Genomic DNA, 47,248 nt, shown 5'->3' with positions numbered 1-47,248 from the left:
GCCGTTACTACGGTTACGGATGAGGCAAATGCCGATACTGTTTTCGGAACCCTTTACAAGACCGTCTTGCCAAAGTTTTGTTGCTTCCGCAAAACTGTGGGCTGTAAATGACGCAACTTTCTTACCGTTTATGCTGAATACATCGAAATGGGTTGCCTGCGAATAGTTTATTTTTCCAGTGCTGTGCAAGGCGTCAACATAGCCGATAGGCTTTGAATCTTCGGCGTCCTTGCCGGCCTCGAAATTGATGTAGTCAATGTCCATCCAGTCTCCGGTCACGGTAAAGCGAAGGATGTGTTCGCCCGCCGGAAGTGTCACGTTTGTGGAAACCTTATTGTAATCGTCGTAGTTTTCTTCTCCGGAAGTTGCTTGCGGAACTGCAATTTCTTCGGTAATGTCGTTGCCGTCGATGGATAATTTGAAACTGGATGTGTTGTTGGCCGATGCCACTGCGGCAAACATGGTGTAATCACCAGCCTCTTTAATGTTTACGGTATATTCCAGCCATTCTCCGGCTTGGTTGTAACCGACAATGTATCCGGTTGCTTTTTTGTAGATATCTACGCCGGTACCTTCGCGGTAACTTACGCCATCGTTGCTTTCGGCTCCATGATCTTCGGAATCGTTGTCTGAGTATGAATCCAGCCCAGCGCCACGTCCCGTTCCAGGAATGTCGAAATCTTCCATCTCGATTTTTCCGGGAATCTCTATGGCCGTTCCCTTGAATGGTTTTTGTGGTTCGGGCGGTGTGGTGCCGCTACCTTCAAAGCCCCAGGCCTTGATGGCCATGGTAGAATCCTGATTGCCCTTGAACACCAAGAAGAGTTGTTCTACGATGCCTTTAAGCCCAGATACTTCGCAAGAATTTTCAACAAATGTATGCTTGTTTGCGGTTTTCTGGAGCGTGCAGGTGCCAGCCAGGGTTCCTGTAGCAGAACCTGTACGGATTTCAATCTTGTTGCCATCGGCAATGCTTGCCGCCTCTACCGTGAATCCCGTCGCGGCAGTTCCGAAGTCAACGCCAGAAACACGAATCCAGGATTCCTTGGTAGAAAGCGGAAGCAGGAATGTCTCGGCGGCCTTGCCTAGAACGAAGTTGGAACGGCTGCGAATTCCTTTCTGCTTGGAACTGGTGAGAGCCGGATACCAATCGTAGGGGTCAAAATTTTCAAGTTGTTTTGGACCTTCCTTGGTAAAAGTCAATTCTTTCATTGTTCCGTCACCGTTATAGAAGAATTCATCTACACTCACACTACGGTGGTAAGCGGGGTCTGGATTTGCTTTGCCGTCTTCGGCCGGAATTTTTTCAAGTCCGTCGTATCCATTTGCGATGCGACGGTCATGATAAACAACATACCAATGGCCTTTGAATTCTGCAATACCGTGATGGTTGTTATTGTATGAATTGATGTTTTGCCCGTTAATACTTGGGTTGCCCATAAATATTCCTTTATAGGTGTATGGACCCATAGGACTACTGGACATGCCATAGGCAATGCGCAAATCCCGCGTACTATAAGAGAGGTAGTAATTGCCCTTGTATTTATGGATATACGACGCCTCCATAGTGGCAGGCCCACCAATTGGCAGATGGGTTTTTGTACTTACATCGAAACTGTTGATTTCGGAGTTGAACTTGTAGATGTTAAAGTTGTCGCTACCGTTATCTATTGCTGGACGTTTTGGATTTGGATTCTTGTCGTTTGGAACTCCTCCGCCACCAACGGTAAAGTAAGCCGTTCCATCGTCATCGATAAAAATCGCAGGGTCAAAGCACCAGTCTAGTCCATCGCAATCGGCTATGCCACCGCCCCAGTTGTTGATGAGTTTTTTTCCTCCTGCAACAGGATTCTTATATGGTCCTTCGATATGATCAGATTCAATAAGTCCGATACCTGACCCGCCTCCATCAGGAAATACAATGTGGAATTTACCTTTATTATCTACCGCAATTCCCGACGCCCAGATATCTCCGATTCCTTCGACTTCCCTGGCATCATAAATAATGCCGAAGTCGGTCCAATTCTTCATATCTTTACTGCGAAAGGCGTAGAGAGCTTTAATGGAGTAGCCTGTTGCGTTATATGGAGCTGGGTCGTCGGAATCGGTGATGATATAGAAATATTCATCGTCGGCAGTAGCGGCTGGGTCTGCCAGGTAATGGTAACTGGAAATGGGGTTGTCCGCCAAGGCAAATGAAGTTAGCCCGGCGATAGTGAACAGCGTAGAAATCGATGTGTTGGCGAGATTTTTTACACCCATGGTGTCTCCTTGAAAATCTTTTTTCCCAACACTAAATCTAGGCTCTTAAAAGCAAAAAATGCCGCCAGAAGCGACATTTCCCGTGGACAAATTATCAATATTAGTGTATCTAATTTTTAACGGACGAAGTCTTCGGCGTGAAGCTTTCTAGACCGAAAACTTCGATGTCGTCAATCCAGAATTCTCCGCCTTTTCCGCCAAAGATAGAGAGGTTGGTAACCTTGTCCTTGACAGCATCCCAGCCGATATTTCCGCCGGTATTGTTGCTGTCTACGGAAAGAAGGTTCGACGGGGTTACCGTGTAACGGGTCCATTCCTCGGTAAGGGGGATATGCATCCAGGATTTACCACTCTGGATATCGGCGGTGGTGTCGGATTCAATAATGTCGAAGGAGAAGGAAACGTAGTTCTCGACAGTTCCCTTTGCCCAGAAAACAATGGAGTCTAGCTCACTCATGTCGACGGCACCACCCAAGTAACGTCCCATCAGGGTCCAGTTGTATAGGGAGTCGTTTTGACACATGAAATGGGCCACATGGCCTTTGCGGTCGCTTAAGGTGTCGGTGATTTCGAGGCTTCCGCTAGCGTATTTTGAGAAAGCGGTGTACCAATCCTTGATTTCTCCATTCTCAAGGGCGTTTTCAAAATCATCGAACATAAAGTGTATAAGCGTGTCCGTAGGAATTGTGTCCGTGTCGGCGGTATCCGCGGCTACGGTGTCTTTAGAAACGGTATCTTTTGGGGGAGCCGTTTTGTCGACCAAGGCTACAGATCCAGAACCACCGCAGCCTACGCAAAATTCTTCCTCTGTAAGAATCTGGGAAACGGTGGCCCCCGAGCTATTGGTTTGCGAGTGGACTAGCACGAATTCGAACAAGCCTTCGGGGAGTGACTCGAAGGAAAAATTGCCCTGGGAGTCTACGGGAACCTTGTATTCCAGACCGCGAATCATGACCCAGGCGGGGTATTTGTCCGTGTAGGCCTTGCCTTCAAAAGATGCGGGAATGTCTGTTTGTACAGTCACTACCTTGCCGGAGTCATTATCGACTTGAGTGATTTCGAAAGTGGTAGCTCCCTTTTGTTCCTGCTCATCTTGGAGACCGCGAACTTCTACGATGTAATTGCCTCTGGGCAGGGAATCCAATTCCAAAATTCCGTTTTCGCCGGTCTGAGGATGCTGGGTAGAATTCAGATCAGCATCGTCTGCGAAGTACTTTGAATCATGGATGATGACGTACGCCTTGGAGGCGTTCTCCCCATTGGCCAATTTTACATGGAAGGCTATGGAGTTTTCAGTCTCAAGAGAAGAGCCAGCAACGTCGTTATTGTTGGAACAAGCGACTAGCATTGCCAGTGCAGAAAATCCTATGTATTTTACCCAAATCATCTTCGTCCTGTAACCCTTAATATACTTTATTTTATTTGTTTTTGTGGGCTACAGGGAAAAATGCCATAGAAAGTTGCATTACCCTGTCGGGATTTTTGGCTCCATCCACCCTTTTTTGAACAAGACGGCGGAATTCCTTGAGCATGTCCCCCAAGTCGTCGAAGCAGGCCTGATCTACGGAAAGGGTCAAGGTGGAAATATTCCGTTCTTCGACGGGGGTGTTTTCCAGAGAATCTGCAGCAAGTCCTAGAATCTGACGCTGGAACTTGCGGACGGCGATTTTCTTTTCTGGGCCGCCGACGGTCAGGTGGGCGTCGGTCAGGGCCAGTTTACCGGAGGCCATTTTCTTGACAAGCCCAACTTCTAGCAGGGTGTCGATGGCCTCTTTGGCCTGTTCTTCGGTAATAGGCGGGCAAATGTCCTTGGCGATTTGCTTCAGGTTTACCGTACCGCCGTTCAGTTCCAGGTAGGCGCGCACGGCAGGAATCCACCAGTTTTCCAAAAGTTTCAATTCGGCCTGTTGCAGGCTATGGAGGTGTACGTCACGGAGGGAGAGGGCCTTGGCCATCAGCTCTTCCCGTTTGTTCTTGTCTTTGGTGACGGCTGCAGAATAAAGTAACTCAAAATACTCCGCCTGCCTGCCAGAAAGGGCGAGAATGTCCTTGGCGGCGGGGAGGGCATGGGCGGGGAGGTGCTGTTTTTTCTGGAGCACGCGATAAAGGTAGCTGGAATCTAGTCCCAGCTTGTCGCCCATCATGCGGTAACTATACAAAGGCATCTCCGCCTTCCTGCGGTCGTAATACTCCTTCAGGAAGTCGCGGTAGTCCTGTGTGTCAGAAAACTCAATCATTTTATCCAAAAATACCTTTATAAATTGCCCTAAAATGAAAAAAAACGCCAATTTGCATGGATAAATTGTCCATAAAGGCTGTTGAGAACGTGATGGAAATCACAAAGCGGGTGGGTACCTTGCCAAAACAGATGAATGTTTCTATATATGAAAATATGAATGATTGTTCATATAATGACAAACCGCTTTCATTGGATACCCTTTTTGAGCTGTCCGAATTCTTCAAGTTTTTTGGGGATACCACCCGTATCCGCATTATCGAGATTCTCCTTTCGGGGGAGATTTCGGTAAACGAGATAGCGGAAAAACTGCAACTGGGGCAGTCGGCGGTAAGCCATCAGCTCCGGATCCTGAGAACGGCAGGTCTTGTGAAACCCCGTAGGGTAGGGCGCACCGTTTTCTACGCCCTGGATGACGAACATATCGGCCTGATTTTCAATACGGGCCTTGCACACATTATGCACAAGAAGGGAGTGTAAAATGCCTGACTTTGTCGAAATAGTCGAGAGGTTCTTTTGGCAATTTGTAACGCTTTTTTCAGAGATGGCTCCGTTTTTACTGCTGGGCTTTCTGCTGGCGGGAATCCTCCATGTGTGGGTGCCGAACCACCTGTACGTGCCGAAAATTTCCAAGCCGAATTTCAAGTCGGTGCTTTGGTCGGCCCTGTTCGGTGTGCCGCTTCCTATATGCAGTTGCGGCGTTATCCCGACTTCTATCGCACTTCGGCGGGAAGGGGCCAGCAAGGGGGCTAGCGTTAGTTTCTTGATTTCGACTCCGGCTACGGGCGTGGATTCCATTTTGGCGACCTATTCGCTTTTAGGCGGGCCTTTTGCGGTGCTACGCCCCATAGCAGCCTTTGTGACGGCTATGCTTGGCGGTGTGTTCACGAATTTGGTGACCAAAAATGAGCCGGAAACAGGTGTTGCGGTCGTCGGAGAATCTCTTGAGCATGAACACCACGGTCATGGGCATTGCGACTGTGAAGAGGGCCGTTGCTCTTGCGGGCACGAAGCTCCTGACCATCATGAAAAGGCGCCTTTTGCGCAAAAGGTCAAAGGGACTTTTGAATACGGCTTTGTGAACATGATTGGGGACGTGAGCAAGTGGCTGGTTATTGGCCTGTTGCTGGGGGCGTTGATTGCGGCCTTTGTGCCCGACGACTTTTTCTTGTTCTTGCACGAATACCCGCTGCTTTGCATGCTGGTGGTGTTGGTGCTTGCCATGCCCATGTACACCTGTGCCACGGGTTCCATTCCGCTGGCCTTGGCGCTAGTGGCTAAAGGCATTACCCCGGGGGCTGCCCTGGTGCTGTTGATGGCGGGGCCTGCCACAAGTATAGCCAGTATGCTGGTGGTGGGAAAGGCCTTCGGCAGGCGTACCCTTTTTGCATACCTGGCCTCCATCGCGTTTGGAGCGCTGTTCTTTGGGGTTATCGTAGATACGTTCTTTATGGATACGTTCCTGGCTTCCATGTTGCCCCATGGCTCCGCGGAATGCCACGGGCATGGGGCCCTGGGCGTATTCGATTACGCCTGCGCGATGCTTTTGGCGGCGCTCATGATTTATGCGAAGTTTGCCCACAAGGGGTGTGGTTGCCATGGCGGTTGTTGCGAATGCGGGCACGAGCATGAGTGCGGTTGCGATGAGCACGACCACTGCGATTGCGGATGCGGTCATTGCGATGGTGATGAACACGAGGAACCCGTCGAGTGCGTTTATCGGGTTTTGGGCATGAGTTGTAGCCACTGCAAGGCCTGTGTGGAGAAGGCAGCCCGGCTATTAGACGGTGTGGAATCCGCTGTCGCCGACGTGGCCCGCAAGGAACTCCGTGTGGAATGGCACGACGAGCACGATGTGGACGAGTCTGCCCTGAAAAAGGCTATCGAAGACGCCGGATTCGAATTCGGCGGCCGAGTTTGAGCAGCCAGTCTTAAACCGTCTTGACTGCCAACCCCCGATTGTCATGCCCGCCTTGTGCGGGCTTCTCCTTTTCTTCCTGCAATAAAAATTATATTATCCCTTGTCATGCACATCCGTATTACCACAGAGACCAAGAACCGCCTGCTCCGCTTTTACAGGAACAAGCGGGCCTTCGTGTCGCTGGTGGTGCTGGTGGTGGCCTACCTTCTTTCGCTGACAAGCCCCTGGACGGTAAACGACGAACCGCTGTACCTGAAGTATAACGGCAAGAGCTATTTTCCGGCCTTTGTGCGTTACAGCGAACAGGAATTTGGCGGCGACTACCAGACCGAAGCGGATTACGGCAAGCTTTTTGCCGACGTTCGTGAATGCGAAGAAGAATCGGCGGAAGGCTATACAAAGGCTGGTGGCTGTCCCGAGATGTGGGCCCTGATGCCGCCCATTGCCCACGATCCTTTGAAGGCGGACTTGACTGAAGAAGGCGCTCCGCCATTTGCCCCCAGTTCTCGCCATTGGCTTGGTACCGACAGTAACGGTCGCGATGTGCTTGCCCGCCTGATTCACGGATTCCGTATTTGTATTTCGTTCAGTCTGTTTCTCACTATTCTTGGGACTTTCCTCGGCATTGTCATCGGCGGTATCCAGGGGTATCTGGGCAAGTTCTGGGATACGGGAATGCAGCGCATAATCGAAATCTGGTCGTCGCTCCCCATGCTCTACATTGTGATTTTGATCGGGAGCATTTATGGCCGCAGTTTCTGGTTGTTGATTGTGATTATGGCGGCTTTCAACTGGATTTCATTAAGCTATTACATGCGCGGCGAATTTCTGAAGCTCCGCAATATGACCTATGTGCAGTCGGCAAAGGTCTTGGGCCTTGGGCACAGGCATATCTTTTTCAAGGAAATTCTGCCAAACGCATTGACCCCTGTGGTGACGCTTTTCCCCTTTACCTTGATTGGCGGTATCGGGAGCCTGACATCCCTTGATTTTTTGGGCTTTGGGCTGCAACCGCCTACGCCCAGCTGGGGCGAACTCATGAGCCAGGGGCTGAACAACCTTTATGCGCCGTGGATATCTGTAAGCACCGTCGCTGCACTTTTCATTACGCTGTTGCTCACCACATTTGTTGGCGAGGGCGTCCGGGATGCTATGGATCCGAAGTCGGGAGACCGGTATGAATAATGAGAATCGACTGAAGGATCCATGCCAAGCGAAAACGGCTCGTATTAACGAGCCGTGGAAGCGCGGAGCAATCGACTACAGGAGTGTTTTTTTCATTGAGTCGATTGCGGAGTCTCATAAAGATCCTAAATCAGGAGACCGGTATGAATGAGCGGGTGCTTGAAGTAAAAGATTTATCCGTCGCATTCGGCCATCACAAGAATGGTGAACCGGCGGCAAAACCCGTCCAGGTGACAGACCGGATCAGCTTTTATATTGACGACGGTGAATTTTTTGCTTTGGTGGGGGAGTCCGGTTGCGGCAAGAGTGTTACCGCCATGGCCATTTTGCGGCTCTTGCCCACACCTTCGGCGAAGGTGGTCGGAGGTTCTGTGCTGTTGCGTCGTGATGGCGGTGAAACGGTTGACCTGACTAAAATTTCCCTGAAGGAGATGCAGCGGGTTCGCGGTTCCGAAATATCCTGTATTTTTCAGGAGCCCATGCAGGCCTTGAATCCGGTACTGACTATCAAGAAACAGCTCCTGGAAGTGTTCAAGTTCTGCGAAAGGAAGTGCACCGATCCCATGTCCGAAATCCGGGACATGCTTACTCTAGCGGGCTTCAAGGACATTGACCGCGTGCTGGATTCATACCCTCACGAGCTTTCGGGCGGCATGCTCCAGCGTATCTGCATTGTGATGGCGCTACTCCCGAAACCCAAGCTGATTATCGCCGACGAACCTACTACGGCCCTGGATGTGACCGTCCAGGCACAGGTTCTTGCGGTACTGAAGGACTTGGCCAAAACTACGGGGACTGCAGTGCTCCTGATTACCCACAACATGGGAATTGTTTCTCAGTATGCAGAACGAATGGCTGTGATGTATGCCGGCCGTGTTGTTGAGATAGGGGCCACTAACGAGGTTATCTCTTCGCCTATGCACCCCTATACCCGAGGGCTCCTCTCGGCCATTCCCGAGAGCCACGAAGATCTTGGAACCCTGCGCTCTATTCCGGGCCAAGTGCCCCATGCCAGGGATTTTGTACAGGGCTGCCGCTTTGCGGACCGCTGTGAATTGTGTGACAGGCCTTGCCTAACGGCTGAAGTCCCGCCTTGCGTCAAGGTCGGCACCCACGAAGCCTACTGTTTCAAGATTTAATTTCCCCTTAAACTGTTGTTTCCGCGAAGGCGGGAATCTTCTATTTTTGAAGGGTTTATACCCTAATAAAAGGGAGATGCCCGACTGAATCGGGCATGACGTAGAGATGAAATTTCTAAATTTTCGCCGTAAAAATTTAAAGGATCCTATTATGGCAATGCAAGACATGAATGACCAGGTGCAGGCTCGCCTCGCGAAGCTTGCGAAGTTCAAGGAAATGGGTGTGGAGGCTTATCCGCACAAGTTCAACCGTACGCACGATTCCAAGGTTTTGAAAGAAAACAAGGCTGCCCTGATGGCGTCTGGTGAAGAAGTTGCTTTTGCTGGCCGCGTGGTTCGCTTCAACCGTAAGGGAAAGATGTGCTTTATGCACCTGAAGGATCGCTATGGCCGCTTGCAGGTGGTGGTGGCCCGCGACGAAGTGGGCGAGGAGAACTACGAAATCGTCAAGATGACCGACCTGGGTGACTTTATCGGCGTAAACGGTTTCATGTTCGAAACCCAGACGGGCGAATACTCCGTGCACGTGAAGAAGGTGACCATGCTCAGTAAGGCTGTGCGCCCGCTTCCGGTGGCTAAGGAAAAGGTGGACGAGAACGGCAACAAGGTGGTGTTCAACGAGTTTGCCGACGTGGATACCCGCTACCGTCAGCGTTACATCGACATGGCCCTGAACGATGATGTGAAGGACGTGTTCATCAAGCGTTTCAAGATTCTGCAGGCTATCCGCGAATACCTCATTGAAAAGGGATTCATTGAAGTCGAAACTCCGACGCTCCAGCCGATTTACGGCGGCGCAAACGCCCGTCCGTTCACCACGCACCACAACGCTTGCGACATGACGCTCTACCTGCGGGTGGCTCCGGAACTTTACCTGAAGCGCTGCATCGTGGGCGGTATGGAAAAGGTGTTCGAGTTCAGCAAGAACTTCCGCAACGAAGGCATGGACCGTACCCACAGCCCGGAATTCACCGGCCTCGAATTCTACGAAGCCTACGCCGACTACAACGACATGATGGTCCACTTCGAAAACATCTACGAACGCGCCTGCATTGCGGCCAACGGCACCACCAAGATTGACTACCAGGGGAAGGTTATCGATTTTAAGGCCCCGTGGCCCCGCTACAGCATGATTGAAGCCATCGAAAAGTTCGGCGGCCTCAAAGTCAATGACATGAGCGACGACGAAATCAAGGCCAAGATGGAAGAACTGGGCGGCCACCTGGACGGCGAATTCAGCCGCGGCCGCGGAATCCTCGAACTGTTCGAGCTTACCGTGGAAGACAAGCTCATTCAGCCGACCTTCATCAAGGACATGCCCACCGAAAGCACCCCGCTTTGCAAGAAGCACCGCACCATCGAAGGGCTTATCGAACAGTTCGAGCCCTACGCTAACGGATGGGAACTGGGCAACGCCTATACCGAACTGAACGACCCCATCCGTCAGCGTGAGCTCCTGGAAGACCAGGTGCGCCGCGGCCGCGGTGGCGAAGGTGAAACGCACCCGATGGATGAAAACTTCATGCACGCTATCGAATCTGGCCTGCCTCCTACGGGCGGCGTTGGCTTCGGCATCGACCGCATGGTCATGCTCCTCACCAACCAGCAGACCATCCGCGACGTGCAGCTGTTCCCCTTAATGAAACCGGAAACCTGCTAATCCATGAATAAGTTGGAATGGCTCATCGCCTGGCGTTACCTGGGGGCTCAACGGAAGAGCCTGTTTGTATCGCTTATCGGCATTTTCAGTATGCTGGGGGTGAGTATCGGCGTGTTTGCGCTGGTGGTGGCCCTCGCTGCGGTGAACGGTTTCGAAGAAGAAGTCACAGCTCAGATGATCGGGAAGGACGCCCACTTTGAACTGATGGCCTACAACGGTGAGCCCGTTACCGCCTACGATAGCCTTATCAACGAAGTCAAGACTCGGGATTCTTCTGTGGTAGCCGCCTCTCCCTTTATCATCTACAAGGTGGGAATCAGCTCCAAGAAGGTGAATGACGGTATCGTGATTTACGGTATCGACCCGGAAACGGCGAAGAATGTCACCGACATCCACAAGTACATCAAGTGGGGAACCTACTCCGTCGATAGCCTGGAAGACATGGGCGGTACCCGCCGTCCGGGAGTGATTCTCGGGTCGGGTCTGGCCAACCGCCTCCGTGTGGTGGTGGGCGACAAGCTGGTGCTCCAGACTTTCCAGAGCCCGGACGAGATGATGACCGCCGGCGGCCCCAAGATGATGATGTGCGTGGTCAGCGGCATTTTCGAGACCGGCACCTACGAATACGACGGAAACCTGGCCTATGTGGGAATTCCCGAACTCCAGAAACTCCTCGCCATGGGAGATGCGGTGACGGGCATCCAGTTCCGCATCACGGACCACTGGAAGGCAGGGGAGGCCATCGACAAGGTTTCGGAGTGGCTGACATACCCTTACTACGTTATCGACTGGAAAACCAAGAACATTACCCTCCTCAAGTGGATGAACTACGAAAAGTTCATCGTGGCGGCGGTGATTTGCCTCATTATCTTGGTGGCGGCATTCAATATCATCAGTTCCCTCATCATGGTGGTCATCGACAAGACCAAGGAAATCGGTATCCTCCGCAGCATGGGCCTCAGCAAGGCTGGAATCATGCGGGTGTTCATGCTCATGGGCAGTTTCATTGGCGTGGGCGGCACCATCGTGGGCGGCACCATCGGCATTGTGCTTTGCAAACTGCAAGAGGCTTACCACTTTATCAAGCTCCCTGGCGACGTTTACGTAATTCCCTACTTCCCGATTTCGGTGCACCTGATAGATGTGGTCTTGATTTTTGTAATAGGCATTGCCCTCTGCGTTCTGGCGACGATTTTGCCCGCCTGGAAGGCAAGCAGGCTTGACCCCGTGGGAGCGATTAGACATGAGTAGTTTGTTACAGACAGTCGACCTCCGGCGGGTGTTCTCCGAGACGGGTGAAGAACTCGAAATTCTCAAGGGTGTAAACTTTTCCATGGAAGCGGGGGAGCTGGTGGCTCTCACCGGTTCTTCGGGGTCGGGCAAGTCCACCTTCCTGAACCTGGTGGGCATGCTGGACACGCCCACTTCCGGTGAAATCCTTTTCAAGGGCAAGCCCCTTTCCAAGTTCAGCAGCCAGGAGCGGGACATGTACCACCGGGTACAGGTAGGGTTCGTGTTCCAGTTCCACCATCTGCTCAGTGAATTTACGGCCATCGAAAACGTCTGCGTTCCGGGCCGCATCTTGGGAACTTCCGAGGCGGAATGCAAGGAGCGTGCCGCCATGCTTTTGGAGACGGTGGGTCTCAAGGACCGCCTCAAGCATCTGCCGCGTGAATTGAGCGGTGGCGAGCGCCAGCGGGTGGCCATCGCCCGTGCCCTCATGAACCATCCGGATTTGGTGCTGGCCGACGAACCCAGCGGCAACCTGGACGAGGCCAATTCCCAGATGCTCAACGAGCTGATTGGCGAACTGAACGAAAAGTTCAATCAGGCCTTCCTCATCGTGACCCACGACGAAAAATTGGCGAGTTTCGCCAAACGCAGGGTCGTGATGCACGGCGGCATTATTCAGGGCGCTTGAAATTAGAGTTTCCTGGCCAGTTCTGGCTTATTTTTAGTAATTTCTTGTAGAATGAGAATTAGGTGAAAGTATATGTCTGAGAATAACGGTATTTTTTCTGCAAAGGCAAAGGCGGTCCTCCAGGCGGCCCGTATGGCGGCCCGTAACCTGGGAAGCGACAGCATTACGGTGGAACACCTTCTTTTGGGGCTTGTCCGCGAAGATTCTGGCTATGCCTCCGAGACCCTGAAGGCACTGAAGGTGAACCTTGCGGAACTGGGGGAGGTTGTCCAGCGGGCCCTCACCAACGATGGCGGCCTCATGACCATCGGCGGCGATAACCGCGGAGGCCTTTTGGCCTTTACCGCCCGCACCAAGGCGGTCATGTTCAACGCCGCAAAGATTGCAAAAGAAGAAGGCGACCAGTATATCGGTCCCGAACACTTGATGCTTGCTATCCTGCAGCAGAGCGATTCTCCGGCGGCGGCCACCCTTTCCACCTATAACGTGACCTTTGAGAGCTTTCAGCAGGCCCTGGACCAGCTCAAGCGGGGCAGTGCCGACGACCAGCCCGACGAACCCATTTCTAGCCCGAGACAGGGCGGCCCTCAGGGGCGTCCCGGCTCCAAGTCCAAGACGCCAATCCTGGACCATTTCGGCCGTGACCTGACGGCCCTGGCCCGCCAAGGCAAGCTGGACCCCATCATCGGCCGCGAGCAGGAAATCGAACGGCTTATCCAGATCCTCTGCCGCCGCAAGAAGAACAATCCCGCCCTTATCGGCGAGCCTGGCGTAGGCAAGACCGCCATTGTGGAGGGCCTGGCCCAGAAGATTGTGCAGAAGAAGATTCCCGAACTCCTCATGAACAAGCGGGTGGTGACTTTGGACGTTGCCGCCATGGTGGCGGGTACCAAGTACCGCGGCCAGTTCGAGGAACGTGTCAAGGGGCTTATCATGGAACTCCAGCGTGTGGACAGTTCCGTTATCCTCTTTATCGACGAACTTCACACCATCGTAGGCGCGGGCGGCTCCGAAGGCAGCCTGGACGCCTCCAACATTTTCAAGCCGGCCCTGGCCCGAGGCGAGCTCCAGTGCATCGGTGCTACCACCATTGACGAATACCGCAAGTATATCGAGAAGGACGCGGCCCTGGAACGCCGTTTCCAGACCATCGTGGTGAACCCGCCCAACGCCGAAGATTCTATTCTGATTCTGGACGGGCTCCGTGCCAAGTACGAAGCCCACCACAAGGTCCGTTACACACCTGACGCCGTCCGTGCGGCGGTCCTGTTGGCGGAACGCTACATCAGCGAACGTTTCTTGCCCGACAAGGCCATCGACGTGCTGGACGAAACCGGTGCTCGCGTGCGTCTCGATTCCATCTGCATCCCCCAGGACCTGAAGGACCTGGAAGACGAACTGGCAGAAACCAAGCGGCAGCTGGACGACGCCGTGGCCAACCAGAATTTCGAGACGGCCGCCTCCCTCAGGGACAAGACCGAAGAACTGGAAAAGCAGGTGATGGAACGTCGCGACGCCCTGTCTGCCGACAAGGAATCCGAAGCCATTCCCGTGGTGGACGAGAACGCCATTCGTGACTGCATCAGCAAGATGACGGGCATTCCCGTAAGCCGCCTCGCCGGCGAAGAAGCCAAGAAACTTTTGCACCTGGGCGACGAAATCAAGGAGCGTGTCATCGGTCAGGACCAGGCGGTGGACGCCGTGGTCAAGGCAATACGTCGCACCCGTGCAGGCATCCGCGACACCAAGCGCCCCATGGGGAGCTTCCTGTTCCTGGGTCCCACCGGCGTAGGCAAGACGGAACTTGCGAAGGTGCTTAGCCTTTCCCTCTTCGGTAGTGAAGATTCCATGATCCGTATCGACATGAGCGAATACATGGAAAAGCACAGTATTAGCCGCCTCATCGGAGCGCCTCCGGGATACGTGGGCTTCGAGGAAAGCGGCGGCCAGCTCAGCGAAAAGGTCCGCAAGCGCCCCTACAGCGTGGTGCTTCTGGACGAAATCGAGAAGGCCCACTCCGACATCTACAACCTGCTTTTGCAGATTCTGGACGATGGTATTCTGACCGACAGCTACGGCCGAAAGATCAACTTCAAGAACACCATCATCATCATGACCAGCAACGCCGGCGCCCGCGAGGTGCGGCACAGCTCCGGCATGGGATTCACCAAGATGGGGGAGACCGACGACTACGAGCGCATGGAAACCGCCATCCGCGAAGAGGTAAAGCGCGTCTTCTCGCCGGAGTTCCTGAACCGTATCGACGAGCAGATCGTGTTCCGACCGCTGTCCAAGGCAGACCTGGTGTCCGTGGTGGATATCCAGCTTTCCTTCTTGCAGAAGAACCTCTCCGAAAGGGGAATCTTGCTGGAGGTGACCCAGGAGGCCAAGGAATTCATCGTGAACCACAACTACGATTCCGCCCTGGGGGCCCGCCCCATCCGCCGCACCATCCAGAACCTGGTGGAAGACGAAATCGCCGAAGGCCTCCTTCTCGAGACCATGACGGACTTTTCCACCATCACCATCGGTGTCAAGGACGGGAAGCTCTCCTTCGCCTGCGAAAAGATTCCCGAAGATGGCACGAATTCCGGCTAGAATTTGGCACGGGTCTTGCATTTAACAGAAAATCCGTGGACTTTCCACGGAATTTTCTTTTTTGCCCTTTAGCAAGCGGAAAGTAATAAAATCAACATCTTGCAGGCACTGCCATTTTCTATCTTTTGGGCCGAAATTTAACAATCAACCCAAGAGGTTCAACAATGGCTAAAATTCCTGCAGTTCTCATCTTTGGCGCACCGGGTTCCGGCAAGGGCACCGTCGGCGCAAAGCTCGCTGCTACCACCGCCCTCAAGCACATCTCCACGGGCGACATCTTCCGCGGCATCGCTCCTTCCAGCGAATCCGGCAAGCTTCTCGCTTCTTACTCCAGCAAGGGCCTCTTGGTTCCCGACGAAGCTACTGTGGAAATCTTCGGCCGCTTCATCGAAGGCCTGGTGAACACCAACAAGGTGAACCCCGACAAGGATACCCTCCTCCTCGACGGCATTCCCCGCACTGTCGCCCAGGTCAAGCTCATCGAATCCGTGGTTGACGTGAAGCACATCTTTGTGCTGGACATCAAGGACGAAAAGACCATCGTGGCCCGCCTCCTGAACCGCGCGAAAATCGAAGGCCGCAAGGACGACGCCGACGAAGCCGTCATCAAGAACCGCCTCAAGGTCTACAAGGAATCCACCGCCAAGGTGCTGGGCAAGTACAGCAAGTCCATCATCAGCCGCATTAACGGCGACAACACCCCCGACGAAGTGTTCTGCGACACCCTCGCCGCCTACGTGAAGTTCTGCAAGGCTTCCGCAAAGAAGGCCCCTGCGAAGAAGGCCAAGAAGAAGTAATCCAAGGGTGGGGGAGGAATCCCCCTCGCTCCTGCGACTTGTCATCCCCGCGAAGGCGGGGATCTCCTAGCCGCATCCGCTACCCCCTCTCCTAGGGCTCTGCCCTAAAACCCGAATCTCGGGAACCTGCGTCATCCTGAGCCCTGCAAGGGCGAAGGATCCAGGTCCGATAGGATTTAAAATTTTTTAACCGCATAAGGAAGTGTAACACATGTGGGACCAAAAGTATATCAAGGAACTGGAAAACCGTAACGCTGTCCGCGACGCTGCCGGCGGCGAAGCCCGTGTGGCCCGTCAGCACGAACAGGGCAAGATGACCGCCCGCGAGCGCGTCGAATACCTGTTCGACAAGGGCACCTTCGTAGAGATCGGTGCTTTCCAGCAGTCCGAAGCCGCCTACCTGCCCGAAAAGAAACGCCTTCCGGGAGACGGCGTGGTGACCGGCTACGGCAAGATCAATGGCCGTCTGGTCTATGCCAGTTCCCAGGATTTCACCGTGAACGGCGGAACCCTCGGTGCCGTTCATGCCCAGAAGATTTGCCACGCCATGGATCTGGCGGTCAAGTCCCGCGCTCCTTTTATTTGCATCAATGACGGCGGTGGAGCCCGTATCGAAGAAGGCGTCCACGCTCTCGACGGCTATGCCGAAATTTTCAAGCGCAACACTCATGCCTCTGGCCTCATTCCCCAGATTTCCGTGGTGCTCGGCCCCTGCGCAGGCGGTGCCTGCTATTCTCCGGCCATTACCGACTTCATCTTCATGGTGGAAAACACCGCCCAGATGTTCATCACGGGCCCGGGCGTGGTAAAGGCCGTTACCGGCGAACAGATTTCCGCCATGGACCTTGGCGGTGCCCAGGTCCACAAGGCCACCTCCGGCGTGGTGCATTTCGCCTATAGCGACGACAAGTCCTGCCTGGACGGAGTCCGCAAGCTCCTGGGATACTTGCCCCAGAGCGCTTTCGAGCGTAGCCCGGTCACCAAGTTCAACTACAAGGACCGTTCCTCCCAGATTCAGGACCTGGTTCCCGAAAATGCAAAGCGTGTCTTTGACGTGCGCCAGCCCATCTCTATCCTGGTGGACGAAGACAGTTTCTTCGAAGTCCAGCCCGATTTCGCGAAGAACGTGGTGGTAGGCTTTGCCCGCATCGAGGGTAAGGCCGTGGGTGTTGTGGCCAGCCAGCCCCAGTACCTGGCAGGCACCTTGGATATCGACGCCAGCGACAAGGCTGCCCGCTTTATCCGCTTCTGTGACTGCTTCAACATTCCGCTCCTCACCATGGCCGACGTCCCGGGGTACATGCCCGGCAAAAAGCAGGAATACAACGGCATCATCCGTCACGGTGCCAAGTTGCTCTACGCCTATGCCGAAGCCACCGTCCCGAAGATTACGCTTATTATGCGCAAGGCCTTCGGCGGCGCCTACATCGCCATGGACTCCAAGCATCTGGGCTCCGACTACGTGCTGGCCTGGCCTATCGCCCAGATTGCGGTGATGGGTGCCGAAGGTGCGGTGGATATTATCCACAAGAAGGAAATCGCCGCCGCCGCCGACCCCAAGCAGGCCCGTGCGGACTTTATCGCCCAGTACGAAAACGAGCACCTGAACCCCTATATTGCGGCAAGCACGGGCTCTATCGACGAGGTGGTGTCCCCGACGGAAACCCGCGCCCGCATTATCGCGGCCTTCAACAGTCTCGAAGCCAACAATCCCATTCCCACGGAATGCAAGAAACACGGCAACGTACCGCTGTAACGGCTGCTCGGCTCATTCTTGTAGCTGAATCTCCGGAATCGCCTCGCGCTCGCCTTCGACGACTCGTCAATACGAGTCGCCTACGGCTCACGGTAATGGCTGCTCGGCTCATTCTTGTAGCTGAATCTCCGGAATCGCCTCGCGCCCACCTAAAGGTGGCCATGTACACTAAGCGCTAAAGCGCAAGTGTCCAAAGTTCGCCTTCGACGACTCGTCAATACGAGTCGCCTACGGCTCACGGGTAACGGCTGCTCGGCTTGACCGAATCTGCTAAAAGTAGGAGTAAATCCTTTTATGCCCCGCTTGACGGGGCATTTTTCTTTCCTTGTTATAGATAAATTTGTATTTTTTTTTCATGGATGTAGTATATAATCGTTTTTTAATCATTGATAAAAACTTTTGATTAAAATAATGAAAATTATATATTTGACATTATTGAATTTTTGATGTATATTATGGATGTAAACGAGAAAACACTTTAACCAAGGAGTTTATCATGTCGTACGCTAACAAGTTCGTTATGGCTATTGTTTGTGCCCTGTTCCTGTCGGTTGCCGCCTACGCCGACGACACTCCCATTGCCGTAGATCAGCTGCCCGCTGCCGTCAAGACCTTCGTGGCACAAAAGTTCCCCGCCCAGAAGATCCTCTTTGCCGAAAAGGATTCCGGATTCTTCGAAAAGACCAAGTACGAAGTCCGCCTGGATGACGGCACCAAGATTGAGCTCTTCAAGGACGGCACCTGGAACAAGGTGGAGAATAAGCAGAAGGGCGTGCCTGCAAGCTTTATTCCCAAGGGAATCGCCGACTATGTAAAGGCGAACTACGCCACGACTCCTGTCATCAAGGTGGACAAGGAACGGTACGGTTACGACGTGGAACTTGCCAATGACCTGGAACTGAAATTCAACGAACAGTTCCAGCTCGTTGGAATGGACGACTAGATTCGTCCATTTTCTGGAACCATTGGTTGCGAACGGAACAAAAAGTTCCGAATAAAAAATTCAGTTTTCTGAAAAAGGCGAAAAAACGCCCCAATTAAGCTCCTTTTCTAGATATTTTTGTAGAAAAGGAGTTTAAAATGTGTATCAAGAATCTCATTTATCCACTTTCTGTCGTATCGGTTGCCCTGATGGCGGCCTGTAGCGACAATACCACCACTTCGGCCTCAGAAGACGACGGAATCGCCACAACTGAAGAGGTGACCACCTATACCTGCAACGACGGGAGTGTTGCCAACAGCGCAGACGAATGTGCCAGCGGGGTTTCCGATTCTACGACCACGACGGTCTATGTCTGCAGCGATGGCACCCAGACTGCAAATGCAAGCGATTGTGCCGCCACCGTAGCCGGAAAATCCAGCACTTCGGGCAAATCCGCCACTTCCGGGAACGACAACGTTTACGATCCGACTTCTAGCCAGGAAGTTATCGAACAGGTGGTGGCCGAGGCGGTCACCTACCAGGAAGCCGAGGGCGATCTGAAACTCACCTTTAGCGAGTCGGGCCTTTCTGTTGAAAATGACGGAAATTCCTGCGTTACCGTGGACAACGAAAAGAAGATGGCGACCATCAGCTGCGCCGGCAATTATTACCTCTCCGGCAAGTCCAGTAATTTCCAGGTGGTGGTGGCCGCCAGCACAGAAGCCCTGGTTTACCTTTACCTGAACGGGCTGGATTTGACAAGTGCCTCCGAAGCCCCCTTCTATGTGCAGAGTGCCGAAAAGGTGTTCTTTATGCTGGTGGACGGCACAGAAAACAAGCTGGCCGACGCTTCTACCCGCACCACCATTTGGAAATACACCAAGAACGGTTCTGCCAAGGAAGACACCACTTCGGCTACCATCTATGCCAAGGACGACATCACCTTCAAGGGTAACGGAAAACTGACGGTGACCGGCAATTACAACAATGGCATCCATACCACCAACGACCTGCGCATCAAGGATGTGCCCACCATGAATGTGACGGCCAAGAACAACGCCATCAAGGGCAAGGGCTCCGTGGATATCGAGGGCGGTATCTACACCATCAAGGCTACAAATGGTGATGGGATCAAGAGTGACGAAGGTGAGGATGAGGGCTCTGTGACCGACAATACCAAGGGAAAGATTGTCATTACAGGTGGCGAGTTCAACATTACTGCCGGTGACGACGGTATCCAGGCTTACAACTACTTACTTCTGGCCGATTCAGTCTCTACGCCTAAGATTACGGTCAAGTCCAGTGGCAAGGGAATTGTTTCTGACAACTTGATATACATCAACGCGGGTATCGTGAACGTTACCGCAAGTGACGACGGCATCCATTCCAACATGAACGTGTATTTCAACGGTGGTGAAACTACCGTTTCCGCCGGGGATGACGGCGTGCATGCGGACTCTACCCTCATGATTAACAACGGAATTGTGAACGTGACCAAGGCGGTAGAAGGTTTTGAAGGCTGGTACATTATTGCCAAGGGCGGAAAAACTGCCGTAACCACAAGTGACGACGGTTGGAACGCTGCCGGTGGTTCTGCAGATGGCAGTACCGCAAGCGGCTCCCAGTGGGGTGGTCCCGGTGGCGGTGGAGCGGCCTCCAACTCCGTAGGCTATATCGAAATCTACGGCGGATACCATTACCTCTATGCCGCCGGTGGCGATGTGGACGTGCTGGACGCCAACGGCTCTGTCAAGATGAGCGGCGGCGTAGTGATTCTGGAACTGGGTTCCGGCGGAATGGGTGGCGGCATGAGCAGCAGGCCCGGAAGCCAGGGTGGCAGCACAAGCGGTTCCTGCTCCACCAACGGGAGCGGCGGCATTATCGATACGGATTCCGGGATTTCTGTGACGGGCGGTGTCCTGCTCGGTTTCGGGAGCCAGACCGAAAGCATGGTGAACTGCAACTCCGTCTCCTTCACGGCGGGCACGGCCTACGGCTCGAACAAGGCGGCCTTCAAGCCTAGCGTCTCGGGCAGCATGATCGTGTTCAGCAACGACGTAGGGTCCAGCGTTTCTTCTGTAGACGTAAGTTCCATGAGCACGGTGGAACTGGCCAACGGCATGACCTACTATTATAAGTGATGTCTTGAAAAGCAAACCCTATCCCCAAGCTAATGACATCACGGAAGTCCTGGAGGTTGCCCCTCCGGGACTTTTCGTGTACTCAAGGACTTTTTCGACGAATTTTTTATATATTGGTAGCATGGCTCGTAGGTCATTTGCAATAGCCGTTCTCCTTTTTTCGGCGTTTTTTCTTTTTGCCTGCAGGGGCGATACCGTTTCCCGCGGGAACGACGCCTTGCGAATAGGCGACTTTGACCGTGCCGTTGTCAATTTTTCAAAAGCGCTAGACGATAATCCCCTGGACAGGGATGCCCGCTACGGACTGGCCCTTTCGTATTACGCCATCGCCGAAGAAAAAGAGAAACTGGATGGACAGACGCTTCCGCTTTGGGAGCGCACGGTTGCCGAGTTCCGGATTCTCTGGAACGTCGATAGCACGGCTTCGATTCGCGAGGCCTATTCCAACAGTCTGTTCTACCTTTCGCGGGCGACGCTGTCCGAAAATTCCAGGGCCAACGTGCTCCCTTTGCTGGACCGCTCCATTGCGCTTGACTCCAGCAATTTCTACAGCTTCAACCTGAAGGCCCTCATCTTTGAAAACCTGGGCCGCACGGACGAAGCCAAGGACATTTACATCTATACCATCACCAGGGATTCCACCTTTGTATCGGCCTACGTGAACCTTGGGAACCTGTACTGGAACGAGGGAGACGTTCCGGCGGCCTGGGACATCTGGTCCATGGGCCTCCAGCGGGATTCGACCAGCAGGGCGCTCAGGCACTGGACCGCCGTCGCCGAAGATTCCCTCAAGTCCATGATAGAATCGGGAAAGCTGTAGATGGAATTGGTCCGTTCCTTTACATCGGCAAGCTTTATTCACCAGGGCGGCGAGGCTTGCATTTACAAGGTCCAGGGAGAGTCTTCCAGGACCTACAGCTTTAAATGGTACAATGCAGGCGTTTCTTATGACGCTTCGGTTATCGAAAAACTCCAGAAGCTGAACGTGCCTGGAGTTTACCGCATCCTGGAATCGGGAGCGGTGGAGGGGAGGCCCTACATCGTCTATGACTATGTCGATGGTGTTTCCTCGAAAGAGCTTTCCCCTATGCCCCTTGGCGTGGCCCTCCATTCCTTACGGAAAATTGTGGCGGCCCTGCAGGCCTTGCGCGGGGCGGGGATTTCCCACGGGGACATCAATCCTTCCAACGTTTTCTTTGACCGTTCAGCGTCTCCTGTACTGATGGACTTTGGAATCGTCGGGCCGGGTGCGTTGCATTATTCTGCTCCTGAGCGGTTTTCGGGAGCTGCCCCCTCCGAAAAGTCGGACCTGTTCAGCCTTGGGGCGTTGCTGTACTTCTGGGTTGCAGGAGAACCGTTGCTTGAAGGCGAAACCTTCGAAGAAATTCGCGGGGCTATGGAAAACCTGGGTCCCGAAAAAATCGGGCTTTCCCTTCTGGAAAAAATCCAGGCGAAAAAAGTCGGCCTTTCTCCCGAAGACTTGTCCCTGCTGGAACCTCTCTGGAAAGGGCTTCTACAGCCCAGTCCAGATGCCCGCCTAGAAGACCTGGAAGAGCTGGACGAACTGCTGGAAATCGCCCTAGAAAAGCATGGCGGTGTAGGGGTTCAGCTGGCCCGCGTCTTGGAAAATTTTGGCCAAAGAATTTCCGAGATTTTGCAAAAAAACGAGACAAAAACTCTCGAAAAAGCGGATTTGCCCTTCTTGAATTCGGGAATTTCTCCGAAAAAGGGCAAAAAAGGCTTTTATTTTGGGGCTTGTCTATTTATTTTGATTGTGTTGGCTCTGGTCGCCCTTGCGTTCTTTGGCAGGAGCGAAACCTCTGTAGATGAAACAGGGGCGCTCCTGATGCAAAAGACCAGGGATAGCCAGATGCAGGCCGCTCCCGATTCGGTGGAAATGCCGAACCTGGAAGGCGTGCTGGAACGATTGAAACCCGAGGAAGGTGAATGATGAATCCGGATTCCCTTGTGGCCACAGAGAAAATGCTTGACGTGGTCAAGATTCTCCTGGACGAACAGGAGCCGGATACCCTTTTCCCGAAAATACTGAATATTGCCCGCGAAGTCCTGAATGCAGACGCTGCCGTCTTGGATATTGGCGGCGAAGTCCCTCTCCATTTTTCGGACCCGGAAAAGGTCTCCATTTCTATTTCTGCGGTTCGGCACGCCAAGAGCGAGAACCGTGCCATCGTCTGGAACCAGTTGGACGACGATTCGGCAGACCTTTCCAAGTCCATTGTGCAGAACCAGCTGACAAGCATCATGGTTTCGCCTTTCCGGACTCCCGATTCCGAATCAGGGTACCTGTATTTGCAGCGGGCCGCACGTACGGAACCATTTACGGAGGCCGACAGCAAGCTGTTCGATTCCTTTGTTACGGTCTGCGAAAAGATTACCTTTGCTGCCTTTGACCGCCTGCGGGACAAGGAATCTCTGGACGTGCTCAAGAACGTGGTCCGCAAAGACGGCATCGTCTATTCGTCGAAGGTCATGGAAGACCTTGTAGCCCTGGCGGATCGTTTGGCGCCCCTGCCCCTGCCGGTCATTATCCGCGGGGAGACGGGCACGGGCAAAGAGGTCTTTGCCCGCTACCTGCACAACCACAGTCCCAGATGCGACAAGCCTTTCATTGCGGTGAATTGCGGAGCCATTCCGGAATACTTGATAGAATCCCTGCTGTTCGGGCATGCCAAGGGTTCGTTTACGGGAGCCGTCGATAACCGGAAGGGGTATTTCGAAGAAGCCGACGGTGGAACCATCTTTCTGGATGAAATCGGAGAACTGCCCCTGAACATGCAGGTGAAGCTTTTGCGGGCCCTGCAAGAAAAGCACATTACCCGCGTAGGCGACAACCGGGAAATTCCCGTGAACGTGCGGGTGATTTCTGCCACCCATGTGGACCTGGAAGAGGCCGTTAAAGAGAAAAAGTTCCGCGAAGATCTGTATTTCCGCATTCAGGTCATGCCAATCCAGGTGCCGCCTCTCCGTGAACGGGGGCAAGACGTGGTGCTCTTGGCCGAGGAATTCTTGAAACGCTACGGCGCGGAGTATGGGCGAGGCAAGTTCAAGCTCAGCCGCAATGCCGAAAAGGCCCTGCTCAGCTACCACTGGCCGGGAAACGTCCGTGAACTGGAAAATAAAATCCAGAAGGCGCTTGTCCAGGCGGTTCACGGTGTGATACAGCCGGCGGACTTGGGTCTTGAAACTATCCAGAAAGACGCGAAGGAATCGCCCAGGACGCTGAAAGAGGCGCGAGAGGCCGTTGAGCGTGAAGTCATCGGTAACGCCCTGCGGGACTCCAACGCGAACTTGACCTTGGCGGCTACCATTCTCGGCATTGACCGCAAGGTCCTGCGAGAAATCATGGAACGGCTGGGAATGAAAAAGGAAGACTTTAAGTGAGACGAGAGGTCAATATGGAACTTTGGCACGGAATTTGCAAATCTATGGGTATGAACAAGACTAAATTCATATCTACGATTCTTCTCGCGACGGCATTCTCTTTTGCCGCCGGCGAATCCTCTGCACCTGAATCTTACGTTCCGACCCCTGCCGAAAAACAGGAATTCTCCAAGGAAACCCCGGGTTTAAGCCAGCAGGAGCGTGCAGACTGGCAACGCATGCGCGAAGAACGCAAGCAGGCCAGGGAACAGATTCTTTCCAAGCTTCGCGAATCCTCGCTGTCCGAACGTAGCGAGATGCGTCAAAACGGACTGAAAAACCGTGACGAAAGGCCCCGTTTCGAAGGGGAATTCCCGAAAAACCAGCCCCGCGAAAGGGAGATGTTTGACCCCAATCGTGGAAGCGGTCGCCCTGATTTCAATGACAGGGAACCCATGGGTGACAGGCCGAATCCACCTCCCAGGGGCGGAAAGCCAATGGGCAGATAGCCCTGTAGTCTATTCCATTTCTTCGTCGTCGCTGTGGCGGATAACGGTGGCGCCCAGCTTTGCCATCTTGGCTTCGAAATCTTCGTAACCGCGGTCCAGATGGTACACGCGGCTTACTGTGCTTTCGCCATCGGCAATGAGGGCCGCAAGCACTAGGGCCGCCGTGGCCCGCAAGTCAGAGCCCATGATTTCGGTGCCTTCGAGAGGCGTGCCGCCCTTGATGGTGGCGGTGTTCCCGTTGATCTGGATATTTGCGCCCAGGCGTTCCAGTTCTGCCACATGCTTGAATCTGTCGTTGTAGACGGTGTCCTGAATCAGGCTGTTGCCGGGCACGGAGACCAGGGTGGCCATGAGGGGTGCCTGCATGTCGGTGGGGAATCCCGGGAAGGGTAGCGTCGATATGCTGATAGGCTTCAGCTCCATACCACGGGCATCTACCTGGGCCCAGTCGGGTCCTACATCCACCTTGCAGCCCATTTCACGGAAAACGTCCAGGGTAGAGGCGATGTGTTCGGGAATAATTTTGTTCACCTTGACGCAGCCACGGGTGATGGCCGCTCCGCACAGGAACGTGCCTGCCTCGATACGGTCGGGAATGGTAAAGCACTTGCCGGGGCGCAGGCTTTCTACGCCCTGCACGGTGAGGGTTCGTGTGCCGCGGCCCTGGATTTTTGCACCCATAGACACCAGAAAATCCACCAGGTTGTCAATCTCCGGTTCCAGCGCCGCATTCTGGAGCACGCTGGTGCCCTTGGCGAGGGTGGCGGCCATCAGCACGTTCACCGTGGCGCCAACGCTGGAAATGGGGAAGTTGAAGTTTCCGCCGGGGAGCCGCCCTTCGCAGGTGGCTTCCACATAGCCGCGGGTAAGGGTAATCTTTGCGCCCAGTGCCTCGAGGCCTTTCAGGTGCAAGTCCACAGGACGGGGCCCCCAGGCACATCCTCCGGGCAGCGACACGCGGCAGCGTCCAAACCTGGCCACCAGAGGCCCCAGCACGTAGAAGCTTGCGCGCATGGTCTTTACCAGTTCGTAGGGAGCTTCCAGGTGGTCTGCCTGGCGGGTGTCAATTTTTAACACATGGGCTTCACCGCTTATATGGCAGCCGATGACCCTGAGCACATCGCTCATGGTCTTCATGTCTTTCAGGTGGGGGACGTTGGTGATTTCGGAAACGCCATCGGCGAGGAGTGCTGCCGCCATCACCGCCAGCACGGCGTTTTTCGCTCCAGAAATTTCTACTTCGCCTTCCAGAGGTTTCTTTACTTGATGGACTTCAAAACGGTACATACAAATCTCCTAGTCCTTGTAAACAACGCGGGTTCGTGCAATCCAGTCGTGGAGCGCCCTGCGCTTGGGATCAATGCATACGATCAGGTAGCCGAGCCCGTACAAGGTAAGTGTAAACTGTGTAAAAATGCTCGCCATGTAGCGCACACAAGAAAGCACCCAGCTGAGTTTTTCGCCTTGGGCCGATTCAATGCGGATTTTAAGGAGCATCTTGCCCGGCGTGGCAGAAAATTTTCCGGTAAAAAAGATAAAGTAGATAGCCTGGAGGATAGAGCAAATCAGCATGAATTCCCACATTCCGGGGGCATTGAAAAGGTTATTCATGGCTTCTGCAGAGGTGGGGTCGTCAAGGAAAGCTGCCGCAAGGCCCTGGATTTTGTCCAGGTCTATGGAATGTGTTCGGCTCATGATGAACAGCACGATTCCGCCGAACAGCCCAACGATAAAGTTGTCGATGATATAGGCTACCAGCCGCACGAAAAATCCGGCGTAATGCTTTCCGGTCTGGGTCTGCTTCAAGAGCTGTTCGATGGCGTCTTGCAGGGCGTCTTCTCTGGAGGCGTGTGTTTTTGCCTCCAGGGTGTCCTTCCAGGGCTTCCAGCTTTCTTCGCCGGAATGCCAGACCAGGGTGTCGTCCGTAATCTTTTTTGCTTCTACAAAACCGAGAATCTCGTCCAGGGTATAGGGGCCCTGCCGCCTTTCACCCTCGGTGATGGATTCATCTATAAAAAACCATGACATATCCTTTACAAATCTAGAAAAAAAATCGATGTTATTTAGGGCCGATTTCTGTTCTTTTCGACCTAAAACAACAACAATGAACGCTAAAAAAATTCTAGATTTGGGTGCTATGAATATATTTGTGCCTGGCCAGCGTTATGTGAGCCGATCGGAGCCGGACTTGGGTCTCGGTATTGTTTCGGAATTGCAGGGCCGCAACGTCGTCTTCCGCTTTCCCCTTTTAAACCAGACTCGAATTTACCGCACGGATAGCGCTCCCGTCGAGCGTTTCGTATTGAATCCGGGAGAGACCGCCAAAAGCGAGAAGGGAGCGTCCTTCGTTATCGAATCCCTCCGGGAATCAGCGGGCGTCGTTGTCTATGTTGGTCGTGGTGGCAAGGAAATCAAGGAATCGGACCTGGTGGCAAAACAGGGGGCCCGCGTTGTTGACCTGTTCAAGGCCCTTTCCAATGTGGGGGCCGACGGTATCTACGGTGGTAATTCCCAGGGTGACGTTTCTTCCAAGGCTTTTGACCGCCGTAGCCGAGCCCTGGCTTTAAGCTGCAAGTGGCAATCCTCTCCGGTGCGTGGCATGATTGGGCCCCGTGTCGATAAGATTCCTCACCAGTATTACCTGTGCTATAGGGCCTGCTCCAGCACGGCACTCCCGAGGCTCATGCTTTCTGACGAGGTGGGCCTGGGCAAGACCATCGAGGCGGGCATGATTTGGCATGCCCTCAAAGCCCGTGGCCGTATCGAAAAGACCTTGATTCTCGTTCCAGATACCCTGAAACACCAGTGGATGGTAGAAATGAAGCGTCGCTTCAACCAGCTGTTCACCCTGGTGGACGACGGTTACATGCAGAGCATTTTCGTGAACGTAGAAAAGGACGAGGCTAAGCCCAACCCCTTTATGCGGGGCAACAACTTTATCGTTTCTGTGGAGCTTCTCATCAAGCAGGTCGCTCTGATCGAAGACCTGCTCAAGATTGACTGGGACATGACCATCGTAGACGAGGCCCACCACCTGGTCTGCGAAGACGGCTTTACCAGCCGAGAATACACGCTGGTAAACGCCATTTCCAAAAAGACCAAGGGCCTGCTGCTTTTGACGGGAACGCCTCTGCAGCTCAATCCGGAGTCCCAGTTCAACCGTCTCAAGATGTTGGACCCTACCCGATTCACGGACTACAAGGAATTTATCGCCGACCAAGAGGCCTACAACAAGCTGGTAAACGACCTCAAGAAGATTCCCACAGACCCGAACCACCAGATGAGCTGGGACGACCTTTACGAGGCCGTTCCCAAGAATTCCAAGATTCGCCCCTGGCTGGAGCAGGAAAGTTCCAAGTTTTTGACGGCAGGGGAGTGGATTCGCCGGATTGTAGATGCCATGGGTACAGGTTCCGTGGTGTTCAGAAACACCCGCAAGGGCGTGGGCGGTTTCCCGAAACGCATCTTGGATGCCATTCCGCTGGAACCCAATCCAGAATACCGGGACATGGTGGAAATTGCCGCCCAGAAATACCTCTACATGGAAGAAGGGGCGACTGGTGACGACCTGACCACGGACATTCAGGAGAACGGTCTTCTCTGTACCCAGTATTCCGACGCCTGGGACAAGGACGAACGCATTGTCTGGCTCAAGGGATTCCTGAAAAAGCACCAGAAAGACAAGATTCTCTTGATTTGCGAAAGCGAATCTGTTTTGATGGCCCTTAAGACCGTGCTTACGGAATACCTGGGCGAGGGTGGACTCGCCGTGTTTAGCGAAGGCATGAGCATTTTGGCTCGCGACAAGGCGGCTGCGAATTTTAGCAAGCCCAACGGGGCGAACATCCTTATCGCTTCTGAAATCGGAGCCGAAGGCCGCAACTTCCAGTTCTCCCATCATTTGATTCTTTTCGACTTGCCTTTGGATGCGGCCCTGGTAGAACAGCGCATCGGCCGTCTGGACCGTATCGGCCAGACCAAGGACATCTACGTGCATGTGCCCTACGTGAAGGGCTCCGGCCAGGAGGTGATGTTCCGCTGGTACGACGAAGGCCTGAACGCCTTTGGCGCGCCCCTGATGGGCGGCGGCGAGCTATTCCTCAAATATACGGACAGCCTGATTGAAGCCTTGGCGGATCCTCTGAACAGCATGGAAAACTTTATGGCCAAGGTCATTCCCGCGGTTCAGAAAGATTCCGAACAGATGCGCAAGAAAATCGAGAAGGGTCGTGACCGCCTGCTGGAGTTCAACTCCCGCAACCCGGAAAAGGCGAAGGAGATTACCGACGCTATCGAGAAGATTGACGCCGAGCCGGAGATGAAGGACTTGCTGCTGGATTCCCTGAAGGCTCGTGGGCTGGACATTGAACCCAGCGCCATTGCCGGCTGTTCCGTGATTACCATGGGTCCCCAGATCGAAGCGGGTACGGTTCCCGGTATGCCCACTCGCGCCATGATGGCCGCTCAGAGCGAAGACGAGGAACAGGGTTCCGATGCCATCTCCCTTACGGTGACCTTCGACCGCAAGGTGGCCATGATTCACGACGAGGTGGATTTTGTGAGCCTGGAACACCCGTTGGCCCAGGGCGTTATCGACTACGAGACCGGCGTGAACCACGGTACGGTGGCCTGCTCCATTTGGCAGGATTCCGGCCTGCGCGGGCTCATGATGCAGTACAACTTTGTAGTGGAACTGCCCGTGCCCGAGGAGTGGGGCATGTCCGATATCGTTGGACCCTGCTATGCATCTGCCTTGATTGACCCTACTGGCAAGGACATGTCTTCTGTTCTCGAGAATCTGAAGACGGCAAGCCTCAGGGATGTGGCTGTGCCTCGCGGGAACAAGGCCGTCGATGCGACCCTCAGGTTCTTTGCCAAGGAAGGTCTTGGCTTTGCCCGCCAGTCCATCAACGCCATGGCGAAGGAATATGCCGAAAAGGCCGCCGACCTGGTGGAAAAACGCACCGAGCAGGAATACCAGCGCATGAACCACCTGATGCTGATGCGCGGCCACGGCGGAAGCTTCACGGCCTTGCAGCAGATGAAAAAGAACGTGACGGAACGCCGCAAGATTGTTTCCACCCCGCAACTCCGCCTGGACGCCATCCGTCTTTTGGTCTGCCGGTAAGAAATTTATGAAGTATGTGTAATGACTAGTGTGGAATGTGTAGTGTGAAATGTGTAATGTAAAACTGGTGCATTTTCGTCATGTATGCAATTCTTCTTCGTCATGTTCGCGAAGGCGAACATCTGCTTGCTGTTATCAAGCGGATCCTCGCCTGCGCGAGGATGACGCCTCTTGAGTCCAACTATCCTAACTCCTAGCCCCTAAATCCTAGCCCCTATCCTATGAGTGAACTTCGTAAGAACATCCTGAATGAATCCCGCCGCATTGTTGTAAAGATCGGTTCCCGAATTCTGGTGGACAGCGCCAAGGGCGGTGTCCGCAGCCGTTACATCCAGAAGCTTGCCGATTCTGTTTCCCGCCTGATAGAAGCGGGCAAGGAAGTGGTGATTGTCACCAGCGGTGCCGTGGGAACGGGCATGGCGGAACTGGGCTACAAGGAAAAGCCCACCAACATGGCCGAGAAGCAGGCCTGTGCCGCCGTGGGGCAAATCGACCTGATGTATGCCTACCGGGAGATGTTCCGCTGGGTGGATCTTTCCGTGGGCCAGATTCTCCTTTCGGCAGACGACTTCCGGGACCGCACGCGCTATAAGAATTTGCAGAACACCATCAAGGCCATGCTTGCCCGCAAGATTGTTCCCATCATCAACGAGAACGACTCCCTGGCGGTGGCCGAAATCAAGGTGGGGGACAACGACAAGCTTTCTAGCGACGTAGCCCTGTTCTTGGATGCCGATTTGCTCCTGATATTCACCGACGAAGATGGACTTTTCGACGACAACCCGAAAAAGAATCCCGACGCCCGCCTGTTGCGCTTTGTTCCCGAAATTACCCCGGCCATTCTCGCCCTGGCAGGCAAGCCCGGCGAGGCGGGTTCTGCGGTCAGTACCGGCGGCATGCGTAGCAAGCTGGATTCTATCCGTAACGTGACCCGGAGCGGCGCGAACGCGTTTCTGGCCAACGGCATGAAGGTGTTGCCCCATCAGGTGGTCCTTGAAAATGCGGTGGGCACGTTCTTTGCCGGTTCCAAGAACAAGCTGAACAGCCGCCAGCGTTGGCTCCGCTTTATTACCACCCCCCGCGGAAGCGTGGTGGTGGACGAGGGCGGCTCCAAGGCTCTGCGCGAAAAGCATTCCAGCCTGCTTCCTGTAGGTGTGCTTGCGGTCAAGAAGCACTTTGACAAGGGCGACTTGATCGAAGTTCTGGACGAATCCGGAACGGTAATTGCCCGCGGCGTGGCAGGTTTTGACAGCGAAACGCTGAAGTTGGTGCTCCGCAAAAAGACTCGGGAAGTCCACGAGATTTTGGGCAGTTCCGTGCCCGACGAACTGATTCACAAGAACGACCTGGTGGTATTCTGATGCTGAACTGGGAAACTCTTCTTTCGGCTACCCGCTATGGTCACCCCGCAGACCGTGACCCCAACCGTTCGGACTTTCATAGGGACTTTGACCGCATCGTTTTTTCGACGGCGTTCCGCAGGCTGGGCCGCAAGACCCAGGTCCATCCCTTCTCCGTAAACGACCACGTGCACAGCCGCCTGACCCACAGTATCGAGGTGGCCAGCGTGGGCCGAAGCCTTGCGGTGACGGTTTATCACCTGATCAAGAAGTACCTGCCCAAGAGCATCAACGAGTACCACTTTGGAACTATCGTCCAGTCAGCTTGCCTGGCCCACGACATCGGAAACCCGCCCTTTGGGCACGCGGGGGAGTCCGCCATTCGCGAATGGTTCCGCAAGAACCGCAATTCCGACCCTCTGAAGGACATGACCGACAAGGAACTGGCGGACTTCGAGAACTTTGACGGAAACGCCCAGGGCCACCGCATTCTCTCCAAGCTGGAATACCACTTTCTGGATGGCGGCATGCGGCTGACCTACGCCACCATCGGGGCCATGATCAAGTACCCGTCTCTGGCCTGCTACGGTCACCCCACCAGCTTGTTCTCTACCGAGGCGGATTTGTACAGGACCACAGCGGAAATTCTCGGGCTCCCCGAAATCGGGAACGGGAAGTGGGTGAGGCACCCCCTGGTTTACCTGATGGAAGCCGCCGACGACATCTGCTATTCCATTCTCGACGTAGAAGACGCCATCGAGCTGGGCATCCTTACCTTTGCCGATGTCCGCGACATGTTCAGCTACCTCTGCGGTCCGGACATCAACATCGACAAGGAATACGAAGAGAACGGCCAGAACTTCAGGGACTTCCTCTCCAGCGTTCGCGGCAAGGCCATCCAGAACCTCATCGACGATGTGGCGGTGGTCTTTGCCAATAATTACGAGCAGATTATGGAAGGCACTCTGGACAAGCACCTGATAGACCTGTCCCGTTCCGATGCCATGCGGGGAATCTTTATCGCCAAGCGCCTGGGCCGTGAACGCATTTACCCCGACCGCCGCAAGACCGAACTGGAAGTGGGGAGCTACACCACCCTGAGCACCGTGCTGGATGCCTTTATCAGCGGTGTTCATGACTACCGGGTGAACGTGAAGAGCTCCTACCGGGCAAGCCGAATCGTGCGGCTGATTGGCAACGCCAAGATTGGCCAGAGCGTCACTACCGCCGAGGCCTACCACCAGGTGCTGGACTTTGTGAGCGGCATGACCGACAACTACGCCACCTACCTGGCCCGCCAAATCGGTGGCCTGGTAACGGGACTGTAGGCTTTATTCGGAAGGTCATAAGCCCCGCTTGTCCTTCTGTCATTCTGGAGGCCCCGAAGGGGCCGATAGAATCTAGGGTTGTTTTTGGGAGAAATAGCTTTTTTCTTGTGCTTTTCGCCCTTTTTTATGATATATTTATTCATGTAATGTCGCGGAATTTGGCGATGTGTTTTGTTGTGCAGACTGGACTTGCGCGGCTGGCGGTTCGTTGATTTCTGGAGAGGGACTTATAAGTTTATAGACTGGTTTGACATAGTTTGAGCGTTGCTCTTGAACTCTATCTGAAATCTGGAAAATTTCTAATACCTGAGTTTAAGTGGCAAATGTTCACGCCCCAGTGGGCGTGGGTCGTTTGTGCTTTTCGGGTATAGGCATTCCAGAGCCTCAGATAGGATTGCACTGACAACGGCTCACGCTTTTTTTGTGGAAAGTTCAAAAAAAGGCTGAACCGAAATCAGGGCATTCCAAGGCAGGCAAAAACATGTCGCCCAAGGAGGCTCTATGCAAAAAGGGACTATCTCGCGTTTAACGTCATCCTGGAGCCACGTAGTGGCGATAGGATCCATGGCAATTCTCGCCGCCTGCGGAGATAGCGGCAGCGATGCCGACGCTCCCAACAAGGTAGAGGTTGTTTCCTCCATCTACAGCCTGGGCGACTGCACCAGTGAATTCGATGGCGACACCGTCTTTGTTAAAGATGAAAAAGCTGATTATGTTTGCCTAAGTGGAAAGTGGGTTAACATAGATTCCACAGATTCTCGCATCCGCGAGAATGACGAAGAGGGGCGCAAGAATGACGAATCTTCCTCCAGCGTCATTCCGGGCAACGACCCGGAATCTAGCAGTTCCGCTGTGGACGACCCGTTAAGCGGCAACGGCTCCAGTTCTTCGGTTCGCGAGTCCTACATCGAAGTGCAGTCAAAAGACAAACTTGCCACCTGCGATTCCGGCGCCATCGGCCTACGTGCCTTGGTACTAGCGGATTCCACCTATTATACCTGCAAGGCAAATGGCTGGGCAAAGGACGATACCTACCTGGGTTACGACATCGTTCCCGCCAAGGAAAACTTGCCTCAATGCCACGCAGGCAACGCCAAGCAGCGCATTTTGGTCAAGAAGGATTCCGTCTTCTTCAAATGCGATTCCGTAAAGTGGATGCCCGAGACCGCCGACGGCTATATCGTGAAGAACGCGTCCATTTTGGGTGCGGCGCAGAAGGGTCCTTTCAAGTTCGATTCGCCCCTGACGCTCCGCGAAGTCCTTTTGCACGACGACGCTCTGACCTACACGGGCCGCGAATACATCGACGAGATTTCCAGCAACAAGGGCGACTTTGTGATTCCGAAGGTGAATCTTGTTTATCCTTACGCGGTACTTGAAGTCCGTGGCTTGTGGCGTAACGAAGTCAGTGGCGAATATTCCAAGGATTCTATGACGCTCCGCGTGTTGACTGACTTGAGCAAACGCACCGAAGTGAACATCAACCTGCTTACCCATCTAGAATACGACCGTGCGGTAAAACTCGTGAACAAGGGCTACAGCGTATATGCGGCCAAGAAACAGGCGGATTACGAAATTATGACGGCGTTCGGTTTTGCCACTTCGGTGGAGTATTCCGAAGACCTGAAGACGTTCGTGCCTTCGACTAGCAAAAATTATGCGGATAATGCCACCCTGATGGCGATTTCGTTGCTTTTCATTGGCGACAGGAGCGAAGCCGAAATCCAAAATGCGATTAATAGTTTCAAGAGCGACCTGGCGGAAGACGGAGAGTGGGACGACGGGCAGATGAAGGCTGATATGGCGGACTGGGCGGAAAGTTTTGATGGCGGTTCGGTCCGTGCGAACGTAAAGAGCTGGAACATCCTGGACATTCCCGACTACGAAAACTACCTGACCATTTACTGGAACAATGCCTACGAACTGGGCGGCTGCTCTGCGACAAGGTCCGGCGTAATTGCGCAAAACAAGAACTCAAAGAGCAAGAACTACAATGTCCACTACATCTGTAAGGTGACCAGTTGGCAGAAGGCGACCGATTTCGAGAAGGATACCTACGAGTGGACCGATGGCGAAGAGGGCGAAGTCAAGAAGGGTGACGTGACCGAAGCCTATTACGTGTTTGAAGACGGCAAGTGGACGGTTGCGAAGAATGAGACTGCCTTAGGGCTTTGTACTGTCAGCCGTAATGGCGAGATTAGTAAAATCGATACTACGTATTTTATCTGTGACAACAAGAACTGGCGCAAGGCAACTGTGCTGGAATATGACACCGACGGATTTGGTGTTGGCGAAGAAGGTGAAGTTCGGGTGGGCAAGGTGAACCAGGACAAGTTCTATGTCTATGAGAATGGGGCATGGCGAGCAAGTGCCAATGAGATAGAAAATAATCTCGGAGCGTGTGTAACCAGCCGACTAAATGAAGTTGGTAAGTCTGGCAATAAATATTACACCTGTAAATCAGGTGGATGGGTGTTGTCTACGGCCCTAGAGTATGACACTTATCAGTGGACCGCAGGGACTGAGGGCGAAATGAAGCCTGGTTCGGTGATTTCGTCAAACCATTATACCTATACAGATGGGGCGTGGCGTGCTACGGCAAATGATATGGAATATGAGTTCGGTGCTTGTGTCGCTAGCAGAAGTGACGAAAAGCATATTCAGAGTGGTAAGTATTACATCTGCGAAAATAAGGCTTGGAAGCAGATAACCGCTGAAGAATATGGCCTTGGATATTGCACCGCTTCAAACAGCGGAGTTGTCGAAAAGTTGAACGATGTGTTTTATATCTGTAAGTCAGGGAGTTGGGAGACGGCTACTGTGCTGGAATATGACACATACGGAAAAACTTGCTATGAAGATGGTTCTATTGTAGGTGGCGAAGTTGTTGCTGAAAATAAGTATGTGTGTGATACTGGTGTGTTTAGAACGGTTAATGAAATGGAAGTTTCGTTGAATAAGGGATGCGTAAGTTATACAGAAAATGATGTAATTAGAAAACAAATATACGAAGGACGTGATTCCGTTTATGCTTGCAAAAACGGCGCGTGGACGGGTTCTGTTGAGATGTATATTGTGTATGGTAGTTTGTTGATTGATGAAAGAGACTTGAAATCCTATAAAACCGTTATCATCGGTTCTCAGACCTGGATGGCTGAAAATCTTAACTATGCGGATTCCATTAATTATCCCGGTATGGAAGGACGAAGCTGGTGCTACATAAACCGTTTGGATAGCTGTACAAAATATGGCAGACTCTATACATGGGCTGCCGCTATGGATAGTGCAGGGACTTTTAGCACCAATGGAAAAAATTGCGGTTATGGAAAAACTTGCTCACCGACTTATCCTGTTCGTGGAATTTGCCCCGAGGGTTGGCATTTGCCAACAAAAAATGAATTTGAATCGCTTTTTACTGCGGTGGGTGGAGATTCTACGGCTGGAAAAATGCTCAAGTCAAAGACGGGTTGGTATCATAATGGCAACGGAACAGACGATTACGGCTTTTCCGCACGGCCCGCTGGCCGCTACGGGGGCTCCTTCGACGGCGGAATCACCAATGCCTACTTCTGGAGTGCTACTGAATACTATAGCAGCAACGCCTACGGTGTGTTCCTGGGCGACCATTACGACCTTGCGAGCCAGAACGACTACATCAAGAGGTTCGCATTCTCCGTCCGTTGTGTAAAGGATTCTGAGTAAGGAAAGAATCTTATGGATGAACAAACGATATTAGCGTTGTTTTCGGGAGCAGCAATTACTTTAATAACGGCGTTTATCACAAAGTCTACCGCTGACAAAAAGAATGCCATCGAAAATATCACCCAGGAACGCAAGAAATGGCGTGATGATTTACGTGGTGCAACGGTGGCTTTGAGACGATATTTTGAAAACAAGAAAAGATTTTGGTCCAAGGGTAATGATGTCAATAGCAAAGAAACCAACGGGATTGTTTTTTATTCAGCAGCAGAAGCGGTCACTTTCTTTGAAATACGATTAAATTTGAATGACGAAAATGACTGTATTTTGATGAAAATTTTGGATAAACTAGTCGCTTTAGAAGACTCTTGTAATGCGGATAAAAGAGAATCTTGTTTCAAAGATGTAGACTTTGAAACGGATACAAAAAATTTAAACGAACTTCTTGTATGCTTTGAAGAAGGTATGTCCCATAATCTAAAATATGACTGGGAACGAGCGAAAACAGAAGTTCAATCCGATGGTTTGATGCGGTACTTTATCTTCTTTGTCGCTCTTCTTGTAACATCCACCCTTTTTTCATCAACGCAATTGTTTGGATTGCGCTTCCAAGAAATATCGGTTGGCGGATGGCTGTATTCCATATCGTTTTTTGCACTCATTGTTATTTCGATTGTCTGTATTATTAAGTATATCATGCGGATTCTCGCTGTTATTCAGAATAAATTTATATTTGGCAGAAATAAATTCACCGCCGCACAATTGGTTTCGGAAGTTTTTGGGACTGTTAGTCGGAGAAAAATAGAGCCAATGCAATTTTCAAAGAAGTGGAGCTTGTGCGTTTTCTTACTTCTTGGGTTAGGAATTATTCCCACCATCTTAATTGTTTCAACAGCGGTCATTCTGGTTGCCTATGGCTTGTTTCCAACAAGTATTGTTTCAAGCTTAATAGAAACCATTAATTTAGGATCAAAAATGTAGCATTTGCGTTAGGGATGGAAGCCCGAAGGGTTCGGATTCGGTGACTGTAAGGAGCCGAAGCTGAACGGACGCGAATCAATCCTGTTCCTTCGAACCCAACTCTACTAAGGCAACAAGTTGCCAAGTATCGTATATCGGCAGGCTCAGGGAACTTGATTCGCGATACCGCGACAGCCCGACCCGCGCCAGCGGGGAACGCCCTAGAACACAATCTTTGCGATGCTACCTGCCAGGCCGGGGAGGGTGTAGCGGTAGTTCTTGACGTTTACCCACATAGAGAGGGCAGTGTCAATCCATTCCCTTTCGCAGGTGATTTTCCGGATGACGATGTCGGTGCCGGTATCGCCGTCTTCGAAGGAGTAGTACCCGCGGAACTTGATGGGCCTGTCTTCTCCGTGCAGGAGCACGGCCACGTCGGCGGTGCCCATGTCCGAATCGATGGAAATGGACTGCACGTCACCGAAACGCTTCACCATCTCGTGGTTACGCACGAATTTCTCGACGGCCTTGTCGCGTATGTTTCCGAGAAGGGACATGTTCCCCCTAGCGAGGCAGCGTCAAAATTTCCACCCCGTCTTTGGTACGGACGATGGTGTGTTCCCACTGGGCTGAAAGCGAACCGTCGCGTGTCACGGCGGTCCAGCCGTCGTTCAGGGTCTTGGTGCCGGGCTTGCCCACGTTGATCATGGGTTCTACCGTGAACACGTTGCCCACCTCGATGAAGGGGGTGCGCTCGGAGTTGCGGAAATGGAGCACCGTAGGTTCTTCGTGGAAGCCCCGGCCGATGCCGTGGCCGCAGTAGTCTTCTACCACGCTGAAACCGTGTTCGTCGGCGATGTCCTGGATGGCACAGCCGATATCGCAGAAACGGGCCCTGGGTTCGCCGGCAGCGCGGATGCCTTCTTCCATGCAGAACTTGGCGGTGTCCACCAGCTCTTGGGCGAGGCTGGAGACCTTACCAACGCAGAACATGGCAGAGGTATCGCCGTGGTAGCCCGAAAGGATGGTGGTGATGTCGATGTTCACGATATCGCCGTCCTTGAGAATGGTATCGGCACGGGGGATGCCATGGCATACCACTTCGTTGATGCTGATGCAGGCGTAGCGGGGGTAGCCGTGGTAGCCCATGCAGGCGGAGCGGCCCTTGTGCTTGTTGGTGTAGTCCCCGATGAACTCGTCGATTTCCAGGGTGGAAACGCCGGGCTTGCACATTTCGCCGGCAAGAATCAGCGTCTCGGCGGCAAGAGCTCCCGCATCGCGGATAAGCTCGATTTCTTTTGCAGATTTTACTTTAATTTTAGCCATTTCACAAACCTACCTTCTCCACGCGTACTTGTCCAGCAAGAATGCCAGCAGCATCTGGTCTTCGGGAATGCTTGCCAGTTCACGAACCAGCGGCAAGAACCTGCTGATGCGTTCGGTAGCCTTTTGCCCGCCGAAATGCTGCCGTTCCTGCTCAAGGCGAACACGCAGGCGGTCGCTGACACGCTTGGCAATCTCTTCGTCGGTGGGTGTTTCCATCTTGATGAAGTTGATGCCGAAGTCGGCGGCGGTCTGCTTGATTTCGATTTCTTCGACAGGCGTGATGAGGGAGATGCAGAGTCCGCTCTTGCCCGCACGGGCGGTACGGCCGCTACGGTGCACATACACTTCGTGGTCGGCGGGATGGTCATACACAATCACGTGGGTCACGTGGTCCACGTCGATTCCGCGGGCGGCCACGTCGGTACAAATCAAAATCTTGATTTTCTTGTCGCGGAAGGCGTTCAGGGTCTTTTCTCGCATGGACTGTGCCACGTCGCCGCTCAAGGCACCCACCTGGAAGCCGTAGCCCGAAAGCACCTGCTCCAAATAGCTCACGTCGCTCTTCTTGTTGCAGAAAATCATGCAGCTGTCGGGATTGTAGTATTCCAGCACCTTGATGGTCATGGAATCCTTTTCCATCACGTCGCAAGGATACCAGCGGTGCTCCAGGTTGTTGGCAATCACCTTGTCGTAGCTGAGGGAAAGGAATTCGGCGCTGGGGCGCTGGAATTCCCGGGCGAGGCTCTTCACCGTCTGGGGGATGGTGGCGCTGAACATGGTGCAGGAAATAGCCTTGGGCAGGTAGCGGCGAATCTTCTGCATGTCGGGGTAGAATCCCATGGAAAGCATTTCGTCGGCTTCGTCCAGCACCAGGTCGCGAATATCCAAGAAGTCCACGTTGCCGCGCTGCACATGGTCCATCAGGCGGCCAGGGGTCGCGACGATGATGTGCACTCCTTCGCGGAGAGCCTTCAGCTGGGGTTCGTAGGCCACGCCGCCAAAGATGGCCACGGACCTAATGCCCGTGCCCTTGGAAAGCTTCTCGATTTCGTCTTGCACTTGGATGCAAAGTTCGCGGGTCGGCACAAGAATCAAAGCCTGCGGATACGGATGGTCCCGCACGATGACCTGCAGAAGGGGCAGCACGTAGGCCCCGGTCTTGCCCGAGCCGGTCTTGGACTGCACCAGCATGTCCCGGGCGGCCAGCATATAGGGGATGGTCTTGCGCTGCACGGGCATCAACTCCGTCCAGCCGTGTTCTCTCAAGATGTTCTTCTGTTCGTCGGGCAGCTGGTCGAAAGTGTAGTCGGGCAGCTTGTTCTTCGGTTCGATAATCTTGACCGGCGTCAAGAAAGGATTGATTTTTTCCTCTTTTTTCTCTTCGATAATTTCTTCGCTCATAGTGGGCACAAATTTAGCAAAAGGCGAGAGTCATGACAAAACAACTTGTTGTTTTGACATGACCGAGCCGAGCTAAATGCACTCAAAGAGTGCAAATGTAGAATTTTAGCCGCTACAGGACCCAGTGGTACTCAAGCCCGAGGCTTACAAAGCAGTCGATGGTAGAGCCTCCGATGGTCGTGGGTTCGGCGGCGGCGTCGGGGGAGGGGTCGGAGTAGGTGTCACGCCCCCTGCTAGAGATTCCCGTGCGCAGGCTTATGCCGTAATGCTTGGCAAATACGAACTGACTGCCGATTCCCACCAGGGCCCCTTTGTAGACTTCCTCAAATTCCACGCGCTTTTCGTAGGCGGCAGAAGGCTTTTTCACATCGTCCTTCACGTCGATTTCTTCTACAAAGAAACTGTACTGGAACCCGAGAAACACGAAAGGCGTGATGTCCAACCACTTGTTCATGGGGAATGTCTTGGAAAGGTGTATGCTGAGCCCGATTTCGTGCTGGTAAAAATACCAATAGTCAAGCTCGTCGTAAGAGGTGTCCTTGCTGTCGGTTTTTACATTATGTTTGGCCAAGCGGTAGATGATTTCGGCTCCGATAAAGCCGTACCAGGTTCCGCCAGCGTAAAGGCTTAAAAACGGATCTGAATCGTCAATAAAGTTCCAGAGACTGGTGGAATCTTTGGTGACGCGGTACTTGCGGACCTTGCTGTCGATATGGCTTCGGTACCAGTTGTCGGGGGTCAGCGGAATTTTTGCCTGTGAATAGCCGAGGCCTACGCCAATCCAACCATTGAAATTGGGAGTTTCCTGATAGTATTCGTCGGGTTCCGTGGCCATCTTTTCACGTTCTTTTTTCGTTAGGCGTCTCTTGGCAGGACGATCAAAGAAAGAATTGGCCATGTCGTCGTACAAGGCGATAGGATCGCTGTTAAAAGCCACCGTGCCTGCCATTTTTGGCATACCTGCTGTTTCGTCGTACAAAGCTATCCTTACGACACCTTCGACTTTAGACACGTACATCACGATTTTGTCTTCTAGTGCTTGAATCTTCGCAATCATGGCGGGGTGTCTCGCCTTCAGGTATTCCGCCTTGGTGCCCGGTTCCAGATTGTAACCGAGCCAAGTTGCATAACGAAGTGCTACGGAGTCACGTTCCCACTCACCGAAAATGCGGCACTTAGGGTCACCGATGCTGGTGTTGTTCCGTTTCAGCGAAAGACAAAATTCCTTGGGGTCGATGGTGATGGACTTATCTACATTCCAAATCAAGATATCGCCATCTTTCCAAAGGGTGTAATGGGAATCGAAATAGATGTCCTTGGCGTGGGAAATCACCGCAAGTAGGCCTATCAGCAAAACATACAGGAGCTTTTTCATAGGCCCGCTCCTGCGTCAAGGTTACGCTGTATCTGGGTGGCGATGTCACGAACCAGTTCTTCTATGTCGCCCATTGAAATTTTTACGATGGGGCGCTCCACCTGATCGACAGCGCTGAACAGGGCCCGTTGCCTTTCGTTATCCCAGAGGGTATAGGAAGCGATGGCTGTCAGGTTGTTAGAAGTCTTCTTTTCTGGACCTTCGTTGTGGATAAGGGCGTAATCGAAATAGTTTTCCCTGCTCAGGTCAGTCCCTATAATGACTTCGTGGACAATCAGGATGGTCTTGGGAATGTTTCCGCTGGAATCGGCCACCATTACACCCTGCTCCGGGAATTTTCCCTTGATGAAAATCCGCTGATCGAGCTTTAGGCTCTCTTCGGGCAGGCCAGCTAGCTGGTTTGAGGGCACGACCTTCAATCTGCTATAGCGTTTTTTCAGTTCATCTGTCAGAAGTTTTGCGCATTCTGTGGTGACGCTGGTCTGGATGCTGTCAGCGGAAATATTCAGCTTCTTGGCAAACCAGGCAGAACGGATTAGCACAAAGGCCTTGTCTGTTCCGACGACCGCAAGGTCGTCCCGCGGCGGAATCCTGTAGGCGGGGTGGCTTTTAGTCCACTGGTAGTGCGTGCCGCAACCAAGAAGGATGCAAGCGACTATACACCAGAGGCCAAAAGTCCAGACTCCCTTGAGCATTTTCACCTAATTAGTTTGCGCCCCACTTTTCGCGGTAGGCGTAAACCTTGTCGAGAATTCCTTCGGGGGCGTTGATGGCCTTGCGGTTCTCTTCGCTTTTGAGGAACGCGATGATGTCGTTGATGTTCACGATGGAGTGGGCAACGATGCCGTATTCGTCTTGCACGGTCTGGAGGGCGGACTTGCCGTTTTCCAGTTTTTCCTTGCGGTCTACCGAAATCAAGAGGCCGACCACATTGGCGTTTTCAATCTTGGAGAGGGCCTGCATGGTCTCGTTCACGCTGGTGCCTGCGGTAATCACGTCTTCGATGATGACCACGTCGGTCTTTTCGGTGTACTTGTAGCCCACCAGAGAACCGCCTTCGCCGTGGTCCTTCACTTCTTTGCGGTTGTAGGTGAAGGTGAGGTTCTGACCATAGACGTCGGAGAGCTTCATGGCTGTAGCAGCGCACAGGGGAATTCCCTTGTAGGCTGGGCCGTAAAGGTTCTGGGCCTTGCCGTCAAAGTGAACCATGAAAGTGCTGGCGTAGTACTCGGCAAGCTTAGAAAGACTTGCTCCCGTGCGGAATTCTCCGGTGTTGATGAAATACGGGGTCTCGCGACCGCTCTTGGTGATAAAGTCACCGAACTTGAGAGCACCGGATTCTACAAGAAAATGGACAAATTGATCTTTGATGTTCATGAAATTATTCCGCTCCCATCAGCATGCCAAAGATGCTGGAAAAGACATTGTAATTTTCGGTAAGGACTTCGATAGCTATAAGCAGGGCAAATACCACGATGCACAGTCCAATGTAGAAGTAGAATGATTTCTTGAACCCTTTGATTTTCAACTTGAAAATGAACCAGGCAATGACGCTGAATATAGTGCTCAAGGCCCATGCCGCAACAGCCCCGAAAGCAACTCCCGGAATCTGGTTTATGGCAAAGCTGATGGCGATGCCCGGAATGAAATAGAATACGATGCACAGCACGCAGAGCAGGGCGAAGCCCACATAGTGTGAGAATCCCCGTTCCTTCTGGACGATAATCTGGGGCTGGGTTTCGGAAACGGCAGGCTGAGCCGGTTCGGCGGCAGGTGCTTCAGCGGGAGTTTCCGCCGGGGTGTCTACAGCGGTTGCTGGCGTTGTTTCGACAGGCGTTTCAACAACCTTCTCTTCTTCATTCTTGATTTCTTCGGACATTGTTTCTCCTCGTAAAGGTATTAGGTTATAGGTTGTAGGTGTTAGGCTACTTCAGACACTTACAATCTTGAACCTATAGAATAAAGGTTCTTCCGGCATAGACGAACACGCGGTGTTCCAGCCAGAGTTTCAGGGCGGCAGAAAGGGTCCGCTTTTCGATATCCTTGCCCAGTTCCACCAGTTCGTCGATGCTGGCCGTTTCGGGCACCCGCTGGATATCCTGGCAGATGATGGGGCCCTGGTCCAGGTCTTCTGTTGCAAAATGGGCGGTAGCACCGATAATCTTCACACCCTTGTGCCAGGCCTGGTGGTAGGGTTTAGCTCCCTTGAAGGCGGGCAGAAACCCGTGGTGGATGTTGATGATGCGGTACTTGAATTCTTCGGTAAAGGCTTCGCTCAAAATCTGCATGTAGCGGGCGAGGACCACCGTATCGGTCCTGGTCTCGGCGATGATTTCGCGGAAACGGTTTTCGGGAATGGTCTTGTCCGGATTGCTGGGAACGTAGTAGAAGGGCACGCCAAAGGTTCCGCCCACGGGTCCAAGATCGGGGTGGTTTCCGACGATACAGCTGAATTCGCAGGGCAGGTCACCGTCACGTTGTTTGAGAAGCAAATCGTAGAGACAGTGGTCTGTTTTGGACACAAAAATGGCGACGCGCTCAATTTTGGAGGTGTCAAACAGTTTCCAGTTGAGTTTTAGGTGACCTTCCAGGGTTTCAAGATGCTTGTAAATCTCCTGGACGTCCTCTGATTCCATCTCGAAAACGGCCCTGAGGAAAAAGGTCTCGATGTCCTTGGCCGTATGTTGTTGTAAATCAATAATATTAGCGCCCGCTTTTGCAAGGACCTGGGTAGTACCCGCAATAAGTCCTGTCTGGTCAGGGCAATGAATCTGAAGAATGTACTTGTTTTTTGCCATGGCCTACAATGTAGCTTTTTTAGCTTGATTCTGCATAATGGTGATGCCATAAGTCTAAAAAAAAACTATGATTGTTCCTGTTTTTAACGAGGGGTTTTTGTGATTCGCAAAACTATTTGTTTTTTAGTCTGTCTATCTGCAATTTGTGCCTTTGCCCTGCCCAAGTCGTGGGAATCTATTTTCAAGACCAACGAGGAGGCTAATTACGCTTCTGCAAAGATTAGCGGCAATGTCCGTCTAGGCAAATACACCCACTACAAGAACGTGCAACCGGTATCTTTCAAGGTGGATAGCGAAGTATTCTCTTTTGCGGTCTCCGGAAACATGACCGTTCCTGCCGAAGTAATCGAAAAAGGGGACTTTTTCTCCGTATGTAACACCACCAAGGAAGCCTGGATTTCTTACTTTGGTGACCCCGAAACATACGGCAAAGAAGACCTAGTCGTGCATGTGGCTGGCGTGGATTTGGCCTGTGGAGATATACTCTATGCTGTTGGAGACCTGAAAATCAAGTTCTTCAACAAGAAAGCCCAGGACGAATGGAACAAGAAATACGAAAAGGGCGAAAAGTACAAACGTGAACTGCTGGTGAATTTCAGGCGCGAAGAGCAGGAACACCGAGCCACCATCCGCGACAATTCCAGCCAGTTCAAGGACCCCCGCGACGGTCAGGTTTACAGAACCATCAAGATTGAGGGCCGTGAATGGTTCGCCCAGAACGTAAATTACGATGTGCCCGGGCATTCCTGGTGCTATGAGGACAAGGACAACTACTGTGTCCGTAGTGGCCGTCTTTACGATTTAGAAGGAGCCCGCAAGGCTTGCCCCGAAGGTTGGCATCTGCCCCGCGACAGGGAATGGCAGGACATGCTGACGGGCCTTACCCAGTGCTACGATGGTGTGGATAAATGCGGTGCATTTGCAAGCAAACTGAAGGCCACTACGGGCTGGCACGGTGGTGGCGGCACAGACGAATATGGCTTTACGGTTTTCTCTTCGGGCTACCGCAAGATGATCGGTTCCAAGACGGTGCGTTACGAAGATATGGGCGAGTATGCTGGTTTCTGGTCGTCCCAGAACGGCAGGAACGAAACCATTTGGCTTTGGGCCATGGGCCGCATGTCAGACCAGATGGTCCGACAGCTTGTGAACAACAAGGGCAACGCCTACTCTGTCCGCTGCATCAACGGAAACTAAACAATCGAAAAATTAGGGGTCCAGCAATTCCCCACGAATCACTTCCACCTGGTCTCCCACCAGGCTAATGATGTTCGTGGGGTTGATTTCGATAGGCCCGCAGTCCACCATCATCTCTACGGAGTGTTCGAAGGTCTTCCAGATTTCGTCGGGGTCGTAAAGGTCTTCTTCGCTGAGCTTTGCCGCCGTACTCAGGATAGGCTTGTCAAAATGCTGGAACAGTTCCGTGAAGAAGGGGTGTGTCGGCATACGGATGCCGATTTCTGGACGTTTTACGTCTAGCCGCCGGGCGATGTGCGGGTCCGCAGGCAAAACAAAGGTGTAGGGCCCAGGGACTCTCGGCTTCATGATGTTGAAGGCAAAGTTATCTACGCGGGCATAGTCCGTAGCCGCCTTGATGTTTGGCACGATCAGGGCCATGAAGAATTTCTTCATAGGTTTTTTCAGGGCGTAGAGCTTGTGGATTGCCTTCGGAGATTCCGCGTTACAACCGATAGCATAACCGGATTCGGTGGGGTAGAGAACCAGACCGTCGTCTTCCAAGGCGGCAGCCGCAAGTTTAACGATTCTTGCCTGTGGATTGGCTGGATGAACTTCAAAACGCATAGACCAAATACCTTTTATTCCATCTTTTCCTTAAATTCTGACCTTCTAACCTTTGATTCCTTAAGCGGATCCTCGCCTGCGCGAGGATGACATCTCCCGCGCTTCGAACCCCGAACCTCGAGCCTCGAACCTTAAACCTCAAACCTCAAACCTCACATTTCACACTCCACATTTCCCTAGATCCTAACCCCTAGATCCCATCCCCCTAACCCCTAACACTGTGGAATCACCTGCGACCCTTCGAAGGCGTTCTTGTAGTGTTCAAACTGCATGGGCTTCTGGTAAGCGCGAATAGAAAGGACGTCGAAACGGCAGGGAGTGTCAAAGCCTTTTGGGGCCTTTTCTTTTTGAGTGTAGAGGTAATGGCAGGCAGTGTTCCAGATTTTACGCTGCTTGAGGGCATTTACGCGGGCTGCGGGGTTTCCTTGTCCAGCGGTCCACACGGACTTGACCTCTACGAAAACAACAGTCTGTCCGTCTCGGGCCACAATGTCCAGCTCGCCTCCGCGGTAGGCGTAGTTTCTGTCCAGAATTTCATAACCGTTCCGCATCAGGTAGGCCGAAGCCTCCGTCTCGATAGCGTTACCCTTCTTGCGATTGACGGACTTCACCGAATTGCTCTTCACACTTTCACTTTTCATTCTTAATTCCTCAAGCGGATCCTCGCCGGAGCCTGCCCTGAGCTTGTCGAATGGGCGAGGATGACATTCCTCGTGCCTCGAACCTAACCCCTAATCAACCTCCATCCCCAAGAGCCGTACTTCCGAAATGGCGAAATCCTCGTTTTCACCTTCGTAGATGTCTTCCAGATAGAACTTGAGTTCTGTGGTCTCGATGGCCTGGATGGTGGGGTACTGCATGCCCTTGATATTTTCCAGCTTGATTTTTTGCTTGAATCCGTCTGCGGTTTCTACCGTAAGAGTTTTCGGCTTCTTGAAAATACGAAACCGGTCGCCAAACAGGTCGTCAACGGATTTTTGGTATCCGATGGCTATTCCCAGGTGGGTGACCAAGGTGTTTTTCTTGAAATAAAGGCTCAAAACGGGATTCTGCGGCTTCAGGGGCATGCTATTGAGCCATGCCGTTTTCAGGTCGCCGTCGCCCAGGTTGTCTAGACCATAGTCCACACCGCCGTCATTTTCCAGGGCCTTGGTTTCAAAATTGCCTACCGCTTCGTCCCACTCTAAATCCCGCAGGGTGCTTTCGGGTTTGTGAGTGAGCATCAGGAGCACCATCAAGATGATAATCAGCGGGAATATGGAAAGAGCAAGAGCTGTCAGCTTGCGGTGGATTTTTTTTGCCTTAGAAGGAATCTTGGTGGCCACTTCGGCAATGGATTCTCGTCCATGACTGAACAAAGAAGTTTTCCGTCCTGTAATTTTGCCTGTGCTTCGGGTATCTTTTTGCGGGAAAACCGCATCGCAGGCATCCAAAAACTCCTGCATGTCGTGGAAACGCTCGTTCAGCTTCTTCTTGAGGCATTTGAGAATCATCTCTGCAAGCCCCTTGGGCATGTCCGGCCTGAACTGTCGCGGGTCAGGCGGTTGTTTTTGCACATGCTGAATGGCAATTTCTATGGGCTTGTTGCCGTTGAACGGGAGTTGTCCGCAGGTCATTTCAAACAAAATGATGCCCATGCTGTAGATGTCGGACTGCAGGGTC

General features: G+C 52.9%; 38 protein-coding genes. 22 read left to right on the top strand and 16 right to left on the bottom strand.

Annotated elements, in window-relative coordinates:
• From IKB43_02935 to IKB43_02925, 3 genes are all read right to left on the bottom strand, one after another.
• A partial coding sequence (locus IKB43_02935) for a carbohydrate-binding protein (protein MBR2469098.1) occupies positions 1-2,262 on the bottom strand: 2,262 nt, incomplete at its 3' end.
• A gap of 109 nt (positions 2,263-2,371) precedes the next feature.
• On the bottom strand, positions 2,372-3,610 hold the full coding sequence (locus tag IKB43_02930; protein MBR2469097.1) for a hypothetical protein: 1,239 nt from the start codon (positions 3,608-3,610) through the stop codon (positions 2,372-2,374).
• Between the two features lie 70 nt (positions 3,611-3,680).
• Positions 3,681-4,499, bottom strand: a complete 819-nt coding sequence (locus IKB43_02925) for a DUF4423 domain-containing protein (GenBank protein ID MBR2469096.1) — start codon at positions 4,497-4,499, stop codon at positions 3,681-3,683.
• Between the two features lie 155 nt (positions 4,500-4,654).
• Between IKB43_02925 and IKB43_02920 the strand changes: the two genes are divergently transcribed.
• The 16 genes from IKB43_02920 (at position 4,655) to IKB43_02845 (ending at position 24,428) form a co-directional block, all read left to right on the top strand.
• A complete protein-coding gene (locus IKB43_02920) occupies positions 4,655-4,978 on the top strand; it encodes a winged helix-turn-helix transcriptional regulator (GenBank protein MBR2469095.1) in 324 nt (107 codons plus the stop codon).
• A gap of 19 nt (positions 4,979-4,997) precedes the next feature.
• Entirely contained in the window at positions 4,998-6,419 is a 1,422-nt protein-coding gene (locus tag IKB43_02915; protein ID MBR2469094.1) for an SO_0444 family Cu/Zn efflux transporter, read from the top strand.
• Between the two features lie 105 nt (positions 6,420-6,524).
• Complete coding sequence (locus tag IKB43_02910; protein ID MBR2469093.1) at positions 6,525-7,604, top strand: ABC transporter permease subunit; 1,080 nt, start codon at positions 6,525-6,527, stop codon at positions 7,602-7,604.
• 143 nt (positions 7,605-7,747) lie between these two features.
• On the top strand, positions 7,748-8,743 hold the full coding sequence (locus IKB43_02905) for an ABC transporter ATP-binding protein (GenBank protein MBR2469092.1): 996 nt from the start codon (positions 7,748-7,750) through the stop codon (positions 8,741-8,743).
• Positions 8,744-8,894: 151 nt separating this feature from the next.
• Positions 8,895-10,403, top strand: coding sequence for a lysine--tRNA ligase (lysS, locus tag IKB43_02900; GenBank protein MBR2469091.1), 1,509 nt, complete (start codon positions 8,895-8,897; stop codon positions 10,401-10,403).
• 3 nt (positions 10,404-10,406) lie between these two features.
• Positions 10,407-11,654 carry an FtsX-like permease family protein gene (locus tag IKB43_02895; GenBank protein MBR2469090.1) on the top strand — a complete coding sequence of 416 codons (1,248 nt, stop codon included), beginning with the start codon at positions 10,407-10,409 and terminating at the stop codon, positions 11,652-11,654.
• Positions 11,647-12,324, top strand: coding sequence for an ABC transporter ATP-binding protein (locus tag IKB43_02890; GenBank protein ID MBR2469089.1), 678 nt, complete (start codon positions 11,647-11,649; stop codon positions 12,322-12,324). Before IKB43_02895 ends, IKB43_02890 begins: the two co-directional genes overlap by 8 nt.
• A gap of 72 nt (positions 12,325-12,396) precedes the next feature.
• Positions 12,397-14,922: an ATP-dependent Clp protease ATP-binding subunit gene (locus tag IKB43_02885; protein MBR2469088.1), complete on the top strand. Its 2,526-nt coding sequence runs from the start codon at positions 12,397-12,399 to the stop codon at positions 14,920-14,922.
• 164 nt (positions 14,923-15,086) lie between these two features.
• Entirely contained in the window at positions 15,087-15,719 is a 633-nt protein-coding gene (locus IKB43_02880; GenBank protein MBR2469087.1) for a nucleoside monophosphate kinase, read from the top strand.
• Positions 15,720-15,930: 211 nt separating this feature from the next.
• On the top strand, positions 15,931-17,475 hold the full coding sequence (locus IKB43_02875) for an acyl-CoA carboxylase subunit beta (GenBank protein ID MBR2469086.1): 1,545 nt from the start codon (positions 15,931-15,933) through the stop codon (positions 17,473-17,475).
• A 496-nt stretch (positions 17,476-17,971) separates the two neighbouring features.
• Positions 17,972-18,418, top strand: coding sequence for a PepSY-like domain-containing protein (locus IKB43_02870; GenBank protein MBR2469085.1), 447 nt, complete (start codon positions 17,972-17,974; stop codon positions 18,416-18,418).
• Positions 18,419-18,606: 188 nt separating this feature from the next.
• The gene (locus tag IKB43_02865; GenBank protein MBR2469084.1) at positions 18,607-20,538 is read left to right on the top strand and encodes a carbohydrate-binding domain-containing protein; all 1,932 of its coding nucleotides are present in this window, start codon (positions 18,607-18,609) and stop codon (positions 20,536-20,538) included.
• Positions 20,539-20,659: 121 nt separating this feature from the next.
• Entirely contained in the window at positions 20,660-21,358 is a 699-nt protein-coding gene (locus IKB43_02860) for a tetratricopeptide repeat protein (protein ID MBR2469083.1), read from the top strand.
• Positions 21,359-22,489 carry a serine/threonine protein kinase gene (locus tag IKB43_02855; protein ID MBR2469082.1) on the top strand — a complete coding sequence of 377 codons (1,131 nt, stop codon included), beginning with the start codon at positions 21,359-21,361 and terminating at the stop codon, positions 22,487-22,489.
• Positions 22,489-23,940, top strand: a complete 1,452-nt coding sequence (locus IKB43_02850; protein MBR2469081.1) for a sigma-54-dependent Fis family transcriptional regulator — start codon at positions 22,489-22,491, stop codon at positions 23,938-23,940. Before IKB43_02855 ends, IKB43_02850 begins: the two co-directional genes overlap by 1 nt.
• A 50-nt stretch (positions 23,941-23,990) precedes the next feature.
• The gene (locus IKB43_02845) at positions 23,991-24,428 is read left to right on the top strand and encodes a hypothetical protein (GenBank protein MBR2469080.1); all 438 of its coding nucleotides are present in this window, start codon (positions 23,991-23,993) and stop codon (positions 24,426-24,428) included.
• A gap of 9 nt (positions 24,429-24,437) precedes the next feature.
• Here the strand turns inward: IKB43_02845 and murA are convergent, their stop codons facing one another.
• Together murA and IKB43_02835 are read right to left on the bottom strand one after the other, a co-directional pair.
• Positions 24,438-25,715 carry a UDP-N-acetylglucosamine 1-carboxyvinyltransferase gene (gene murA / locus IKB43_02840; protein ID MBR2469079.1) on the bottom strand — a complete coding sequence of 426 codons (1,278 nt, stop codon included), beginning with the start codon at positions 25,713-25,715 and terminating at the stop codon, positions 24,438-24,440.
• Positions 25,716-25,724: 9 nt separating this feature from the next.
• A complete protein-coding gene (locus tag IKB43_02835; protein MBR2469078.1) occupies positions 25,725-26,456 on the bottom strand; it encodes an RDD family protein in 732 nt (243 codons plus the stop codon).
• 109 nt (positions 26,457-26,565) lie between these two features.
• On the opposite strand from IKB43_02835, the gene rapA reads away from it, so the two are divergent.
• The 5 genes from rapA to IKB43_02810 all read left to right on the top strand — a co-directional run bounded on the left by rapA (position 26,566) and on the right by IKB43_02810 (position 36,904).
• Positions 26,566-29,556: an RNA polymerase-associated protein RapA gene (gene rapA, locus IKB43_02830; GenBank protein ID MBR2469077.1), complete on the top strand. Its 2,991-nt coding sequence runs from the start codon at positions 26,566-26,568 to the stop codon at positions 29,554-29,556.
• 221 nt (positions 29,557-29,777) lie between these two features.
• Complete coding sequence (gene proB, locus IKB43_02825) at positions 29,778-30,917, top strand: glutamate 5-kinase (GenBank protein MBR2469076.1); 1,140 nt, start codon at positions 29,778-29,780, stop codon at positions 30,915-30,917.
• Positions 30,917-32,224, top strand: coding sequence for a deoxyguanosinetriphosphate triphosphohydrolase (locus IKB43_02820; GenBank protein MBR2469075.1), 1,308 nt, complete (start codon positions 30,917-30,919; stop codon positions 32,222-32,224). The genes proB and IKB43_02820 overlap by 1 nt, the downstream gene beginning before the upstream one ends.
• A 2,940-nt stretch (positions 32,225-35,164) precedes the next feature.
• Positions 35,165-35,926, top strand: a complete 762-nt coding sequence (locus IKB43_02815) for a fibrobacter succinogenes major paralogous domain-containing protein (protein ID MBR2469074.1) — start codon at positions 35,165-35,167, stop codon at positions 35,924-35,926.
• A 12-nt stretch (positions 35,927-35,938) separates the two neighbouring features.
• On the top strand, positions 35,939-36,904 hold the full coding sequence (locus IKB43_02810; GenBank protein ID MBR2469073.1) for a hypothetical protein: 966 nt from the start codon (positions 35,939-35,941) through the stop codon (positions 36,902-36,904).
• 200 nt (positions 36,905-37,104) lie between these two features.
• On the opposite strand, the gene IKB43_02805 is transcribed toward IKB43_02810, so the two are convergent.
• The 8 genes from IKB43_02805 to purU all read right to left on the bottom strand — a co-directional run bounded on the left by IKB43_02805 (position 37,105) and on the right by purU (position 43,783).
• Positions 37,105-37,440, bottom strand: a complete 336-nt coding sequence (locus IKB43_02805) for a hypothetical protein (protein MBR2469072.1) — start codon at positions 37,438-37,440, stop codon at positions 37,105-37,107.
• Between the two features lie 7 nt (positions 37,441-37,447).
• The gene (gene map / locus IKB43_02800) at positions 37,448-38,209 is read right to left on the bottom strand and encodes a type I methionyl aminopeptidase (GenBank protein ID MBR2469071.1); all 762 of its coding nucleotides are present in this window, start codon (positions 38,207-38,209) and stop codon (positions 37,448-37,450) included.
• Positions 38,210-38,218: 9 nt separating this feature from the next.
• Complete coding sequence (locus tag IKB43_02795) at positions 38,219-39,610, bottom strand: DEAD/DEAH box helicase (GenBank protein MBR2469070.1); 1,392 nt, start codon at positions 39,608-39,610, stop codon at positions 38,219-38,221.
• Between the two features lie 112 nt (positions 39,611-39,722).
• Positions 39,723-40,985: a hypothetical protein gene (locus IKB43_02790; GenBank protein ID MBR2469069.1), complete on the bottom strand. Its 1,263-nt coding sequence runs from the start codon at positions 40,983-40,985 to the stop codon at positions 39,723-39,725.
• A complete protein-coding gene (locus IKB43_02785) occupies positions 40,982-41,680 on the bottom strand; it encodes a hypothetical protein (protein ID MBR2469068.1) in 699 nt (232 codons plus the stop codon). Before IKB43_02785 ends, IKB43_02790 begins: the two co-directional genes overlap by 4 nt.
• Positions 41,681-41,690: 10 nt before the next feature.
• On the bottom strand, positions 41,691-42,362 hold the full coding sequence (pyrE, locus tag IKB43_02780; protein MBR2469067.1) for an orotate phosphoribosyltransferase: 672 nt from the start codon (positions 42,360-42,362) through the stop codon (positions 41,691-41,693).
• Between the two features lie 4 nt (positions 42,363-42,366).
• Positions 42,367-42,864 (bottom strand): hypothetical protein, encoded by a 498-nt coding sequence (locus IKB43_02775; protein ID MBR2469066.1) that lies wholly within the window; start codon positions 42,862-42,864, stop codon positions 42,367-42,369.
• A gap of 73 nt (positions 42,865-42,937) precedes the next feature.
• The gene (gene purU, locus IKB43_02770; GenBank protein MBR2469065.1) at positions 42,938-43,783 is read right to left on the bottom strand and encodes a formyltetrahydrofolate deformylase; all 846 of its coding nucleotides are present in this window, start codon (positions 43,781-43,783) and stop codon (positions 42,938-42,940) included.
• A 99-nt stretch (positions 43,784-43,882) separates the two neighbouring features.
• On the opposite strand from purU, the gene IKB43_02765 reads away from it, so the two are divergent.
• Positions 43,883-44,980, top strand: coding sequence for a fibrobacter succinogenes major paralogous domain-containing protein (locus tag IKB43_02765; protein MBR2469064.1), 1,098 nt, complete (start codon positions 43,883-43,885; stop codon positions 44,978-44,980).
• A 12-nt stretch (positions 44,981-44,992) separates the two neighbouring features.
• On the opposite strand, the gene IKB43_02760 is transcribed toward IKB43_02765, so the two are convergent.
• From IKB43_02760 to IKB43_02750, 3 genes are all read right to left on the bottom strand, one after another.
• Positions 44,993-45,586: a threonylcarbamoyl-AMP synthase gene (locus tag IKB43_02760; protein MBR2469063.1), complete on the bottom strand. Its 594-nt coding sequence runs from the start codon at positions 45,584-45,586 to the stop codon at positions 44,993-44,995.
• Positions 45,587-45,798: 212 nt separating this feature from the next.
• The gene (locus tag IKB43_02755; protein ID MBR2469062.1) at positions 45,799-46,227 is read right to left on the bottom strand and encodes a YraN family protein; all 429 of its coding nucleotides are present in this window, start codon (positions 46,225-46,227) and stop codon (positions 45,799-45,801) included.
• Positions 46,228-46,317: 90 nt separating this feature from the next.
• On the bottom strand, positions 46,318-47,248 hold a 931-nt coding region (locus IKB43_02750), incomplete at its 5' end, for a protein kinase (GenBank protein MBR2469061.1).

Origin of the sequence: Fibrobacter sp., assembly GCA_017503015.1 — a bacterium.
GTDB lineage: Bacteria > Fibrobacterota > Fibrobacteria > Fibrobacterales > Fibrobacteraceae > Fibrobacter.
The sequence above is the reverse complement of the archived record's forward strand: the minus strand, read 5'-3'. Positions and strand labels throughout refer to the sequence as shown.

Excerpts from the sequence above, each read along its gene's own strand:
- proB (MBR2469076.1), top strand. The coding sequence starts at position 29,778 with ATGAGTGAACTTCGTAAGAACATCCTGAATGAATCCCGCCGCATTGTT.
- rapA (MBR2469077.1), top strand. The coding sequence starts at position 26,566 with ATGAATATATTTGTGCCTGGCCAGCGTTATGTGAGCCGATCGGAGCCG.
- IKB43_02760 (MBR2469063.1), bottom strand. The coding sequence starts at position 45,586 with ATGCGTTTTGAAGTTCATCCAGCCAATCCACAGGCAAGAATCGTTAAA.
- IKB43_02880 (MBR2469087.1), top strand. The coding sequence starts at position 15,087 with ATGGCTAAAATTCCTGCAGTTCTCATCTTTGGCGCACCGGGTTCCGGC.
- IKB43_02910 (MBR2469093.1), top strand. The coding sequence starts at position 6,525 with ATGCACATCCGTATTACCACAGAGACCAAGAACCGCCTGCTCCGCTTT.
- IKB43_02860 (MBR2469083.1), top strand. The coding sequence starts at position 20,660 with ATGGCTCGTAGGTCATTTGCAATAGCCGTTCTCCTTTTTTCGGCGTTT.
- IKB43_02805 (MBR2469072.1), bottom strand. The coding sequence starts at position 37,440 with ATGTCCCTTCTCGGAAACATACGCGACAAGGCCGTCGAGAAATTCGTG.
- IKB43_02875 (MBR2469086.1), top strand. The coding sequence starts at position 15,931 with ATGTGGGACCAAAAGTATATCAAGGAACTGGAAAACCGTAACGCTGTC.
- IKB43_02925 (MBR2469096.1), bottom strand. The coding sequence starts at position 4,499 with ATGATTGAGTTTTCTGACACACAGGACTACCGCGACTTCCTGAAGGAG.
- pyrE (MBR2469067.1), bottom strand. The coding sequence starts at position 42,362 with ATGAACATCAAAGATCAATTTGTCCATTTTCTTGTAGAATCCGGTGCT.
- IKB43_02905 (MBR2469092.1), top strand. The coding sequence starts at position 7,748 with ATGAATGAGCGGGTGCTTGAAGTAAAAGATTTATCCGTCGCATTCGGC.
- IKB43_02855 (MBR2469082.1), top strand. The coding sequence starts at position 21,359 with ATGGAATTGGTCCGTTCCTTTACATCGGCAAGCTTTATTCACCAGGGC.
- IKB43_02810 (MBR2469073.1), top strand. The coding sequence starts at position 35,939 with ATGGATGAACAAACGATATTAGCGTTGTTTTCGGGAGCAGCAATTACT.
- IKB43_02755 (MBR2469062.1), bottom strand. The coding sequence starts at position 46,227 with ATGAAAAGTGAAAGTGTGAAGAGCAATTCGGTGAAGTCCGTCAATCGC.
- IKB43_02930 (MBR2469097.1), bottom strand. The coding sequence starts at position 3,610 with ATGCTAGTCGCTTGTTCCAACAATAACGACGTTGCTGGCTCTTCTCTT.
- IKB43_02790 (MBR2469069.1), bottom strand. The coding sequence starts at position 40,985 with ATGAAAAAGCTCCTGTATGTTTTGCTGATAGGCCTACTTGCGGTGATT.
- lysS (MBR2469091.1), top strand. The coding sequence starts at position 8,895 with ATGGCAATGCAAGACATGAATGACCAGGTGCAGGCTCGCCTCGCGAAG.
- IKB43_02920 (MBR2469095.1), top strand. The coding sequence starts at position 4,655 with ATGAATGATTGTTCATATAATGACAAACCGCTTTCATTGGATACCCTT.
- IKB43_02895 (MBR2469090.1), top strand. The coding sequence starts at position 10,407 with ATGAATAAGTTGGAATGGCTCATCGCCTGGCGTTACCTGGGGGCTCAA.
- IKB43_02815 (MBR2469074.1), top strand. The coding sequence starts at position 35,165 with ATGGAAGTTTCGTTGAATAAGGGATGCGTAAGTTATACAGAAAATGAT.
- IKB43_02885 (MBR2469088.1), top strand. The coding sequence starts at position 12,397 with ATGTCTGAGAATAACGGTATTTTTTCTGCAAAGGCAAAGGCGGTCCTC.
- IKB43_02865 (MBR2469084.1), top strand. The coding sequence starts at position 18,607 with ATGGCGGCCTGTAGCGACAATACCACCACTTCGGCCTCAGAAGACGAC.
- IKB43_02835 (MBR2469078.1), bottom strand. The coding sequence starts at position 26,456 with ATGTCATGGTTTTTTATAGATGAATCCATCACCGAGGGTGAAAGGCGG.
- IKB43_02870 (MBR2469085.1), top strand. The coding sequence starts at position 17,972 with ATGTCGTACGCTAACAAGTTCGTTATGGCTATTGTTTGTGCCCTGTTC.
- IKB43_02775 (MBR2469066.1), bottom strand. The coding sequence starts at position 42,864 with ATGTCCGAAGAAATCAAGAATGAAGAAGAGAAGGTTGTTGAAACGCCT.
- IKB43_02795 (MBR2469070.1), bottom strand. The coding sequence starts at position 39,610 with ATGAGCGAAGAAATTATCGAAGAGAAAAAAGAGGAAAAAATCAATCCT.
- purU (MBR2469065.1), bottom strand. The coding sequence starts at position 43,783 with ATGGCAAAAAACAAGTACATTCTTCAGATTCATTGCCCTGACCAGACA.
- IKB43_02850 (MBR2469081.1), top strand. The coding sequence starts at position 22,489 with ATGAATCCGGATTCCCTTGTGGCCACAGAGAAAATGCTTGACGTGGTC.
- IKB43_02845 (MBR2469080.1), top strand. The coding sequence starts at position 23,991 with ATGAACAAGACTAAATTCATATCTACGATTCTTCTCGCGACGGCATTC.
- IKB43_02820 (MBR2469075.1), top strand. The coding sequence starts at position 30,917 with ATGCTGAACTGGGAAACTCTTCTTTCGGCTACCCGCTATGGTCACCCC.
- IKB43_02890 (MBR2469089.1), top strand. The coding sequence starts at position 11,647 with ATGAGTAGTTTGTTACAGACAGTCGACCTCCGGCGGGTGTTCTCCGAG.
- map (MBR2469071.1), bottom strand. The coding sequence starts at position 38,209 with ATGGCTAAAATTAAAGTAAAATCTGCAAAAGAAATCGAGCTTATCCGC.
- IKB43_02785 (MBR2469068.1), bottom strand. The coding sequence starts at position 41,680 with ATGCTCAAGGGAGTCTGGACTTTTGGCCTCTGGTGTATAGTCGCTTGC.
- murA (MBR2469079.1), bottom strand. The coding sequence starts at position 25,715 with ATGTACCGTTTTGAAGTCCATCAAGTAAAGAAACCTCTGGAAGGCGAA.